Raw genomic sequence first — 57,671 nt, forward strand, 5'->3', positions numbered from 1 at the left:
ACTCCATGACCTAACGATCAGTTAAGTGCAAAGCGAATCGGCACTTTAACCGAGATGACATCCCCCTTTAGAGCTATTGGGGCAGCAGGATAACTCTCTACAGAAGACACTGCGGCCATAGCCGCCTTATTTAACAAGCTATATTTGGCTGACTGCACTCTCTCTGCAGATAAGCGCTTACCAAAACGATCTAGGCGCACCTCGACAACCACCAGCCCTTCTAAGCCACGCTTAATAGCACGACTCGGGTACTGAACCTTACGCAATGTTTGCTTGACAATACTTGAGCGATAAAGCTTCAACATCATATCGTGCTGCTGCTGGATAATTTCAGGATCAATATCGAAGTCATCCCCAAGCTCCAAGTCGTCGACAAGCTCCTCCTCGACCGCCACACTTTCTTCAACAAGCTCTGCAACCACCTCCTTTTCTTCAACGACTATCGACTGACTTGCTGGCTTAGTGCTCTCTATCTTATCGGGTACTATTTCTAACGTAGAGGCGGCATCAACGGCCTCTGTCGTTGCGTTTGCCAACCCCCCTAAAGAAGCTGCAGGAACTTCGCCCGAACCAGCAGCCATCGCAAGCTGCTGCATCGCCCCCATCCACTGCACTACGATATCCCGACGCTCAGGCTGAACAGTTGTAGCTTCATACAACGATAGGGCTCCAGCATTATCTACAGCCCCCAATATTGATTGCTTAAACTCTGTAGAAGGCGGTCGCTTACCTATCCATGTGTTCAGCAGCATATCAAAACTACCAATTCGGTCATATGAGGCCGTCTTGACACCATTAACATGTATCACAATCTTGCCATCCGGGCTTTGGTCAAAAAGCAAAGTGTCTCCACGCTTCAGGCTAAAACGGGCCATGTTATTAAAAGCTATAAACTCATCGGAATAACGGTTCAACATTGCCTCTTCATTATTAGCAACAATCAACTGAGTCCACTGACTCGAGAACCGCCTAGGACTCCAGCGCTTGGCCGTGACTCGAATTTCCATCATTCGCCGTGTACTAGCAAGCGCCTGGACCGCTTCTGCTGTATTTGCAGGCTCTTCTAAATACAGCGCACCAACAAAATAAGAGCGGTTTAACTCTTTAAATTCGGCCACTCCGTTTAACACCATGCCTTCTGGTAACGTCTCAGCAACAGCCATAAAACTCATTAATTGACTAAAGAAAACAATCGTTATTATTCGCATCACATTCCTGCCCACTTTCATCCAATAGCAAATTTTTTATTATTAGTAGCTATCCTGATGCTTCAAGGTGTCATTCTTGATCAACTTACAGCACCATCGTGCCACCGAATAGCCCTTTATTATCACTCTACACTAGCCTAAAAGCCTAATAAAGTCGTTAGCATTGAGGAGTATAGCTTTTTTCGCCTCTAACAGCAGTGCCTTTCAATAAAAGACAACGAGAAATAACCTCGGGCAGCCCATACCTACCTGCTTTTATAAGCTCCCCCCCCCTCTGCGTCGGGCTCTGGCATTGCTTTTCAAAAGACCAGCCTCTTTGCTATATTGAAACTATTACAGCGACATTGCTGTCTATCCCCGATACTATAACTGTTTGTACCGAGCCCTTTATGATCCGCATTACTATATTCTCCCTCATTCTCCTAATCACAGCTTGCAGCAGCCAGCCAATGAAGCCAAAGGATATTACCGGACTATGGCTTAAAGCCAGTAAAAACGGTGAGCCTGAAGGGTTCTATCTCGGGCCTCAGGGAGACTTACAGCTATACAATATTTTTAGCTGGCTTGGCGAGAGTTGGGGTATCGAAGGGAAATCATTGCTTTGGCTCACAGCCACCGAACAAGTCCCCTCACCAGAGCTCAGCGAGCTCCATTATTCACTAAAAGGGGATAACCTAATCATTTCAGAAGGCTCCTACTTTAATGGTGAGTATCAACGGGCTGCAGTACAGATCCTTTGCGGGAGTGTAAATATATTGCAGCAAGCCGATGACCAACAGCTCTCTATCACACTCATCCAAGAAGACAAAAAAAGCACGATCAATCAAAAGCTTATATCAAGAAAAGTTATTGCCAACCCGGAGACAGCAACCCCTTTCACGCTTGCCATCGCTTCTGACCTAATCAATGACAAACAACCCTATCGATTACTTCTCGTCCTAAGTGATGGACGTACGATTATCAGTCGTCAAAGTATTGAGTACACAAAACTACCGGGGCAATGTGTCGCACCAATCGACCTCTAGCCTCGATAAAAGAACTAACTCACCCTATCTCGAGGCTATCCATCTTCTCTAACAAAAACTCAGCCTCGAGATCTCCTGTCAACATAATCGTGTCATCAGTCACTAATAAACCGATCTTCATTTGTCGTTTAATCCCCCCAGTCAAAGTCTTCAGTAAGGCCTCAGGTAGCAAGTAATATTCACACTTATCTAGTACTGACAATTCAGCCCCATGCTTTGCCCACCATACCCGCGACGACTCTTGATAGGAATAGTTCGCATAAGTGTCTGACTTCCCCCTCAACCACATCATCCGATCAACGGATGGACTTCCCACCTCTATCCACAACTTAACCTCGCCAGTATCATCTTTCAGCCATAACGGCGCATCATCGACCTCCGACAACCCTCGACCAAAGGTTAATTTCTCATCGGCGTTAAGGCCAAATACAATAATTCTTGTTAACATGCGCAATAGAGATTCAGAGGGGTGACATGCAACAGATAAATGATGCTCAGCATAGTAGTGCCGGTTCATATCGGATACTTGTAATTGAATTTTGTAGACCGTAGATTTAAGCGCCATTCACTGCTCACAGAGTTGCTATCAGTTAAAATGCCCATATTAACACTAAGCGAGACAAGAATAATCAATGCCACTCCCACCCAGGTGTTTCAGACCGTCATCGGTATCGATCATTATCATCGCTGGAACCCTTGGCTCAAAGAGGCGAAAGGCTCCGTCAAACCTGGGGATAGCGTAAGAGTCAAAGTCGATCTTGGCCGAGACAAGCTGGAGGAGTATAACCATACAATCCTAGCTTACAAAACGGACAAATACTTTGCTTGGGAAGACAAGGGCTGGTTCACCTTTCTAACCAAGGGCTCACGTCATCGCTACTTTTCACTGACAGAGGAAGGCGCGACTCATTACAGAGTTGAGCTAAACCTCTCAGGTCTATTTGCAGGCCTTGCTCAGCGTAAGTTTGGCGCTGCTTTGTCGAAGGGGCTAGCCGCCGAAGCAGACGCCCTCAAGAACTATTGCGAAGCAATGACGAGCAATTAATTTCCTTTTTAACTCACCACCTCCTTCGTCGCCGCAACAGATAAACTACGGTCAAATAACCTCCCTCTCAACAGCAATTCTGATAACGAGAGCACGATGAGTCCCAGTGCCCCCCACACTGATAGCCACTCCCTATTAGAGGTCGGCACGAATAGCAACCATAAAAAATCCGTACTTTACTCCTGGTCACTCTTAACGATTACACTCGTGGAAAAAGACACTACGCTGCAGAACAAGTAATTCATTGATGAGTCAATACCACTAACATTACCCCCCCCTTTAAAAAGTGGTGTGAAACAATGACTAACTCTAAATATCCTTTGTTATTCTTAGCTCACGGCAGCCCAATGAACGCAATCGAGGACAACCCATTTAGCAGGGATTGGCATAAACTCTATATTGGCACTCCTTCACCTAAAGCCGTAATCGTCATTTCTGCACACTGGGAGAGCAACGGCACTTATATCACCCACCACAGAAGCCCTCCAACACTGCACGATTTTAGCGGTTTCCCCGCTCAACTAAACCAACTACGGTACGCCTGTCCCGGTGCACCGATACTCGCCGAAGAGGTACACCGACGGGTGCCCTCTATTCAGCTCGATCAGCAGCGGGGTTTAGATCATGGTTGTTGGTCTCTCATGAATCAACTTTTTCCTCGCGCCAACATACCCACCTTACAGATTAGTTTAAACCGTAAACTTAGCCCACAACAACACTGGGACTTAGCAAAACAGCTTAAATGGCTTAGACAAGAAGAGGTGTTAATTTTATGCTCAGGCAATATAGTACACAATATAGCCGCTTGGCAGGCTTGGATGAGCGGAAATATAAATGATGTTACTTGGGCGGGTAGCTTTGACAAAACGATATACAACGCCCTTAAAAATAGCGATACGTCATCACTCATACACTACTCAGAACACTACGGCAGCGAGCTTTCTGTGCCAACTGCAGAACATTATTTACCACTAATATATGCTGACGCAATACGTGACAAGAAAGACCCGCTTATTAGCTCTACCCCCTCTATCAATAGCTTCGAGGCCAGTTGCAGTCGATCAATCCGATTTGGCTAAATTTTAATTAAGGTTATCGTTAAGCATAGCAATTAAATCCACTGCCCCTCCCCCTGCACACTTTGCTCGCACCCGCTCCGAGCAAAGAAGCGCCATCGCCTGTTCCTCGCTCATAGGGCGATTAAATAAGTAACCTTGCTGCACACCACAACCTAGACTAGCAAGAAAGCCAGATTGCTGCTCTGTTTCAACCCCTTCCGCTACTAAACTACAATCCAAGTCTTTGGCCAAACTAATAATCGACTTAATAATATGCTCACTACGACTCGAGCGATAAATGTTTTTGACGAAGCTGCGATCTATTTTCACCTCATCTACCGGTAAACTTTGCAAATATGACAACGACGAATAACCTGTACCAAAATCATCGATGGCTACTAAGACGCCCTGGTTATGCAAAGACTGCAACGCCTCCCTTACCGGTAAATGCTTGTCGATTAGGAGGCGCTCCGTCACCTCGAGTGTGAGACAATTTGCTGGCAGCTCTGTCAACTGGAGCAGCTCACTCACATCCTTCAATAACTGAGGGCGACCAAACTCAGCTGCTGAGATATTCACTGAAATCCTAATCGGCCGCCGCACCCGCTCAATCCACCGCTGGCAAGCAATGCAAGCCTGTTCCAATACCCAACGATCGATTGCCTTTAACATACCGTTAGACTCGGCCAAAGGAATAAATTGATCCGGCATTACTAAGGTCCCATCACACCTTAACCAACGAACTAATGCCTCAAACCCTACCACCCGCCCAGTCAAGACATCCACCTGAGGCTGATAGCGCAAAGTGAGCTCATTATTCTCTATAGCAGATCTCAGCAGATTAAGCTGCACTAACTCCTCTGCCATATGGTGCTGTAGACCACTGACGTAATACCGATACACATTACCGCCTGAACTTTTAGCCTGACTCAATGCTAAACCTGCATTATTTAACAACTCACTGCTATCTCTACTTGAATTTGGATAGTCTGTAATACCTATACTAGCGCTTATATAGACTGTGTTTCCTTTTATAATATAAGGCTCTGCTAGCGAAAGTAAAAGTAATGAAGCCAGCTCACCGCTATCAGCTATAGAATCGATATTCCCATGCAGAATGACAAATTCATCTCCACCAAAACGCCCGCAATTTTCACCTACAATGCCTACAATTCTCCCCGCAACTAGTTCGAGCAATAGGTCTCCACATTCATGCCCAAAGCTATCATTCACTTGCTTAAAACGGTCTAATCCGACAAACAACAGACTAAATTGCTGATGATGACGAGCAGAAAACTGAATCTGGCTCGATAAGACACGATCAAAAGCACTGCGACTCATCGTTCCTGTTAACGGGTCTTTCTCTAATATACGACGCAGCTTTTTCTCAGCAGAGCTCTTTTCTGCCAGTTCATGCAGGGTGACGACAACGCCCACACATTCCCCCTCATGCAACATCGGGGTCACCAAGCACTCCGTTCTCCAGCAGCGCTCTGAACCATGCCAGTGAACAGCTATCTCAAAATCAACAACTACCTTCGCCAACACACAATCAGTATAGAAACACGTATCACGCCACTTGCTAGCATAATTACCGGCCAAATCTACCGGAATAAAATCGATCATCAACCTGCCAATCAAGCCATCACTATCGCTCATCAGCATCTGACAAGCCGAGTTATTAACAAACGTAATCCTCCCCTCAAGGTCAGCGGCGAGAAGAGGCTCTGCAACAGCCTGCAGTAACAGCTTATTATCATTTTTAAGCCGGCGTTCCCCTTCTTCAACCAACTGATTTTCAAAGCGTAGGCGCTCTATGCTTCGCTCATATTGAAACAATGAATAATACAACGAGAGTTTTATTTCTAACTGCTTAGAGGTAAGCGGGAGTATAACCTCATCAAACGGCCATCCTATATTACCTGTAGGCTGCTCGGAACCATTGTTCGAACACAGCACAACAGGTGGCGGAGCCGCTTGCCTCGACACTAGAGCAAGGAGGCCCTCCAACACACTCATCTGCTCCGTATCTGCCAATAGTAAAAAAATATTACCCTCGGCCAGAGCTTGACGCGCCTCGTCAAGATTAGAGGCGCAAACTAACAACACCCCAGGTTCCTGTAAGATAGAACGGCAAAGGTCAATCAAAGTTTGATTTCGGCATAATAACAAAAGCTGTGTCGTCGCTTGCTCACACAGCCCAATCAATTTAGGCCTAAGCAACAACAGACGTCCTGTCCTATTTATTGAGCCGTCCAAAGCGATTACACTCCCAAGCCATTAACTACTTACGTCTCGCTCTAGTATGTGCAAGCTAACACCACAACAACAATGCAGCCGAGTAAAGCTTTAAGCCAGAGGCGAAGAGCACTACAATCAACTGTAGACCAGTTCTTAAACAATAAACCTTTTAAAATCTAATTAGTGCGGTATCTATTATGAGCAACAACAGTACGCGGATCTCCATCGAAATCGTCGCCAGGGACAACAACAGTCTCGAAAATGAACTCGACGTACTGACGAGCAGCTTTAATAAAGTCGATACCATTAACATCCCGGATCTAATGCGTTTTGAACTGCGCAGCTGGGATGCTTGTAGCGCTGCAAAGCTGGCCATACCCCACTGCATTCCACACCTCCGTGCTATAGACTTTGACCTGATTAATCACCCTGACAACATCGCCGCAGCTGTCGCCGACATGGATGAACTACTCATTGTTACGGGCGATAAACCACAAGACTTAGGTCGCTCCATCTACCCCACAACCAGCTGTCAACTCATCCAATACATAAAGCAACACTGGCCAGAGAAAAAAGTATTTGCCGCGCTAGACCCCTATCGCCAAAGCTTCAGCCAAGAACTACTCTACTGCCAGCAGAAGATTTCTTCGGGGGCTGATGGATTCTTTACCCAGCCTTTTTTCGACATTCGCCTCATGTCTCTCTATGCCGAGATAATGCCTAAAACTATTATATATTGGGGTGTTAGCCCCGTTTTGGGGGAGCGATCAAAGGCCTATTGGCAGACTAGAAACAACGCTATATTCCCTAATGACTTCGAACCAAGCATGCAATGGAACAGAGAATTTGCCAGACAGGCACTAGCATTTGTTAGAAGTAGAGGACAGAATATCTACTTCATGCCGATTAGGGCCGACCTAAAAGAATACTTACAGGGCATCATTTAACGACAGCCCTCGACGTTGCTGGCAACACGGATGTTCATTTGCTGCCATTAGCCATATTAGGAAATAACATTATGATAAAAAAGATAATACTTAACCTGACCCTTGCTAGCCTCAGTTTCAGTTCTCTTGCTCTAGAGGTCAACCAGCCTTTACCCAACACAGAAATCGCCAACAAAGGAGAAATTACTCTCGATGGTGACAATACTCAATACGCAGGCTGGAAAAGCACAGCGCTGGATAATGGCAAGGTTAATGTCGTCATGTACCTTGCTGGACGCATGGCTTCAGATAAAATGATCAGACCTTTCACCGATGCCTTAGAGCTCGAGGCCATTCCGCTCGATGTACTGCACAGCACAACCATTATCAACTTAGATGACACGCTATGGGGTACTAGTGGTTTCGTTATGTCTGAGGTCAAATCCAACAAGAAAAAGCACCCCGAAGTGACCTTCATCCTCGATGGCAATGGCAAAACACGTCAGCACTGGCAACTAGATGAAAAGAGCGCTGCCATTATTATCTTAGATAAAAAAGGTCAAATTGCTTATCTCAAACAAGGGGCCTTTGATGAGGCCGAGGCCTCAATAGCCATCAAGAAATTAAAAGACACACTGAAATAGTTCATGGTCACAACCACACGTTTTATACGCCCGTCACTCTGGCGGGTGAATTCATTATAATATCAATATTTTTTTCTTGCTCTCCTACTCTCTGGACAGCAAAGTAGTCCGATATAAAACTAATGATGGTTCACCATATAAAGGATATCCGCTATGTCGCAAGAATATGACTATATCATTGTCGGCGCTGGCTCCGCCGGTTGCGCCCTCGCCAACAGGCTATCGGCAAACATCGACAATCGAGTCCTGTTACTTGAGGCTGGAGGTAAAGACCGCAGTCCTATGATTAGTATGCCTTTAGGGTTTGCCTTTCTAATGAAAGACCCTGCTAATAATTGGTGCTATCTCAGTGACCCCGAGCCGGAGATGCATCAGCGCCAGATGGAGCAGCCACGCGGTAAAGTCTTAGGTGGCTCAAGTTCTATCAATGGCATGGTCTATATTCGCGGTCATCGCAATGACTACAACAACTGGGCTAACAATGGCTGCGTTGGCTGGAGTTATGACGACGTTCTGCCTTATTTCAAGCGTAGCGAGCATAATGTCAACGGTGCTAACGAGTACCATGGCAGCGGCGGCCCTCTCTGGGTCGACAACCCCGTCAATAAATACCCTCTAGGTGAACTCTACATCAAAGCCGGCATGGCTGTCGGTATGGGTTATACCGAAGATTTCAACGGTGCCACGCTTGAGGGCATGGGTAGATACCAAGTCAACATAAAAAACGGTAAGCGACAAAGTACCGCTGCGACCTACCTGAAGCAAGCTAAAGGGCGCTCTAACTTAACCGTTATCACTCATGCTTTAACAGATAAAATTGTCTTTACTGGCAAGCGCGCCAGCGCTGTCAACTACACCGTTAAAGGCAAAGGATTCAACGCCAGTGCACGCAAAGAAATCATTCTATGCAGCGGCACGATTAACTCGCCACAGTTACTTGAGTTATCCGGAATCGGCAATAGCCAATTGCTAAAGCGCCACGGCATCAGTCCTGTTTATCATAGCCCTGGTGTCGGTGAAAATATGCAGGATCACCTAACTGTTAATATCGAGCAGAAACTAAAAGATGTCGTTACTTTTTACGAAGAGACAAGGCCCCTGGCCTTCATCAAAAACCTATTTAGCTACTTCATTAAAGGCCGCGGGCTGTTTGCTCACCCGGCCTCTGAGGTCGGTGCCTTTTTTAAGACCGACGAAAATAAACCACACGCCAACGCACAAATCCACTTTGCACCTGCCGCCAGCGAGAAAGACAAGAAAGGCAACTTAATCACCGTCCCCGGCACAACTGCGACCGTCTGCATCACTCAACCATCAAGTGTTGGGTCGGTGCATATTCGTGACCACAAGCCTACAACCTACCCTAGCATTAAGTTTAATTATCTACAGACAGAGCAGGATCGCACCGACATCGTCGCGGCAATAAAGCGGGCTCGTGAAATATTCCTTTCCCCCGTACTTGACGCCCACCGCGAAGAGGAGATTCTACCAGGAGCCCAGTGCGACAGCGACGAAGATATCCTGGAGTACGCGCGCAGCGCCGGCAATTCGGTCTACCACCCTGTAGGGACCTGCAAAATGGGGGTCGATGAAATGGCTGTTGTCGACCCTGAGCTACGAGTATACGGTGTCGAGGGATTACGCGTCGCCGATGCCTCTATCATGCCTCACATATTGTCCGGCAACACCAATGCTACATGCGTAATGATCGCCGAGAAATGTGCCGACTTCATATTAAAGCCCAACAATAGCCGCAGCCCATTAGACTATAGGGTCACTACAGAATGTCACGAGCCTGCCTAGCAGGCAAAGCCTCGCGCCCTAACGATGCGCGAGGCTCCCGTTCGAACCTCTATCACTGTACACATCATCTTTGCTGCGTATGATAAGCGCTCCTCTTATCATCTGTTTTTCACATAAACCGGCAGGGAGTAACTCTGCGTCATGCTTGATCACAGCATTGCACCACAACCCACCTGCGACTTTGGCGATAAAACGGCCGATATTCGTCTCTACATCGCCAATGCGCCAAAAATTGACCTCTGTAAAGATGGCCATTCACTAAGGGCTATATCTCCTAACGAGATTACCAACATCGTCAGCTTGACGGGCAATCATTGGCGAAAGATTTTCAATATATATGCCAAACTACTTTATCAACTCGATAGCCAACACTTTGATAGCTGGCAAGATTTACGTGAAAGACAACTATTACAGCAGGGCAGTCGCCAGCAGTTATTCTGCGCGCATAAAAAGCTGCAGCCATATGCCAAGCTAGAAATTGTCTGCGGTAAACAGTACGCTCGGCAGCTCATCGATGACGCACAGCTGAACTGGCTAGACAATGATTTCGCCCAGCACAAACAACGCCCACTCATCGTCACCCCCTACTTCGATTACAGGCAGCTCAGCAACACTAAAATTGAGTACTTGAGCCAGCTAATAAGTATCTCCGGATAATATTAGCCACGACACTCATTAGTGCAGTCACACGCAGATTACGTTAAAATCCGCCGCCATGCTTCTATCACCAGCCAACCTTACTCCCTGCGAAAGGCCCTACACGACTCATGCCTGATAACCTCCATCCTTCTGACGATAGACAAGCTATCCCCGTAGATGGCAATAAAGCCCGGAATATCGATCGTCGCTTTTGTGTCGCCCCTATGCTCGACCTTACCGATAGGCATTGCCGCGTGTTTTTACGCCAGCTCAGCCAGCAGGCCGTGCTCTATACTGAAATGATTACAACTGGCGCCCTAATCCACGGCAAAGGCGGTCCAGCACGCTTCCTAGATTATGACGAGAGCGAACACCCTATCGCACTCCAGCTTGGCGGCAGTGATCCAACCGCTCTCGCCCATTGCGCAAAGCTTGCAAGCCAGTGGGGTTACGACGAACTCAATCTAAACTGCGGATGTCCCTCCGATCGTGTACAGAATGGCATGTTTGGCGCCTGCCTCATGGCTAAACCTGAGCTCGTTGCCGACGGCATCAAGGCCATGCAGGACGTCAGCGACATTGATATTACCGTCAAGCACCGCATCGGCATTGACGACATGGAGTCCTACCAGGAGTTGCTCGACTTTCTTCAGCCTCTCATTGACTGCGGCTGTCAGAGCTTTATCGTACATGCCCGCAAGGCTTGGCTGCAGGGGCTCAGCCCAAAACAAAACCGTGAAATCCCACCTCTCGACTACGAGATGGTTTACCAGCTCAAGCGAGACCTGCCGGACCTCGAAATTATCATCAATGGCGGCATCAAAACAATTGCAGAGTGCCAGCAACACCTACGGCACGTTGACGGCGTTATGGTCGGTCGCGAGGCCTACTACAACTCAAGCTTGATGCTGGATGTCGACCGAGAAATCTACGGCGATAGAAGTGAACGCACTCGACCAGAGTCCGCAATTAGGGCGATGTATCCCTATATCGAGGCACAGCTAAGCACTAATAATGTCCGCCTTAATCATATTACTCGGCACATGCTCGGGCTCTTTCAAGGCGTAAAGGGCGCGAAGATGTTTCGCCGGTATCTTAGTGAGAATGCCCACAAGACTGGTGCAGGCACCGAGGTATTGGAGCAAGCCCTAGCGGCACTAGAGCTTTAGCCTGCGAGCGACTACTCAAACCAAACAGGGGCAATCTTATCGATTACAGGCTCAGCAGCAAGCCGCCCTAGCACCTTGCGGTAGTCAGGACGGTGCGTATCGCTAATCATCAACCACTGATGATCATTACAGCCTATTCGTCCAGGTGAGCTTCGGTACACCCTTGCCTTGACGTCGATGGTTTCAATGCGCCGTAAGATTGCGGTGTCCGCAGGGATACAAAACTCGTAACTCAAACTTCTCAACCCATCCGGGGGACCATACAACCCCATATTATTGAAACTACTCAGGTCAATCGCCAGCGATGTAGCTGGCTTGCCAGACGGCTGCCAAAAGCTAGCACAGGCAGGCAGCAATAACACCGCCAAGATAAAACCCCCTCTTATAAACATGTACATTACTCTTGCATTAGAAAAAAATAGTCTCATATTATCTAACAGCCAACGTTAATATGCAGCTATCTTTAGCGATAAATGCGCTATAGCCATGGTCGCCTTAAATTACATGGGTTAGCATAACGGCATACATTAACGACACCTTTAACTACACCTTTGACCAACTTGGGCCCGCATGAACAACAAACTAACGCAACTCAAAAACATGACCGATGTTGTGGCCGATACCGGCGACGTAGAGGCGATCGAGAAATTCACCCCTCGTGACGCCACAACCAACCCCTCACTGCTACTTAAGGCCGCACAACTGCCTCGCTATCGCCCTCTAGTGGATGAAGCTCTCGCTTGGAGCCAGCAACAGACAGAGCAAGACAGCGCAATGAGCCTCTGTATCGATTATCTTGCTGTCGCTATCGGCAGTGAAATCCTCACTACGATCCCTGGGCGCATCTCGACCGAAGTTGACGCCCGCCTCTCTTTCGATACCGAAGCCACCATTGCCAAAGCACACCAGTTGATCGACATGTATCAAGCGCGAGGTATCGATAAGAGCCGTGTTTTAATTAAGATTGCTTCAACCTGGGAAGGCATTAAAGCAGCCGAGAGTCTCGAGAAAGAAGGCATCAACTGCAACCTCACCCTGCTTTTCAATTTCGCCCAAGCCGTCGCCTGTGCCGAGGCCAAATGCTTCCTTATCTCACCCTTCGTCGGCCGTATCCTGGACTGGTACAAGCACAACACCGACCAAAAAGAATACCCCCCCATGCAAGACCCTGGTGTCGTCTCAGTTAGCCGAATTTATCGCTACTACAAACAATACGGCTACGAGACGGTCGTTATGGGAGCAAGTTTCCGTAACACCGGCGAAATAGAGGCACTGGCTGGCTGCGACCGCCTCACTATTAGCCCTGCACTGCTAGCCGAGCTAGAAGCAGATAATGGCTCTTTAGAGCGCCAACTCAGCCCAAGTGGCCACTGTGATGAAGAGCGCATATCACTAAACGAAGAGGACTTCCGCTGGGCGATGAATCAAGATCCTATGGCGACAGAAAAGTTAGCTGAAGGTATACGTAACTTTGCTGCCGACCAAGTCAAGCTCGAGCAATGGCTGGCGACATTAAATGCTTAAGCGTCTAGTAGAGTTGTTTACTCAACCCAGCGATGCCACTGCAGCACAAGACAGCATAGAAATCGCTGCTTGTGCATTATTGCTCGAACTAGTCATGGCTGATGATACGGTAGAGGAGGCTGAAGTGAATGCCACCAAAGCCGTTATGCAGAAACTGTTCGAGCTAGACGAACAAAGGCTAGAAGAAATTAACGCTATTGCACAAGAACGTCAACGTGAGAGTGCCGACCTTTACAGCTTCACGAAGCTAGTCACAGAGCATTACGGCGCCGAACAACGCCGCCAGTTCATGTTCTGTATGTGGCAAATCGCCTACGCCGATAAGCACTTAGACAAGCACGAGGAATCACTAATACGTAAGATTTCCGAGCTAATCTCCGTGCCACACTCTGTTTATATTCAGACCAAGCTCGAGGCCGAAAAACAGCTCTCTAACGACCCAAGCTAAATCAACTGTCGATACTCGCCTCAAGTGTTGAAACTAGCTCTTCAAACTTAAGGCGATTCCCTTCGTTCATAGTCATCAGCACCTTATGTGCTTCGATAACCTTATCCCTTACCTCTTCCTCGCTACAATCACCATCGCTCAAGCTGACCACATCATCCCAGGCCCCCTCAAGGGTACCGGTCATACTAAAGACATCGGCGAAGCCCATGCTTTCAAGTAGCCGAGTGATGCTAGGTTCTGGCGAATATATCACAGGGGTGTGCTGATAATGACGTTGCGCTTGAATCGCCAGTTTTGCTAACAAACCAAGCGTTGTGCTATCGATGCCCTCAGCTTCAGAAACATCGATCAAAATACTCTTAAAGCTCTCATCGAGAAAAATTAGCTGTAAATATTTGTCAAAAGACGTACACCAAGTCATCCTGACGTCGCCGACAAATTTGATCATATAAGCACCGTCATGCTTAGCGACCCATATCTTTCCCGTTTGCATCTCTACCCCTTAACAATCATCAAGACCGCTATATCATCTGGTGCCTCTTCTACCGTGTCGAGGGCCAATAGTTGAGATAGCTCCGCCATATCTTTAGGCTCCCCTGAAAATAAGTTTAGGAGATACGCCTCTTTTGCCATCAGATCAGGCGGCGGCAGTATCTCTAAAATACCATCCGAGAACAAGTTCAAGGTAAAAGTATTGGGTAGCTGCAACGTATTCTCGTGGAAGTCTGCCTCTTCAAAAAGCCCAACAGGCATCCCTTTACCTTGAATATATTCAGGTTTTCCATCGGCAACAAGGATGGGCAACGGTAGGTGACCCGCAACTGAATACGACATCTCATTACTCGTCATATCGATCACACCGAAAAACATGGTCATATGCTTTTCAAAGCCGGAGTTCAATAACGATCGATTTACCTTACCCAAGAAAGTCTTAGGCTCAAGTATCGCTTGGCTACGGCCACGTTGATAATAGCTATATTGCCGAGCCGAAAAGTTTTTCAGTAACGCAGTAAGAAAAGCAGAAGAGGCTCCGTGGCCGGAGACATCGGCAATAAAGAAGGTAAGCCAACGCCCATCGACAATCAGGTAATCAACAAAATCACCACTCAAGTAGAGTGAAGGAATAATCCGGTGACTCAAAGAATAATCACCAGCACTAAGCGGACTTGCCGGTAACAGCTTCTGCTGGATCATTCGCCCCGCCTGCTGGTCTTGCTCCAGCAACTTCAGGTTAAACTTCAACTGTGTATTTTTAGCTTCAAGTTCAGTACGATAACGGAGGTTTTCCTCCCGTAACCGGCTCTGTTCGAGGCAGCGCGCAATACTATGTTCAAGTACCTCAAGATCAACTATTGGCTTAATAAAGTAGTCACATGCCCCCAGCCTTAAAGCTTCGACGGCATCGTTCATTCCTCCTGCCCCCGAAATAACGATAACGGGCTGCTCAGGTACCCTCTTGGTAATTTCCTGCAGCACTGTCAAACCGTCTATATTAGGCATTCTTAAATCTGTTAGCACAATATCAGGCGAATACTGCTCGAATAGCGTCAGTCCTTGCTCGCCATCAACCGCCTCAATCACACTGAAGCCACTATCCTCTAAATAGGCAGCGATACTCTGTCTGACGCCATCGTCGTCGTCGATCGTCAAAATCACAGCATTTTCATCTGTCGGCATATCTGCTCCGGCAACAGCCTTTATCGTTATATTGCTTCAGCGTAAAACAATACCACCTTGTGCTCCCCTCACTCTACGCCTGTTATCCATTATCGACAATAGATCAAAGCAAACGACTATAAAGTCTATTAAAAATCAATCTCTTCGCCAAAATCATCAAAATCTTCATCACCGAAATTGTCTTCTACCGCACCATCATTTATCAACCACTCTCGACGCTGCAGATAAGCATCGCGAATGAAACTATAACGGTCGCCGGTCAACAACTGCTCAACAGCTAACACGTCGGCCCTTTTACTCACAAGATTCGCTGCAAACACCTGATTTCTAGTAGGAATGTGATCGATAGAACTGATTACTGGTGCTAGTTGAGCGTCGGGTATCAAACTAAAACCGTCCCGTACTGTACTACTTCCTAAAAAAGGCAATACTATGTAAGGACCCGAGGGCATGCCGTAATAAGCCAGTGTTTGACCAAAATCTTCCCTACGGTGCTCTAAGCCAATCTTACTCGCCACGTCAAAAAAGCCAAGTAGACCAACAGTCGTGTTGATAGTAAAGCGCGCACCATCGCGCCCCAGCTCAAGAAACTTAAGCTGAAATAAGTCGTTCATTAAGGTTACGACTAGATAGCTATTACTAAAAACATTGCTAATGCCCGTCTCTATAGGGTCTGGAGTAATATAATGATAACCACTGGCAACGGGCCGTAGCAGATAACGGTCGCCATAATCATTAAAAGCGAATATCTTGCGGTTAAGCCCTTCCCACGGATCAACCGCGTCAACCGCATCAGCTGCCGCAGGGATCACATAAGCTAAACTAAACAATGCCGTTAGTAATACCGCTCTTCCTTGGCTGAACATTCTCATCTGCTCCATTCAATACTCGCTACACTCTGATTAACTCGCCGACATTTTCGGCGTGAGATTATAGCGTTAGTCAAAGAGACAAGCTAGATAGAATAGTGCACCTTCGATGAGCCAAAAACAACAAAGCCCGCTGTTAACGGGCTTTGTTGTTAAGTGCAGGGGTATACTAACGGAGTTATTTCTTCAATGACTGTTGCCGCACTTGCCTTCTTTCTTCATGTCGCCGCCGCATTTAGCCTCTTTCTTCATGTCGCCGCCACATTTGGCTTCTTTCTTCATGTCGCCGCCGCATTTAGCCTCTTTCTTCATGTCGCCGCCACATTTAGCCTCTTTCTTCATGTCGCCGCCACATTTAGTTTCTTTCTTCATGTCGCCGCCGCATTTAGCCTCTTTTTTCATGTCGCCGCCGCACTTACCGTCGCCACACTTACCATCTTCTTTATTGTAATTGACCTGCTCAATACCATTTGAAACCTGGTCAATAGCGAAGGGGTTCGTTGTTTCTGCAAGCGCAACTGTAGACAACAACGAAGCAGCAAGGACCGCCGCCATCATTTTAACTAATTTAATCATTCTAATCTCCGTGACATCCGTCTCTGTTATGTAGTTAATTAAAAACAAGAACTATTCTCAATGTTCAATGTTCAATGTTCAATGTTCATGCCGAGAAAAATTCACATTTTGCTCGGCTGCATCATCCTGTCTGACAGCATGTCTGAGAAATAGTTTCTTTACAAACTATAGTCATTCTAACCATCATTTCGCCATCGAACAACTTATCCCCTACACTTTTACCGCGACGGTGGTCGCGTCAACCCACATCTTTTTCAAGCGCTTTTCCGAAACTGGATGCTTCGTTCCCAAACGCTGTGCAAACAAAGATATTCTATATTCCTCAATGGCCCAGCGGAATTCGAACAAGCTGTGGTCTTCACGCAAAAGAGAGAAATCGCCATTAATTTTATCATCAAGCAATTTCAGCTGCGCATCAACTTTAATAACCGCAGCCCTGTCTCGAGACTCCGCGCCACCAAGCCCTTCAAGCCGCTCAAGAACCCCCTTAAGATAACGGGGGTAATCCAGTAAAACGGGATACGGCACATGATCAACAAAACCACTGAAGAATAGACCGGACAACTGCCGCTTAACATCACTCGCACAGTATGCCCAAGCCAACGAGTTCAGCGTTTTCAGCTTTGCCATCACCTTTTGGTTAAGCGTCAATATAGTCTCGACCAATTGCTCATACTCATAACCATTAGCCACCAAGTCCGCACGTTTTTCCTCAAGCAAAGACTCAAACGCTTGGCGCTGCCTCGGCACCGCATCAGCACGCGTAATATCTGACAAAAAGGTACGGCGAAAGACAGCTGCAATCAGGTCATCGAGGAATACTGATTTTTGCGCAACCCCAACTAGACTTAAATTCGCTTTATTACTTTTAAGCAGCTCTTTTTTTAGATATTTGACCTGCTGCGGCAAGGCTAACATCAGCAAACGTAACAAACCGGCTTGGCTTTGCTCAAAAGCTTCTTGCTGCGAGTCAAGCAGCTTAACAGAGACACTCTTCTTGTCATCAACTAGGGCCGGATAAGCCTTAATTTTCATGCCTGCTTGCTTAAAATGATGCTCTAGTGGTAGCTCGCCAAAATTCCACTCGGTAATGTCAGCCTGTTCAAAGCGATTATCAGCCTGCTTAGCCAATGTTTGCTGTGCTGTTTGTTGGTATTCATGCTTTAAAGCCGCAAGGTCACGACTGCAAATAATCTCTCCACCACGCTCGTTGAGCAGGCGGAAGTTCATTCGATAATAGTCCTCTAAAGTCTCGGCACGCCACTGCTCGATGGGTATTTTAACGCCTGTAATACGCCGTAAAGCCTCATTCAATGCCTCCACTAGCGAGCTATCTGAACGCTCTAAAAGCGCCAAGGCCTTCTCAACATACTCTGGTACCGGCACGAAGTTTTTTCGATAACTCTTTGGTAAGGCCTTAACCAAGGCAACACACTTATCAAACAACATGCCAGGCACCAGCCACTCGTACAAGTGGTCGGGTAAACGAGCAAGCAAGGCTACTGGTACATGGGCAGTGACACCATCAAGCTTACTGCCAGGCTCAAAGTGATAGCTCAACGGCACAGTAATATCTTGCCACTGTAAACTATTAGGGTATTGCGCCTCGCCTGCACCACTTGCACTATGCCGCATCAGGTACTCACGCGTCAGAAACAACAGCTCAGGCTGCTGCTTTTCACACTCCTTTCGCCAATGCTCAAAGCTGCTCAGGCTACAAATATTTTCCGGTATACGCTGATCAAAGAACTCATAAAGCACTTGCTCGTCAACCAAAATATCACGCCGACGTGTCTTCGCCTCCAGTCGCTCAATTTCCGCCAAAAGCTGTAGGTTATGCCGTCTAAAGGCAGCCTTCTGACGATACAACCCCTCCACCAAAGCGGAGCGAATGAATATCTCACGACTGACGACTGGGTCAATTTTACCAAAGTCGACGCGTTGGCGATCACTTAACACCAAACCATATAGACTGACCTTCTCATAGGCCATGACCTGGCCACTCTTCGTGCTCCAGTGAGGTTCGCTGTAATCTTTCTTTGTTAGATGGCCGGCATAATCAAGCACCCACTCTGGTTCGATCAGCGCAATGGTGCGAGCAAATAGCTTACTCGTTTCAACCAACTCCGCCGCAACCACCCACTTTGGCGGTTTTTTATAGACAGCGGAACCGGGGAACAGATGGAATTTACGATTACGCGCCCCGTAATACTCCTTGCCCTCATCACGAAATCCAATATGACCAAGCAATCCCGCCAACAACGCCCTGTGAATCTGCTGTTGGTTCGCGGGTTCGGTATTCTCTTTTAATTTAAGTGTTTTTATCGCTAGACGCAGCTGATGGTGAATATCGCGCCATTCCCTCATGCGCATATAAGAGAGAAACTCGCGCTTACACATTTTTCGCAGTTGATTTTGTGATAACTCTTCGCGCTGCTGCTCGTAATAGTCCCATAGCTTTAACTGACTCACGAAGTCTGAGTCTTGCTGCTGAAAACGCCGATGCTTCTCATCAGAAGCTTGACGCTTATCGGCCGGCCGTTCGCGCGGATCTTGTACACTCAGCGAACCCGCAATAATTAACATCTCTCGCAAGCAACCCTCTCGAGCCGCCGCCAATACCATTCGACCAATACGAGGATCAACTGGCAGCGCGAGTAGCTGGCGCCCCAAGGCTGATAGCTTACCCGGAGCGCTCACGGCACCGAGCTCTTCTAGCAACTTCTCACCATCACGAACTAAGCGACTATCTGGTGCGTTGATAAAGGGGAACTGCTCAATATCGCCCAACCCCAGCCCCTGCATTTGCAGAATAACCGCTGCCAAGTTGGTGCGTAATATTTCAGGGTCAGTAAACTCAGGCCGCGATATAAAATCGGCCTCATCATAAAGCCGTACACAGGTACCCTCGGCAATCCGCCCACAGCGCCCCTTGCGCTGGTTTGCACTCGCCTGCGAGACCGCTTCAATCGGCAGTCGCTGAACCTTTGTCCGATAACTATAGCGTGAAATCCTCGCCACACCACTATCGATAACATAGCGAATTCCTGGCACGGTCAATGACGTCTCAGCAACGTTCGTCGCTAATACAATACGCCGCCCCTGGGACTTTGATGGGTTGAAGACTTGATCTTGCTCGGATGCCGTCAGTCGTGCGTACAGGGGCAAGACGTCAAGATGGGGAATCTCAGCCCGCCTCAACTTCAGCGCCGACTCACGAATCTCCCTCTCACCGGGCAAAAACACCAAAATGTCGCCCTGACGATGACCCTGCCCTTTCGCCTCAAGCGCACAGATATGGTGAACCGCCTCAACAATTTGTGCGGCAGTATCTCCATCCTTAGCCTCACCATCAGCCATATCACTTGGCGGAAAATACTCGACCTGTACATCGTAGGCTCGACCACTGACTTCAACCACAGGCGCACCGGAAAAGTGCTGAGAAAAGCTCTCCACATCGATAGTAGCAGAGGTGATGATCACCTTGAGGTCAGGGCGTTTCGGCAACAATTGCTTAACATAGCCCAGTAAGAAGTCGATATTCAGGCTACGCTCGTGCGCCTCATCAATGATCAGTGTATCGTACTGCTGTAAGTAACGGTCATGCTGTGTTTCGGCAAGTAAAATACCGTCAGTCATCAGCTTGATCAGCGTTTCTGGGTTGCTGTGATCACTAAACCGCACCTGATAACCCACCTGCTCACCCATTGGCACTGCGAGCTCTTCGGCGATACGATGCGCAACAGTTCTTGCAGCCAAGCGGCGTGGCTGGGTGTGGCCTATTTTACCGAAAACACCTCGACCCGCCTCCAAACATATCTTCGGCAGCTGTGTTGTTTTACCCGAGCCGGTCTCTCCCGCCACAATAACAACTTGATGCGCCAATACCGCTGAAAGAATCTCATCTTTCAACTGGCTTACTGGCAACTGCTCTGGATAGTTGACGGTGGGAAGTTTCTCCCGGCGACGCTGCGCCATTTCAATAGATTTCTGCTGCTGAGCAACCAGCTTTTCGACACTCTTATCTGTTGGCTTACCCTGCTTTAGCAAAGATTTCGTTCGACCAATAGCCTGCTTCAAACGATGACGATCCTTAATCATCGCTTGATCGACTTGCCTAGACAATGTTTTTAACTGCTCAACACTCACCCGCACACCTCTTCCACTCCAGAGCAAACGACAGGCTATTCATTGCTGCCACCTGTCGCTACTATGACTGGCGTGTAAATTAACGCCAAAAATCATACAAAAAAAGCCCCATAAGATGGGGCCAGATAATGCATTATAGCGTCATTGTATATTCGGTGCAGCTGATCATCTGCTACCGCAAGGTTTATTCTCGCAGATCCTTACGAAGCACCTTACCCACATTGGACTTGGGCAACTCATCACGGAACTCAAAGAAGCGCGGCACTTTATATGCAGCCAAGCTCTCTTTACAGAATGTTTTGAGCTCTGCCGCATCAACGGCCGAGTCATTAACAACAACGAAAGCCTTCGGTGCCTCACCACTCTTATCATCCTTCACTCCGACAACGGCGCACTCAAGTACGGAGGGGTGCCTCACTAATACCTCTTCAACTTCATTGGGGAATACATTGAAGCCCGAAACGATAATCATATCTTTCTTTCGGTCGACGATACGCAGGTAACCGTCATCCTGAATAACGGCAATATCTCCTGTTGTAAAGAAACCATCAACATCGAATACTTCCGCCGTCGCCTCAGGGCGGTGCCAATAGCCACGCATCACCTGAGGCCCTTTAGCGCAAAGCTCTCCAGCCTCACCGCGAGGCAATGTATTGCCCTTCTCATCAACGACTTTTAGCGCAGTACCTGGTACAGGCACGCCAATAGTTCCAACCTGGTTACCACCCGGACCACCACAGTTAACGGTTAAAACCGGCGCGGTTTCTGTCAAGCCATAGCCCTCGTAGACTTCGCACCCAGTCACCTCGTGCCAGCTCTTAGCCGCATCACCGGTCAGTGCCATGCCGCCAGAAATGGTCGCCTTCAAGTTTGTGAAATCTAACGCCTTAAACGACTCGTCATTACAGAGCGCAACAAACAAAGTGTTTAGGCCGGAAAACATGGTGAACTTCTGCGCGTTCATTGCCTTAACCACGCTAGGAAGATCACGCGGGTTAGGAATTAGGATGGTGTGGTTACCAGTATGTGAGATCAGTAACGACACCGTAAAGGCATAAATATGGTAGAGCGGAAGAGGTAAAACTAACGTCTCCGCTCCCTCCGTAATACCGTACCCCTTAAACATTTCCGTGCATTGTAGTGCGTTAGCAACTAGGTTTGAGTGCAACAACACTGCACCCTTGGCTACACCGGTTGTCCCACCAGTATACTGTAACATTGCAATATCATCAGGTTGAGGCTGACAGATAACGGGGGCCTTAACGGCGCCAAGCTTCATCGCGTCAAGTAACATGATATGCCCGGGCAAGGCATAGGGTGGCACCATCTTTTTGATATATTTAGCAGCAAAGTTAATCACTGTTCGCTTGATCGGCGGATGAAAATCAGCAAGCTGGGTAACAACCACCTGCTTAATACCTGTTTCAGGTAAAATAGCTTCGATTTCTGCCGCCATGTTTGCCAGAACGACTACTGCTTTGACCTCGGCATCATTAAACTGATGCACCATCTCACGGTGACTATAAAGAGGGTTGGTATTAACTACGACCATACCTGCCTGCAAAGCACCAAAAACCACAGCAGGATATTGCAGCAAGTTAGGCAACATCATCGCGACACGATCACCAGGCTGTAGATCGGTGTGATTCTGCAGGTAACTGGTAAAATGGCCTGCTTTCTCATACAGCTCGGCGAAGTTAATCGTATGACCAAGGCAGGTAAAAGCATCATTACCTGCAAAACGAGTACAGGCCGTAGCGAAAACATCCACCAAATTAGCGTACTCACTCATGTCAATCGGCTCAGCAATCGCCATGTGTTCCTTAGTTTTCACATCAGTACTCATTTTTTCTCCCAGTGGCCAAAACGTAACGTCGCCATTATTTTGTTTTTAAATTCTGATATAGGCGAATTGCACGCAATATACGCCCCGATTAAGCCGCAGGTTATTTAGCAATGAAAGCTACTTCCTGGACAAACCGTCATTGATGTTATCATTGGTAACATGAGATTCACAACTCACCCCCCGCCGCAATACAGTATAGCCTCGAGAAATTACTATGCCTGCTCCCTGAAGCAATAGCCCCGTACTCACTATCTGCGGTACACTATAAGCTCTCGGTCACTGTAGAAAGCTATCACACACCTTCCCACAACAGAATAGAGAGAGTTTAGCGTGAGCACACTTGAAAACGTCACCTTCGACGAGATCACTATAGGCCAAACAGCCAGCTATGAAAAAACCGTTAGCGAGCAAGACATCCAATTGTTTGCCGCCGTTTCTGGTGACGTCAACCCGGTCCATTTGGATGAGGAATTTGCCTCCGCCAGCATGTTCGGCAAACGCATTGCTCATGGCATGTTTACAGGAGCCCTCGTATCTGCAGCCCTAGCTCTCCGTCTGCCCGGCCCCGGGTGTATTTATCTTGGGCAGAGCCTCAGCTTCCGTGCACCTGTTTTCATTGGCGACACCATCACCATCAACTTAGAGGTGACAGCCAAACGTGATGATAAGAAATTTGTCACTTTAAAGTGTGTCGCAACAAATCAAAACGGGAAGAAAGTGGCGACAGGCGAGGCAAATGTTATTGCGCCGACAGAAAAACTTACTATCGAAGCGCCAAGCCTACCTACAATCAGCATCGCTTAACGCTACAGCCCCCTCTCGATGCTTTCTGCTATTATGCGGACTGCTTCGAGGGATCAAGGTAATTCAAAGTAAATAATATTTTCCCCGGTGTCTGCGTCGACATACCAAACATCAATATATTGACTTTATCGCCATCCTTCATCATGGCCGGTATATTAAATAGATGATTCGCTCCTCGAGCATCACTACGCATATTCATTCTATCTGGACCGTTTGATTGTAAACGCTCATTGATACGAGCAATCAACAATGAGACATGCTTTTTGAAACTTCCGTAGTTCAATTTACCTTGATAATCCTCTGCGTACATTCTCAAGTTAATCTTCACCTCCGTCTCATCATCTAAGCGCATGGTGACAAGAGAAGCAGTCCCCCCCTCTAACAACCCTCCATAGAGTCTCTTTGAGTCGATCCTCGTCGCCTCTAAAAAAGCCTTGTAAAGAATATTGTTACCAACACTTAGAAGACGCTCCGGTGAGAGCGAATGTTGCACAAACTGACTCATAATTTTATCTCTACTATCATTATTATCATCGTACTGAAAGGTGGTCGCGATTGTACGAAAAGCCTATAACCGTCAGGTTAGCATATTCTCCCCCGGCTATGGCAACACCTTCATGCACATTAACCCCACGATGTCACAGGCAGGTATCACCGTCATTTCAATGACAGGCACCCGTATGCACAAAAGCAACAGAGGGGTGACGAAAAATACAAAAATGGTTATTTTCTGATGCAATTGTTAACGATAGAATGCACAATGAAGTGGAAAAACTAATAATATCGTTCCTGCGACATCAATCTCAATCAAGGAGATGTGTTAGCAGTAGCATAGATAGTCGATACAGCAACATCGGTTACGGCAACTGCAGCACTCAATAAAATGTTAAAGACAAGCATACTAACTCTAACACTCTGTCTTAGTCTTCTCGCTAATAGCCTTAGCAATGCGGACCCGCTACAAGCTGAGAAAGAGTCCATCATTAGCAATCAACAACGTATTGCAGAGCTGCGAACTGTCAATAGCGATATAGACAGCAACAGCAACCTACTCAATAGTGACCTAGAGAAGCTCAATGCTCAACTGCCTGCTGTCCGTGGCAGCTATATAAAGCAGCAAAGCACACTCAAAAAAGTTGAGCAGCAACAGCTCGAGACTCCCAACAGTGCCAGCGAAGGGCTAGTAAAAAATGCTGGCTTCAAATTCTACCTAGCCGAAAGAAAATATAAGAAGCTCAATAATAGTATCGCTCAGCTTGATCGACAATTAAGTGAGCTGAAGGTTGCAAGAGCCAGCAATAATAGTCAAATTGCAGCGCTGAACTCAGATATTGTACTCAGTAAAGAGCGCATCATTAAGCTACAAGCCGAAAAAGAGGATCAGCAACAGGCAGTAATTGCCGCTCGCAAACGGCAACAACAAGAGCGCCTAAAAGCTCAGCAAGCACAAATCGCAGCAGAGAAAGAAATGAAGGCACTCAAACAAAAGCTGCTTGCTGCTGAAAACAAGGCAAAATCAACTGCCCAACAAGTCTCCCCTCCTGTCGCTCGGCCTGCATTCCCAGACACAACCACACAAGAACAGCTACAGCTCGCTCACAAGACGGAGGCTATTGAGGCCGCAGAAGAGGTAAGACCGGTCCTCATACTCGATCAAGCAACAGCCAAAGAAGCAGTAGAAGAGCTCGACAAACTCGTTGAAAACAGTTCCAACCGCAACAAAAAGATTAACAAGATCTTGCACGTGAAGACCTACCACAATAAGGATCTAATCAAACAAAGCTCACATACCATGAAGTATCTTGGCAACGAACAGTACCGAGCAAAAGTAAAAGCTCGCGCAGGTGCCAACAAGTTAATCGTTGGTGGCAATAGCTGGAGTATTGACATGCCACGTAACCAACAGCGACAAAGCTTTGATTTTGTTCTCGATTACCGCAACCCAAACAAACCTATCCTCAGCGCTTACAACCATAAGTTTGCCAACTAGATCGCCAGCACAGCCACTGAGGTAGCTGTGCTGACGCACTTCTGTTCTAGAGATAAGCTGTTACACTCTGTCCATTAAGCCCTATGCTCACTGGTAAGTAACACACTATGTCTTCTACGCCCTCCTCAAACAACATCACCCCGGCCGACGTGCGCTTCAGCGACGATAATACTCCCGCATCCATTGAATTTGATGATTTCTACTTTTCAACGGACGGCGGCTTAGCAGAGAGTCAGTACACTTTTATTGAGGGTAATAATTTAATCGACCGTTGGCGCGCCCTACCCGCAGATGAGTGCGGCAACTTTGTCATTGCCGAGACAGGCTTCGGTAGCGGGCTCAACTTTCTACTGGCCACAACACTCTGGCAACAATACGCCCCCACGTCATGGCAGCTACATTATATCAGCACCGAAAAACACCCGCTGAAAGCCGCAGATATTCGCCAATCACTAACCCGCTGGCCCCAACTTGCCAGTGCATTGGATGAGCTGCTCGCCGGCTACCCCCCACTGGTTGCTGGTGTACACACAATCAATCTGCGAGGCCTACGCAGTCAACTTCACTTGGGGCTCGGCGATAGTAGCGAGGTTTTAGCTGGCTTCTCAGATACCGACTTCGCTACGTGCATCGGCACTAACCGCCGCGGCGTAGACGCCTGGTTCCTCGATGGCTTCTCTCCGGCCAAGAACCCCGACATGTGGTCTGCAGCACTCTTTCGCGCCATCCGCCAACTCAGCGATACGGGCACAACACTGGCAACATTCACCGCCGCAGGCAATGTTCGCCGCCAGCTCGAAAGCTATGGTTTTAACATCACTAAACGTAAAGGCTTCGGCGTTAAGCGTGAGATGATCACAGCCAACGTAAACGCCCCTTTATGCTGCTGGCCCGCCGAGAAACCAAAGGCCCGAGCCCCTTGGTACTTGCAGGATAAACAACCGAAAGTCGCTAACGTTACTGTTATTGGTGCCGGTATTGCTGGCATGCAGACAGCTTATGCACTCGCTCGACGTGGACTGCAGGTCACCGTGCTTGAGGCTGAGGAAGAGATTGCCAGCAAGGCTTCCGGAAATCCACAGGGGATATTATATACCCGACTATCTGCCGGACAGGGGGAGCTAAGCCAGTTTGCTATGCTGAGCTACATCTACGCCATCAACCACTACCGAGAACTCTTTGATAACGGCACCTTAGTCGATGGCACCGATGGTCAGCTCTGCGGTACTCTGCAACTTAGCTTTAATGAACGCGAAGCTGACTTTGCCACTAAGCTCGCCAAACACTTTGCCGGTAAAGAGGACCTCGTCCAGTTCCTAAATGCAGAGCAGGCCAGCAGTAGAGCCGGCATTAGCATCAACCACAGCGGCTTATTCTTCCCCGGTTCTGGCTGGTTACAACCTAAAGCCGCTTGTAAAGCACTCTCTCTACACCCTAATATCACTGTGATGCGGGGCATTACTGTTGAGCGCATTATTGAAAGCGGTGCTCATTGGCAGCTAGAGTGTAACGATAGCGTGAGAGAGGCTGAGGCTGTCGTCATTGCCACCGCCGAGCACCTCAGTCAGTTTGAGCAAACTCAACACATTCCAATCAAACCAATTCGCGGCCAAATCACCAAATTTAGCAGCAGTAAGTACAGTGAACAGCTCCACTGTGTGATCTGCCATGAGGGCTATATCACGCCATCGCTGCATTCAACTCACACAATCGGCGCCAGCTTCAATCAGGGTGACTTCAGCAGCGAATTAACGGCTCGTGACCACGATAGTAATTTCGCAAAACTGGGTTCAGCAGTCCCCTCGATCGTCCGCGATATTGATCAGCACAACATCAGTGGCCGCGTCGGCTTTCGCTGCACGACCCCTGACTACTTACCAATCACCGGCCGCGTTGCCAATCATCAGCAAACCATCAAGCAGCTGCAGCCACTGGCCAAAAACGCCAAAACGCGCCTTGCCATTACCGCTGACTACTACCCAAACCTCTACATTAATGTCGGCCACGGTTCGCGTGGCCTTACTTCGACACCATTATGTGGAGAGGTGATTGCAAGTCACATTTGCCACAGCCCCTCCCCGCTGAGCTGGACGCTTAACCGGGCGCTCAATCCTGCCCGCTTTATCACTCGAGCGATCATGCGAAAGGAAGTAAGTTACTAAAGACCGAGCCCATCAATGCCACCCCCTCACACAATCAAACCGCTACTGTTATTAATGCTTACCACCTTGTTGCCGGCCCGCGCCGGTGCAGCTCCAGAATGGCAACAAACGGTCAGCGGTGAAAAAACCACCCTAACGGCCCTGGCAAGGGTCAACAAAGACCCTAAACTCTTTACTCAAGGTCTTGTAATCGACAGTGGCTGGCTCTACGAGAGCAGCGGTGGCTATGGGCGATCAAAGGTCTGCAAAACCCCCCTTCCTCTCGCTTCACTCGACAAACGCCAAAGCTATTGCCAGAACCTTAATGCTAGCCTATTCGCCGAAGGTATTACCCTTTATCGGCAGCACCTGTTTCGCCTCAGCTGGCGAAGCGGTGAGTTAGCCGTCTACAACAGCCGTAACTTATCCATTATAAAAACAATCCCCTATCGCGGTCAGGGCTGGGGGCTCACGCACAACAATCAACATTTCATCATGTCTGATGGCAGCTACCGTCTCTACTTTAGAAATCTAGACAGCTTCGCGCTCGAAGGTCATGTCGATGTAACATGGCAAGGAAGGAAGATAAAAAATCTCAACGAATTACAATGGATAGAAGGGCAGATCTGGGCTAATCAGTGGCACAGTAATCTTATTTACATTATCGAGCCCAAAAGCGGTGTCGTACTCGAAACTCTCGACTTCAGCCACCTCGCCCCTCAGCTTCAACACAGAGACCCTGATGCGGTGCTCAACGGTATTGCCTACGACAATGCCAGCCGGCAACTAGTGATCACAGGTAAGCGCTGGCCCTATTATTTTCGCTTTCAACTCAACAGAAGAGCTTCCCAATAAAATTTAAGGCTCTACTGCTAGCGGGTGCTCGAGCTTAACAGCGTTGCAAACCTTGTTGCGGCCGCCATGCTTAGCCTCATATAACGCATTATCGGCACAGTGAACCAACCACTGCCCTGTTCGGTGCGCACCAATATCACTGTAACCCTGGCCGCCTTCCCAAGTCGCCACTCCCACAGACACCGTTACCTTAAAAGGTCGAGTACCAGAAAGCCTTATCTCATGATCCTGAACGGAAATACGCACGCTCTCTGCAAGCTCCAGCGCTTGCTCATTTGCGTAGCCAGCCAACAGCACGGCAAACTCCTCTCCACCATAACGTGCCAAACGACTGCTACCTGTGAGCTGGCTGCTAATGACTGCAACAACTTGCTGTAGGGCACAATCACCGACAAGATGGCCATGCAAGTCATTCACACGTTTAAAGTGGTCGATATCGATAAACAGGCAAGATAACGATGCCTTGCATCGCTCCGCCCGCATCACCTGCTGTAGCAAATCTATCTCAAACCCACGCCTATTTCTCACATTAGTTAACGCGTCAACAACACTAAGATGAGTTAGGTATTGCTGGCTTATGCAGTTTTCCAGCGATACTGCAATCACTGCACAAAGGTGCTCAAGTAATTGCTCTGTACCTCGGTTAGAAGACCAGCCAGTACGCTCTAAGCCATACTGCAGGCTACCTAACAACTTCCCTCGCCGAATCAGTGGCATCATCAGTACTTTCAAGCAAGGGTCGGCGTCATTATTTAAGCTGTCGGCCGCAGCCACAACCTTAGGAGTAAGGGCGCAGCCATAGACTACTGTGAAGTCTTCTTCTGAACGATGCAGATATACCCCGGGTATATCACCCACCTCGCCATCTGCTACCAATAAGCCAAGCCCTGCATCATCTTCATCTAATAAGTGCAGACTCGCACTGCTAAGGCCAAAACCAACCTGTACATCGGTTAGCAATAATTCGGCTATTTCTCTCACGGTACGGCATGCTAGTAACTCCAACTCGATATGGTGATAGCTATCAAAAATCCGATAGTATTCTTCATCGATACTCATCAAGTCGACAAGCATGGCATTCGTCAACGAAAGGCTTTTTGCTGTTACTTGTAACGTGTTTTTGTACGACGTCATGAAATCGCTACTTTATATAATTATTTATCTGACCGATAAACAGCCAAGCTAGTCTAAGCTGAGTAGTCGAAAGCGGAGGAAATCCAATAGATCTTATTTATTAGCATCGGTTAAGTATAATAGCTTTTTTAAAGACGGCTCCCCCATATCGCCGCTGTTAAAAACATTTAGAAATTAACATGATTTTATTAGACGACCTAGGTTCTATATGAGCAAAACGCCGCAAAAAGACACCAGAGCACACTGCGAAAGATGCCTCCGCCCAGCCTCGGTTTGCTTATGTCACCTCATTTGTAAAATCAACAACGACATCAAAGTCACTATTTACCGCCATCCGAGCGAGACAAATAAGGCCGTAGGTACTGCTTCATTAGCTCACCTGTGCCTTGAAAACAGTAGCATCATTGACACCGAAGTCGTCAAACAAGTAACACATGCGCAAGAGACATTACAAGTTCTCGTCTTCCCTCCCCTAGAAGCAGAAGCTACAAGTTCGATCGTACTGAACACTTCAGCATTGGCCGCACTGCTAAACGACCGACCAATAGAGCTTATTTTTCTAGACGGCACATGGAAGAAAGCCCGAAAGATGTATTACTTATCACCAGACCTTCACCAGCTACCAAAACTTAATCTAGATCTATCAGGCATAACGGCACACTACACCATCAGAAAGGCAGAGAAGAGTGGACAGCTATCAACACTTGAAGCGATAGCTGCAGCACTATCACAATGCGAGCAGAATACGGAAAAGTACCTGCCATTGTTGACACTACAGCAGGGAATGGTCGACCAACAACTAGCAGCCATGGATAAAAAGGTTCGACTACGCTACGAATAGGTACGATGTTTAACGCCTCCATACTCCGGCTCCCCTTTACACTCGCATACTGCTAGAATGAAGCCTTTAATCTAGCAGCAATGGTAAATGCTTATTAACACTCCCCTCCAGAGCGGCGACTATATTTCGCTTTACCCTGCTCGGTGGTGGCCAGAGCCCTACACCCTTGGCTCGCGTCTCTTTGCCTGCGCTTTTATAGAATATTAAGGAACCTAACACTGATGTCTCAAGTAATCGCCCATAAAAGCTTCGAACTTATTCGCCAACAACGTATCGACACCCTCAATATCAATATTGAGCACTATCGCCACCGAGTGACAGGTGCCGAACACTACCATTTAGCTGCCGACCTTGACGAAAACGTTTTTCTCGTAGGCTTAAGAACGGTGCCGGAAGACTCTACTGGTGTCGCTCATATTTTAGAGCATACTGCACTTTGTGGTAGCGAGAAGTACCCTGTCCGCGACCCGTTCTTCATGATGATTCGGCGATCGCTGAACACCTTCATGAATGCTTTCACCTCTAGCGACTGGACCGCCTACCCCTTTGCAAGCCAAAACCGCAAGGACTTCGATAACCTCCTACAGGTCTATCTTGACGCTGTATTCTGTTCCCGGTTAGACCCTCTCGACTTTGCTCAAGAGGGGCACCGTGTCGAATTTACAGAAGCCAACAACATTGAGTCTGCACTCGAATTCAAAGGAGTGGTCTTCAACGAGATGAAGGGGGCGATGAGCTCCGTCTCATCAACGCTATGGCAAACCCTCAGTAAATATTTGTTTCCAACGACCACTTATCATCACAATAGCGGTGGCGAGCCGGAATGTATTCCTAACCTCTCTTACGATGAATTGAAGGCTTTCTACCAGAGCCACTACCACCCCTCCAATGCTATCTTCATGACATTTGGTGACATTCCAGCTGTTGAGCATCAAGAGAAATTTGAGCAGCTCGCACTTCATAAGTTTACAGCACTGGATGAGACTATCGCCGTTGGCCGCGAGCAACGCTTCAACGCTCCGATTAAGGTCGAAGAGTTTTATGCCCTCGACGATGGCGACAGTGAGGATAAGAGCCACGTTGTGCTTGGCTGGCTTTGGGGAAAGAACACCAGCCTCGACGATATGCTGGAAGGTCAACTACTCTCAGGGCTACTACTCGACAACAGTGCCTCACCACTTCGCCAAGTACTTGAAACCAGTGACCTTGGTACTGCCCCATCGCCACTCTGTGGCTTGGAAGACTCCAACCACGAGTTGACCTTTGCCTGCGGCATGGAAGGCACTAACCCAGAACAGGCCAACGCCATCGAAGAGCTCATTCTCAGTACGCTGAAGAAGGCTAAAGAGGAAGGTTTCGAGCAGCAACAGGTCGATGCTGTACTGCATCAGTTAGAGCTACATCAACGTGAAATCGGTGGTGATGGCTACCCCTATGGGCTGCAGTTAATCATGCAAATCCTTTCAACCGCCGCTCACCGTGGTGACCCAATCAGCATGTTAGACCTCGACCCAGCCTTAGAGAAACTTCGTCAGCGAGCCAGCCAGCCGGGGTACATTGCCGAGTTAATCGAACGCCTACTGCTCAACAACCAGCACCGTGTCACTCTTGTCATGAAGCCGGATACCGAGTTATCCCAGCGTCGTAGTTCAGCTGAAAGCGCACGCCTGGCTGAGATCAAAGAAGGCATGAGCTTGGTAGAGAAGCAACAGGTCGTCGACCAGACCGAAGCCCTCAACGCCCGCCAGATGCAGGAGGATGATGAGTCTATTCTCCCTAAGGTGGGCCTCGAAGACGTGCCAGCCAACAAACCTCACCCCGAATATCAGCAGTGTGATGTTGCCGGCATGAAACTCAACCAATACGCTGCCGGTTGCAATGGTATTGGCTATCAACAAATCATCGTTGAGTTACCCGAACTCAGTGACCGTGAGTGCGATATTCTGCCCTATTACTGCCGCAGCATGACTGAGCTTGGTATAGGCGAAGATGACTATCTAACGACTCAACAACGTCAGGCTAATATTGTCGGTAGCATCACCGCCTTCACTAGCCTGCGCGGAAAAATCGATAACGAACAGGACGTGCGCGGCTACTTTGTTTTGTCATCAAAGGCCCTTGCCCGCAATCATGTGGCACAGAGTGCGCTGATGTTGGAGACCTTTGAAGGTATTAAGTTTGACGAACATAGCCGTATTCGTGAACTCATCGCACAAGCTCGCGGACGCCGCGAACAAGGCATCACCGGTAACGGCCACGGCCTTGCCATGCTTGCCGCCTCAAGTCGCTTAAGCCCAATCTCTGCCCTATCGCACCGCACATCGGGCCTCAAAGGCCTACAGGCGATAAAGACCCTTGATGACGAGCTCAAAGATGATGCAAAGCTTGCAGCCTTTGCCACTGAACTTGCCGCACTACACAGCAAGTTACTGCAATCTCCTCGACAGTTATTAGAGATTGCTGAACAGGAGAGCCTAACGCAGAACCAGCAGGATCTATCTGCACTCTGGCAGCCAACGACACTGCAGCCAGCCAGTGCCTTCAAGCTACCCACCACACGTAACAACTGTCGCCAAGTATGGGCCGTCAACAGCCAAGTTAACTTCTGCGCCAAGGCCTATCCTACCGTGCCGGTCGATCACGCCGACGCAGCCCCCCTGACCGTTCTCGGTGGCTTTCTACGCAACGGTCACCTGCACCGTGCGATTCGCGAGCAAGGGGGTGCTTACGGCGCCGGTGCCAGCCAGGAGTCAAGCCAAGCAGTGTTCCGCTTCTTCTCTTATCGCGACCCACGCACAGAGGAGACGCTCAATGATTTCGATCAGGCTGTCCAGTGGTTACTCGACAACGAGCATGAGTGGCAAAAAGTTGAAGAAGCTATTCTTGGTGTGATTGGCAGCCTCGACAAGCCAAGTTCACCAGCAGGAGAAGCTAAATCTCACTTCCATAACGAACTCTTCGATCGCTCCCCAGAGCAGCGTCAGCGCTTTAGACAGCGTATCTTGGCCGTTACCGCGGACGACTTAAAACGGGTAGCACGCCAATACCTTACTAAGCAGAACGAAAGTTTAGTTATCGTTACTAACGCCGGCACCGCAGATCAACTTGGTGAGTTCATCGAGCAACAAGCTTGTGAGTTAATTAAAGTATAAAGGCAGAGCGTGAGTCACCCTACAAAGCCCGCATAATAGCGGGCTTTTTTATTGGCTAAGTAACCCATCAAAAGATACTATTCTCATACTGTTGAATTCGCTAACTAATCACTTAGCCCCATTTTAACTAACGTCTCAGCCATTTGTATCAAGCAACCTATACTGACAATAACAAGTTATTAACTTGCCAAATTAATTAAATGAGTCTAGTAATCTACTGCTAAACTTTAACCACTGCCAGCTAGCAACGTCGAGATATTATGTCCTACGAACTAATCATGCTAGGAATGTCAGCGCTAATAGCGATCGGCATATTACTGCACCATCCCTCACAAACCTTTGGTATCCCCTCACTGCTCATCTTTATGGGTGTGGGTCTGCTTGTTGGCAATGGTGAATTCAACTTCGTCTACGATGACCTCGATAAAACTTCCTGGGTCGGTACATTAGCGCTCAACGTAATCGTTTTTTCCGGCGGGCTGAATACTTCCTTTGATAAAATCAAACGGTCCTACAAGGAGGGCGGGGTATTAGCAACATTCGGTGTATTACTAACGACACTTATTTTCGCTTTAATACTCTATGTTCTCACTCACTTCGATTTTACAATTTGCCTGCTCTTTGCTGCCATCGTATCTTCCACGGACGCCGCCGCAGTGTTTTCTATATTAGAGTCGAAAAAGCTTCGATTAAAAGAGCAAACTGACAGCGTACTTGAGTTTGAGTCGGCAACTAACGATCCTATCGCACTATCAATGGTGCTGCTATTAACCGGATTGGCAATGTCGAGCGACCATCATATCAGCGCCAGCAATGTCGCCATTGAACTAACCACTCAGATTGTCGTTGCTAGTGTTGTCTCTATCTTATTAGGTAAGCTTGTCGTTTCAGCGCTCAACCACATCAAACTCGCTGAATCCGGGCTTATCCCTGTCTTCGTTTTATCCTGTTTTATTCTTGCGTCCTATGGTTCAGAACATATCGGCGGCAACATCCTACTAGCCTCCTATCTATTTGGCGTCATCGTCGGTAATGGCTTACAACACGGCAAAGAAGTGAACAAACATTTTTTCAATGGGCTCTCTTGGCTAGCGCAGGCCCTTATGTTCATCGTCCTTGGCTTGCAGATCTTTCCCGGCGAGTTAATGTCGACTTTTTGGTATTCACTGCTACCTGCAGTGCTGCTCATTTGCGTCGCGAGACCTATTGCCGTGCAACTATGCTACCTGCCATTTACTCAAGCCAGCTGGCAGAAGCGCCTTTTTATCTCCCTCATTGGGCTCAAAGGCGCCACACCGATCGTCTTCGCGCTAATCCCCGCTGCGGCAGGGGTTCCTGGGGCGGATAAGATTGTTCACATGGTATTCTTTATCGTCGTAATTTCCGTCATGATCCAAGGTGGCATCATCGCTCCGCTAGCGTACAGGCTTGGGCTAAAGCAAACACCGGAAAGTTAGCCGCAACACTTTTTATACTTACGACCGCTACCACAAGAGCACGGATCATTGCGACCGAGCTTCGGCGCAACAACAACTGGACACGAGGTATCAACAAAACGCGCTTGCAACTCTGGCTTATGCTCCATCATCCAGGCTTTTAACATCAGCCCCAATTCTGCCAAGCTTCTAACCGTGTCGGGCAGGCTACGGAAGCACTCTGCCACCTCATGCTCACTACGCCCTTCAGTGAAAGCAAAGTCTGCATCGGCCACCGTCGATAGCGCCAATAAGTTATCATCAATCTGCTCTTCACTATCCTGATACTGTTCTGATGTTGACGTTGGACACAGCGCCAGCAACTCATTCCACTCTTTCTCAGCAAGAATATAGCCCTGCATATAACCGCGAGCCCACTGCTCAACCTCTATACGATCATGCTTTTGCGCACTATATTCAATAGTGAAAGGCAGCTCACATTCCCCACTGCGCACCTGCTCCTGGTGAAAGTGACTGAACGCCACTAACGATTCCATCAGATCTTGGCGCTGCCCCTCGTTGTTAAATCGAACCTTGCTCTCACCGAAGACTAATTCAGAGTAATAGCTAAGCGGCAACTCTACTGGCGCGCTGGCGATGGCTCGCAGGTAGCCATCTAGCTGATGACTATCCATACTGTGTTCTGGGCTCAGCTCAGAGTGTAAATAATCGATTAGCGGTTGCCACTGTTGCTCATCACGCGCTGCTACCATTATTTACTCCCTCCTAAATCACGCTTAACGCTTGCTTTAACGCTCATCGATAATTCACTAAACATCGCGGGTCATATGCAGACAACTCCAACTTCACCGACGCCTGCTTCGCCTGATCTTGTAAATGCACAATCGCTTCTTCAAGCTCAGCCATATTGATCGTGTTGTCATCTAGCGTGTATAGCTGCCGAGAAGCTTGGTAACAGTAGTTAAGCGCCTGCATCGCCTCCGCATCGCCAGTCTCTACTGCCTCAATCACCTTGTTTAAACGGCGATTAATTAGGTTGATCGACTTTTTTAGCTCCCAGACATACATCACTTCATACAAAAAAGGCTCGTACCGCAACACCTTCAATAAACCGAAGACAACCGATACGGCAATCACCACACCGACCAAGTTAAACTTGAAATTATTACCATCAACACCAAACAGGTAAATGAGCAGTGTAGAGCTGGCTAGAGAGGTCGCTATCAGTAACAAAATAACACTGACGATTACAATATTGAGATGCTTTCTATATCTTAACTTACTGATATCTTGCAACTTTGTACTTGGCTTTTCTTTCTGCTTACTCGGCATAGGACTGCATTACTCTCACTAACTCGACGAAAAACGCAGTATACCTCCTTTCAACATCAACTGCTCTGTTATCCGTCGACACTCATGAGCCGGCGAGAGGCCTGCTGTCCGCTAGCCGCTTTCGCTTGAGTGACACAATTTCGACCATTATGCTTGGATTGATACAGCGCCTCATCTGCCCGGTTGATCATTGGCTCCGGGGAGGTCATTATCGCTTCAGCAGCAGCAACACCAAAACTGCAAGTGATAGCTAAGCCCTCACAATGCGCCGCCTCAACGGCCTCCCTACAGCGTTCCGCTAGTCGTACTGCATCTTCTAAAGTGGTATTCGGCAACAAAATTGAAAACTCTTCTCCGCCATAACGACCAACAGTATCCGTTTGCCTCACCGTTTTCTGCAGCACTGCGACGACAGCTTTTATGATGCTATCGCCCATCGCATGTCCATAGTTATCATTGACCTGCTTAAAGTTATCGATGTCGACCATAATGCATGACAACGGCTCACCGGCATTGACTGACTCGGTAAACAAGTCAGTAGAGCACTGATTAAACGCCCCCCTGTTCAAGCAGGCTGTCAGCGCATCATGACTGGCGAGATATTGTAACTCTCTATTTTGTGACTCGACCTGCTGCTTGGAGAGCCCCAGTTCTTCGAGCATCTCACTAAGCACTTTGTTCTTATGCTCGATCTCAGTAATATCGTCAAAGCTTACCATCACACCAGAGACTCGATTCCGGTCATCATTAATCAGCGAACAATTCACCGTTAGCACGAGTACCTTTCCAGCACCTGTCACTAACTCAACAACTTCATGCTGCACACCATGACGCTGCTGAAGAAGCCGACACCAAGGCAACTGCTCCGCCACTATACGTTCTCCGCTATTCGGTTTGCGCCAATGCAATACAGAGGGCTTGTGTCCATAAAAGTCGAGTCCACCAATACACGCCTTATCGCTGAAGGCCTGATTAAATAACACCACCTGCTCACTTTTATCGAGAATTAACACGCCATTTGTCAATACATCTAACGCGTTTCTCACCCTGTCTGGTATGACTGCATTAGGGTCGAGGTATCGTAAGCTACGACGAATCAATAGCCAGTAAAATAAACCACCAGTAAAACCGACAAAAACGACCAGCAACAACAAACCATGTATTTTAACACCTAACACGCTGAACCCAGGTAAAGGCTTAAAGACAACCTCAACCTGGCCATAACGACGCTGATCCAAGACCACAGGCAGAAGCATTTGCTCAACCGTACTTGAGTTTCTTCCCTCTTGCCATAGCCGCTGATGATCACCCGCTATCGCCAATAGCTGGCCATCAGAGCGGCGCATAGCCGCCGATAAAACACCATCGTTACGCGAAACAGCCGTTAGCAATAAACTATTTATCCCCTCCTGCTGTGGGCGTGCAACGGCGACCGATAGCTGTACGGCCAGCATTTCAACGAATTGCTGCCTTTGCCTAGTCGCTTCTCTGTCTCCTCTGGGGATCAAGCCAATAAAGTCAGCAACTAGAATCACGCTAATCGTCAAGCTAACAACACCTAAGGTAATTCTCATCGCAGGCGTCATTTTCATAGGTTATTCTCTAGCGCTATCTCCACCGGCACGAAAAAACCTTTGACGGTAATTAAGCTCATGATAAGAAAATTACTTATCGAAAAGTGAACCAACATCATCCTCGTCCTCATCTAACTTATTTTTATTCGTTGCTTCATCACGACGCTGATTGAGCACCGCTATAGGATCCAGATGACTCCATGCTGGCAGAACAGCCATCAACGATGAGCCCAATGCCACCGCTCGTAACAGCCAAGCACTCATCACTCCCATCGTGGTCAACCCCATTGCCCCAAGGCCTTGACGATAACGCTCATCCTCCTCTGCACGCTGCTGCAATTCTCGCTCAAACTTCTCCATCCCCTGCCATAAAATGCCCTGCTCCATAGCAAAACCGCTACTATCCAACTCAGCCATTGCTCGCTCGCTATCTACTGTCCGCAGCAATACATTCAGTGGCTCAGGCACCACCCGCAAGACCCTGTCATCATCGAGCCCGCGCTCAAAGCCTGCCAGCTCTGCCAACGGTTCGACAAAGCCGTCCATGCTCAAGATATCCTTCAGTTCCGGTAACGGCAAAATATCGAGACCATTTACCACTGGCGCGACGGCATCAGCAGGTTGTTCAAGCAATTCTTCACTCTGCGAGCTAGCGTCAAATTGTCCCGATAGACTTCGCAGATCATAGCTGCCCTCGTCTGCAATCCCGGTGGCGGGCTTCCATACCATCATCTTCTGGCTAGCGTCTTCGACTAACGTTTTCTCTATTGAGGGTTGTTCTACCGGTCTCACCAAGTCCGCGATGATATTAATAGTGATGACTACCTCTCGAGCAACACCATCCGACGCCGTCACCCAAAAGCGTTCCGTCACTTGCTCACCACTGTGCATCCCCTCAACAGCGTCCGCCTTAGGCTGATATTGCCATTGGCCATCTTGAACGCTAAAGCTACCAAAAACGCCATTCTTAACCGTTTGAAAAAACATCGGCTCAACCGCTGCGTCGATATCTTGGATGCCTATGCTAGCCGATATGCTGGGAAGCTGATCAATATCTGATAATTCCAGAGTCGCTGCAAACAATCCACTAACCCAGGCCTGATCGTCAACTCCTGCAACGACGATCGAAACCTGCTTGATATCACTCTGCAAGCCATACTCATCAACCGCGCAATAACTAAACACAACCGTTTTACTGTCGCCCTTCGCTAGGTAAGAAAAGCTGTTTCCTGGGTTAAATTCAAAACTTCCATCGGCTGAAAAACGAAGTTCACCAAGTTCAACATTACTCACAAGCCGGTAATCAACATCATCACCATCGATATCAGCAGCAGTGGGAACACGATTGGCGACAACAGTATTTTGATCACTATTAAAGCTCGCCTCATCAGCCACTGGCGCATCATTGACGCCGTTTATCGTGATCGTAATCGTCTGTACTTCACTCAACTGCCCATCAAAATCACTTGCGGTATAACTAAACTGCACAATCGCAGTTTCCCCTACGCTCAATCCATCATACTGACCATCAGGGTAGAAAGAAAAACGACCATCCGCTTCGAAAATCAAACGACCTATCCCTGCATTATCATCAGGACCTGAGACCAACTGATAACCAAAAGGGTTTAAGTTATCATCGTCATCCAGCGCCTCAGGTACACGTGTATGCAAATTCTTATCGGCTTTGACACTAGTCGAATCATCACTGGCAACAGGTTTCGAGGCAGCGGTAATATAGAGCGTATCACTGCTAAACAAAGCCCCCTCTTGGATGCCTTGACTCATTATTCTGGCTTGCTCTGCCGTTATTGCCTGATCAAAAACCTGCAAATTATCAAAAAAACTTTCAACACCGTTTACGGAGCCAATTAATAATTTTTTGCCCCCCAATGAAATATCACTATTAATTAGCTTGTAACCAGAATCAACCCTCGCGACTTCGATACCATCGACATAAACGACAAGATTGTCGCCATCGTTAGCGATTGCTATCTGATGCCATTGACCGTCATTAATTTTCACCCCGGTATCGGTGTTCCACACCCCCTTACCGTCGGCATTTTCGTATAAGTTTAACTCGCCAGATCGATCCAACCACAATCCGAAACCACCGATCTCAGCCGGTCTTGCGCCGATTAAGTAAGGACTTGTTAACTGCGTCAAACCACCGGAATCAGTCGTATTTACCGCGAACGCCATAGTATAGCGACGGCGATCAGGATCAAAAAAATCGCTGGGCAAATAAACATCATTCGAACTAGTGGTCTGCAGCACGGTATTATTTGCATCTGCCGGGTCAGGCACAACCTGTGCCCCCCCCCCTCCCAAATCGTTGCCGATGCCAGCCGTCGTTGCGCCTGAATTAAAGTCGACGATAACTGAAGTATTATCGGAGCTCGTTGTTAAAGTAAGTGCTGATTCCAGCGCTCCATTCGCCGAAAATAACAAACCATCGAGCGCGGCGTTAATATCTTCGATCGTTCCGCTGAACACAAGCTTGCTATCCTGCTCACCATCACCCTGACGAAATGACAGCCCCGCTGTTGTCGCCAATGTTAACTCACCATGGTCCACGCTTAAGCTAACCAGTAGCTCACCAGAATCAACATCGCTTACCGTAATTGCATTGCCATTAGCAACCGAGAAAACAACATCATCACCCGGTGCGACCAACTGATGTTCTGGCATGCTATTCACAGCCACATCATCAATAGGGCTAACACTCAAGCTGTGAGTGGCCAAAGTCAGCGAGTAGTCATCACCATCGAACGCACTATAGGTAAAATCCGTGCTACCTACCCAATCCTCTGCAGGTGTAAAAACAAGCCCTCCTGCCGTGACAGCAGATGACGCAATTAGGTCGCCTACTGAAACCTTGTTACCTTGAAAAAAAAGCTCCCCGTGAGATGGCAGTGAGTCGATACGATACGCCTCAAGAGCATCGCCAGGGTCGGCTTCTACAGCATCGAGGTATACGCTCTGAGCAGTATCTTCAAATATGACACTCTGAGAATCGACGGCCTGAGGTGGCGTTTGATCGGCATAGAATATTTTTACTGCGATAAAGTCAATCGCAATGTCATCACTACCTCCTTGGTCCAACACCACCGCTCTTGCACGAAAGTTATCGGCTGATAACTCTTCATTATTCCACTCACGCCCCCATAGCTCCGCACCGCTATCACCGATGCTCGCACTGCCGTCACCAAGACCAGCCAGCCACCCAGTCTGCTTTGCCTCCGTCCAATGATTACCGCCATCCCAAGAGAGTTCAAAGGCAATGTCAGTCTTTTTCAACCATGAATCACCGTCTACGCGCAGTTTAATACCATTGATATGTGCCTTACTATCAAGTAGAAACTCAAAACCTGAGAGGATGACTGCCTCTCCTTTGCTCGCTGTGCTAAAGCTGCCATCCTTGATAAATAGCTGGTGGCTCTCCACCCAGCCATCATCACTTTGGGTTGCTTTAATCATTGCAGTATTTGCCAACGATATTTTTGCATCAGCCAGTATATTGCTGTTAAGTGCGCCTTCGAAATCACCATCACTGTCAGCACTGGAAACCTCCAGCTCCCAGTCTCCGGCACTACCCGTCATATTATTGGAGGCAAATACGTCGACAGCGGCTAAATCCGCTAGACGTTCGATAAAATCACTACCCGGGGCTGCCACCTCGCAACCGTAAAGCCCAATTTCGGCATCATCATTAAACAAGCTGCCCAGCTCTTTGATCAACTCGTTGTTGTCCTTGAGAAAGGCTTCATCAATCGTATCTTTGCCCAGCTCAAAGGCCGACGGTTGTCCATGACTCACAATAGCCAGGCTGTCAATTTTCTGCGCAGTTTCTTTCGACCAGAGCTGCAGTTGATCGATAATAGAGGCTGCGGTATCGGTGCGACTATCAAAAGCCAGCAGATAATCATTATCATGAGCCGACGCCTCCAGTAACTGTTGCTCCTCAAGAGTGCTATCGACCAGCAATACATCAACCGTTGCAGAATATAAAAGGCGCTCCTCCATTATTTCAACAACAGGCAAACCGAGTTTATTTTTGTTTTTGATAAGCTCACCCCCTATTAACAACCAGCGATAGATATAGTGACTAACTGCAGACCCTTATCAGAAAATAATCAAGATCCCTGGAATTTCACATGACACTTCAAACCACTAGGTATTGAAAAGTCATCGTTAACAAGCTCAAGGTGAACACCAAATGTCCCACTTGCAACATCAATTCCTCGATCAACCATTACCACCTTGGCATCTCGTTCCACCCCGTTCATAGGCTCCTGAAGGCTTACCGCAGCAGCCTCACCGACGCTGATTTTTGAAAACTCTGACACGGGAAGCAACACCTTTACTCGCAGCAAGCTTAGCTGCTCCAACAACATAATCGGCTCATCTTTAACATACTCCCCCTCCGAGCGAATTAACTTAACAACGACACCGTCAATAGGGCTTACTACTGTCCTGCGCTGGAGCCCCTGGCGTGCTATTGCGAGATCTAACGTCGCCAAATGCTTATTATTTTCCGCTGTTTTAAGTTGCTGCTCTGAAACTAACACTTCTGTTTTAGCCTCGTCGAAAACAGAAAAAGGTACTGCTTTTTTATTGTACAAGCCTTCAATGCGCGCAAGGTTACGACGTGCAAACTGCAAGTTCGCCGAAGCGAGAGAAACCGCCTCATTCATTGCCGCCTTTGATTTTCGTAATTCCACTGTCGCCTGTTCAACCCCTGACTCTAAGCGGGCCAACTCCTGACCTTTTTCTACTCGCTGACTCCTCGCAACACCTATATGCTCAATCAATCCCGTATCATCAAAACTGATCTCTACACGCTTCCATGGCTCGACAAGGCAGTCATAACTATTCTCTGGGCCAGCCAGTAAATTTACAGAGTAAAAAAATAGAAAAACACATAACGCCACTTTCCCCATATTCGAAGCACCTACCTTGGCATAACAGAAATAAATAATTGTGAAAACGAGCGCCACAATCGTTGTGCGATGGTCTGTCGCTCTAACTCGATACGCACCCACGCCTTACCACCAGGTAAAATATATCTCTCATTAAAAATTTTATCGGGCAAAACAACTTCTACAATAAAGAAATCCGTCATGGCAGTATTCCCTGATACATCGAGCTTATCGTCTACCGCAATATCACCACCATAAGCAGCCCCTAAAGCCCGACTAGGTAAAACCCTGGTGGCATCAGGGAATACCTGAAGCAGCTTCGCCGTAGATGGCTCTAATGGGCGACTCGCCAGCCTTACAGTAACCCTGCTCTCGCCAGCGGGCAACAAGGTAATATCATCTTGGTTTACAACAGCCCTTATTATTATTTTTGTCGAATCCGACACGTAACCCAGTATTTCACCTTGACTAACATAACGCCTGCTGGAGAGTTCAGCAAGCGGATTATAATAAAAGCGGCCTGTTAAATGGCTTGATATTTTTAATGATGCGACCTTCTGCTCCACGTCCTGTTGTCGTTGATGCGCCAAGTTCATCGCATCTAACAAATCTGACGCCTGCGTTGGCTCCTCAGCCAAACGACTATGGTAGCGCGCTGACGCCTCAAGCAGCTCAGCGTCAGCTAACTTTTCATCGGCCAATAACAGCTGATTAGATAGAGTAACAAGACCATCACCCTTGCTTACCCATGCGCCATTCCCCACTTCTATACTTGAAATATAGCCAGGAGCATTGCTATATATCTCAGCTTTTTCTGGCTGCCAAACGACCGCTGGAAACACTTTGCTATAAGGAAGAGGTAAGAAAAAACAAAGTAGAAGTAAAGCCAATGTCACCGCTCCAGCACGTAACGAGCGCGTGACATGCACACCTTCTTCACCGTAAAGTAAATATTGTAATAATTTTATTATTGGTAATAGTAGTGCCTGTACAAAGAACCATAAACAAACAAACAGCCCTAGCAACCAATAAAACTTTAGCGCTAAAAAGCAAATTGTTAACATCAGAAACCAGCGATAAAGCTGAGCTAAAACGCCATAGCACAGCAGCCAAACACGTTCACGAACGTCACCTGTAAAACGTAGAGTGACTTCAGCAAAAAGGTAACGCCGAAACAGATAGCGCCAATAAAGTGTTGAGCGTGTTGCCAAGTTAGGGATTTCTATCGCATCGGCCAATAGATAGTAGCCATCAAATCGCATCAGCGGATTAGCGTTAAATAGCAGCGTGGAGAGACTACATAACCAAAAACAGTTGTAGGCAAGTTGGCTTATTAAGCCTGGCTCGACCAGTAACCAGGTTACTAAAGATATAACAGCGAGGGTCAACTCTGCACCAATACCCGCTGCATCAACGGCCATGCGCTGATACTTACTAGAAAAACCGGTTGCCTCACTCGCATCAACATAAGGTACAGGCACCCCATACATCATCATTATGCCCGTTTCTCTCACTACACCGCCACCATGGACTACTGCGACACCGTGCGCCAGCTCATGCAGTAGCTTTGTCAATGGATAAAGCAACAGCAACCACAACCAATTCTGCGGCCGTAATACTTGATCAATAACGTCGTGGGTCAGGGCAGACCAGTTCTGTAACACCAGGAAAAAGCCGATGACTAACAACAACCCCCAAAGCCAATATAGATGCCGCCGAAATAACGGTGACAACCAACTATAAAGGTAAGTTAATAGCTTTGACGGATCCCATAATGGCAGGCGAACAGACATTGGGTTTTTTGCAATCCGACGCCAAAGAGGCAGGTTATGCGGGTTCTCCGCTGGCGTAGTACTTGAAGCCACGATGCCCTGAGCGATAAATTGACTCACTAAAGCCATCAACTCGTGGCGCTGCAACGCTCCACCTTCTGCCCGCAACTGTTCTGCGATAAGCGATAACGATCGACTGCCATCACACAATCTCAGTACATTCCAAGCCTGCTCATTCAGGCGCAATAGACGCGCGCCTCCCTCACGTCGCAATACGTACCACTGATCGCCACGATAACAACGTCGATCAATACTGACGCCAGCGACCAATCGAGGCGTAAAGCCACTCGCCTGCTGCCAGGGGTCCTGGTAGAGGGAGTGCCGGCCAAGCTCTCCTTGTATCATAGCTTCCACCACCACAGCGACAATCGCTCAACAAGCGGTTGTGATATTCGCCATAACAAACTTCGCTTCCCTACTTTTACTCGAGCAACACCGTGCATCCCGGCAGTTAATTTACTCTTCTGCTCATCATCAACGAGCAGCTCAGCTTCAGCTACAAAATAAAAACGACCATTTTCTAATACTGCCACGGGCATTACACGCTCTACCGTCAATGGCAGCGCTTGATTTGGCAGACTAGAAAACAACACATCACCATGCTGCTCCACTTCCAGCTGAGGCAGATCACGCTCTTGCACTTGCAACTGTAAATCATAAAGATCTGTAACGCCCACCTTGAACAGGCTTTCACCTCGAGACAACGGTGCACCTAATCGCTGCGATAGATCACCACTTAACACGACACCACTCAAGGGTGAGACGACTTGACTACGTGACAGCTGGTTTTCCAACAGCTCCAGCTGGGCTGATGCTTGAGCTAGCTGCGCCTTAGCGATATTAAGCTCATCACGCTTACCACTGGCTAGAGCACGGTCATAACTACGCATATATTGCCGTTGTTTTGCCTGCCAGTTACTTCGCTCTAGCTGTAGATCAGTATCATCAAGTAAAGCCAGCAACTGACCTTTTTCTACCCTATCACCTGGACGGACTTGCACAGCAGCAAGGTAGCCATCAGTCGCTGCAGTCACAACCCGCTGTTCCCGACTGACCAGCGTACTTGGCGCCGAGATATAATAGTCAGTTGGACTCAATAATATGGCAACAAACAATAGCCCTAGCGCTAAGGCAGCTATTTTTAGCCAACTAGGCCATCGCCTAATTTTCGTCAGGGCCTTAGGCTTTGCCTGCTGTCGCCGTAACGTCCAGATCGCCGCCACCAACAATGCTAATTGCTCAAGTAACAACACACGCTCACGATCATCCAGCCCCACCAAAGCCAATACACCCACCAACTTCTTTTGATGAATAAGCGGGATAGTGCAAACTGGTTGATTAACTTGGCTCTGCCACTGCAGATGTAATCGCTCTCCCTGCTCTTCGCTAGAACTAAAGCAGGTCGTTAGCGATCTCGCTGTCTCTTCAACAGCTTCCAGCATGAATAATCGAGCAACGCTATCGACCTGCTGGCACGACTCAGCAACAACAGTATTACGAGAGATGTAATCCTTATCGCAATCCACCAATGCGATGCTGCTGCAGCCAACAACCTCACGCAATGACGATAGCCATTGCTGCCACTCGCCTTGCTCTCCTGCACTCAACAACGCCTGGCTTAACAACTCTAACAATGTCTTAAAACGATCATCACGCTGTCGATAGCCTCTGCGCTCTTTAGCTAACCAGGAGAACCAGTCATTCGCCCTCAGCAGTTGCTCGCTGAGCTGTTGAAGTAACGTCATCTGTAGAGTACGTACGCGAAACAAAGCCACGCCAAAACAGCGCTCATCTATAATAATAGGGCAAACGATGAAACTATCGGAGCTCTCAGTATGATGAAAAGAGACGCTGTCTCCCCTACACTGCTGCCGACCAAAATCAACCAACGCTTCATCCAAGCACGCCTGCAAAGGCCACTGCGCCACCAATTCACGCTCTGAGCTCTGCGTATCGCCTAACAGCACTGCTGCCATCGTTATCTGGGGGTGCTGGCGGCACTGGATATCAAGCCAGCCTTGCGTCGTAGGGTCCGAAGTCATCTAACACCGTTATTATTATTCTATGTAAGACAGATGCCTAGCAGCGCCCTTCAATGTCAGCCAGCTGTCGCTGCAAACATCATATTATGGCACTCAAGTTAGACTAATCACTCTTGATCTACAGCGCAAGCCCTCACTAGGCAATCGCTCACCGCATTACCTAGCCCCAAGCAATACGAGCAACTTACAAGCTGTTATAATAAATAAAGACAAGCCACCTGTAATCGCGCGCGAGAATATATGATCCAACTATCCAAAACACTGTTCAAGGTTACCAGCTGTAATGAGTTTATAGCCGAGGTCAACATTGCCGAAAACATTATCGCCAAAGCAGAAGCTCGCAGTAATAACGATGCGATAAGCTGGCAGTTCGATAGCGCCTTCATTGACACCAAAACGAATAAAGTCAGTGCCATTTTTATCAATGCACAAGCACCTAAGCAAGACGAGTTTAACCTTACCTATAGCGCCAAAGCCGCCGACAACTGGCTGATCAGTGAGTTTTGTAGTCTAGACAATTAACGCATTGAATAATGCGCTAACACCGTAACTAAATGTTGCGGTTAAATTTTTGACAAAAAAAAGCCCGCTCATCTGAGCGGGCTTTTAGTATATGGCATCCCGTAGGGGACTCGAACCCCTGTTACCGCCGTGAAAGGGCGGTGTCCTAGGCCTCTAGACGAACGGGACGCGATGCCTTGCGAGCTTAGAACGCAGTCTAAATTCGCTCTGAGGAGGCCAACTCCTCAAGACGGGGGAGATAATATGCTTCCTGAGATTTATTGCAAGCCTTTATTGTCGATTAACTTAATTTTTTATCTTGCCACTCGCTGATGACAGATAACAACCTCTCCTGCCTTCGTATCTAGCAAAGATATATCAAGCTGATAAGCATCAGCCAAGACAGAGCTCGTTAACACCTCCTTTGTCTCTGCGACCATCAACAACCGCCCCTCCACTACCAACGCCAGTCGCTTGCAATAACGTAAAGCCAAGTTTAAATCATGTAATACCACTGCCACTGGCCCAACATCGCGAGCATGATTAGCTAAAAGCTGCATAATCTCTAACTGGTGCGCCGGATCCAACGCAGCCACAGGCTCATCAGCCAGGATAATCGCAGGCTCTCCTGCTAAGAGTCGCGCCAGCATGACCCGCACCTGCTCTCCACCAGAGAGTTGATCAGCAACGCGGTGCCGCAACGCCGTCACATTCGCAGCCTGCATAGCCCATAGCACTGCCTGCCGATCCTTGTCGCTGAGCCGACTGTGTATCGACTGATGCGGCAGCCTGCCCAAGGTCACTACACGCTCGACCGTTACTGGCCAAGCTACCGGTGCATTCTGTGCAAGATATCCAAGGTGGCGTGCCCACTCTCTACGACCATACTCAGTAGAAATTCGCCCACCCAGCGTTACCGAACCGTGCGCTGGTTGATTCACCCCCGCCAGCAATTTCACCAAACTACTCTTACCTGCGCCGTTAGGGCCAATAATGCCAAGCATCTCCCCCTCTTCCAACGCTAGAGAGATACCTTTGACAACAGCCCCTTCTTGTTGCGGCCAGACCAAGTTCTCGGCCTTCAAGCCTAGCCCGTCTACCATTGTGCCTGCCCTCTTTGCCTAACGACCAAGTAGAGAAAGAATGGCGCTCCCATCAGCGTAGTCACCACCCCCACCTGCAGTGGCTGACTTCCTATACTACGACTGGCAATATCGGCTGCCAATAATAAAGCAGCGCCACTTAGAGCACTCACAGGCAGTAACCGCGAAGGCTGATAGGCAACTAACGGGCGCATCAAGTGCGGGACAACCAAACCAATAAAAGCGATATTACCGCTAACAGAAACTCCTGCCCCGACAATCATAGCGACACCGATAATCAGCATTAAGCGCTGTCGATGCACAGCCACACCAAGTGAATTTGCTGTCTCCTCTCCCAGCGTCATGGCATCTAACAGTCGACCGCAAGAAAACAACAACACAAAACCTAGCGTCATAAACGGCAATACGAAAAACACATCACTTAAGCTGCGATTAGCCAAAGACCCCATCAACCACAGCACCATTTCATTGAGAGCAAAGGGGTTTGGTGCCAAATACAGCGCCAAAGCTAACAGCGAACCCGCCAAGGCATTGATCGCCACCCCCGCAAGAATCAGACTGCCACTCGCGACACCAGAGAGTAGCAAGACAGCAACCACCGCGATCAAACCGCCTAACACACCAGCCGCAGGCATCATCATCCAATGCAGGTTAGCCAAACCAAAGTAGAGCACCAAAACCGCACCTAAAGCACTACAGCTCGACACACCCAGCAACTCTGGCGAAGCCAGCGGATTACGTAACAACCCCTGCAAGGCAGCACCACAAGCAGCAAGTCCTGCGCCTACAATCAATGCCAACAACGTTCGCGGTAAACGTAGCTCGACAACCACCAAACCATTAATAGAGCTATCACCCGCCATCAAGGCCTGCCACAACTGCTGAAGTGTCAGCGACACCTCTCCGGTCATTAATGACACGGCAACCAACACAGACAGGACGATCGATAATCCAACAATCAAATACCGATCACGGTCTAGCGCCAAACTCTGCTCATTAAGTTTCACCCTATTTATTCCCCATGCTCAAGCTCTAATATTCTCCGATTGATCAGCTCAGCCGCATCCACTAACTCAGGGCCAGCACAAATCCAGTATTTTGCGGGCACATTAATCCTACGCCCCTTTTCTAACAACACCTGTAATGCCCGATGAGATAACACCTGCTCAGCACGAGAGGCGCCGTTTAAGCTATCGCGCTGCATCAAAATATAATCTGGCTGCCATGACAGTAACTGCTCTAAAGACACGTAGCCCCAACCATTTGCAATATCCAAAGCCGCTACATTAATCGCCCCCATACGCCGTAACAACTGGTCAGGGAGCGTGCCACCACCCGCCACATATAAGTTCGCTGACACAACCGCGACTCGTACCGGTGGCAGTGTATTGTCAAGCTTAGACAACCGTTGCTGAAACTCGGCCGTCATCTGGCGCCCCCGATCGCCCTGCCCCAATAACTCAGCGACATCCTGAATGTAAGCAGGTACGGCCGATAACTGCTGCGGCAATTCATAAGGTTTATAGTGATAACCAAAGCGCTGCAGCCATGCAGCTAGAATAGGGTCTGTATAGTTCGTCGCTAAAACTAGATCAGGGTTAAAGCCAACAATTTTCTCCGCATCCTTGCCGACGCTGGGGTACTGCAAAGCTTCTTTTACATAGTTTGATAACAGCTCATCGCCAGCCAGCTTTGACACCGCAGCAATTTGTTGCGGAGCTGCCAACGCCAACACTAACTGATCAGTACACAGATTCAACGACACCACACGTTGCGGCTCAGCCCTTGTTGTCGACGAGAGCAGCAACAAAGTTAATAGTGCATAGCTTGCCAGCGGGCCATTAAACGCAGCCTTTCGGCTACTCAGCGAGCCTGATGCAAGCCAGAGACAGCAGCGCGACCACCAAACCAGCACACCAATACGGGTATGTAACATCAACACTATATAACCAACCACCTAGTAGAGGACCTATGACATAGCCAAGACCGGGGGCCGCTGACAACAATCCGGCCAACGCACCTTGCTCGTGTGACTCCACAGCGAGTGACGCACTGGCATTATAACCGGGAGCAGCAAGCCCCATGCCCAGGCCAAAAACCGCCATCGCAACCGCTAACAATATAAAGTCATCGGCGAACACTAACATCAAATAACCCGTTGCCGCCAGCGGTAAACCCAGCATCAGTAAGCTCTGCGGCGAACCTCGCCAACGCTGAACAATGAACAGCTGCGCCACTAGCATTGCTCCTGAAGAGCACATCATACCAAAAGAGAAGTGTTGTGCGGCCTCAATTGGGTCTAAAGCTAGACGATCTTGAAAGTAAAAGCCCAAGGTCTGCTGCACCATAGCCAACATGACAAACATCGATAAGCCTAGCCCAATATAAATCCGAAAGCGCGAATCAAAGAAGCTCAACTTCTTTACCGTCAAGCCCAGATTGGGCTGCCGACTCTTAGGCAGATAAAAATATATAATAACAGCGACCACAAAAGTTATAGCCGCCTGAAGATAGAGGGGCGCTAGAAAGCTGTAGCTCGCAAACCAGGCCAATGCAGGCCCCACCATGATACCAATACCATTCGCAGCGGTTAGCCGGCTAACGCCACGAGTTCTTGTTGACGCGTCGGTACAATCAGCCATAAAGGCCATAGAGGCTGGAAACGTTGCCGACATCACCAAAGAGTGCAACACACGACTCAACAACAGTGTGCCTAGTAGCCACCAGCCCGCCAAAATCATCGCCTGCCCTAGGTGTACGACCACATTAAATAACAGCATCCCCAAACAATAACCAAACAAGCCGATGACGATAACAGGCTTCCGCCCAATGCGATCTGAGCGCCGGCCCCAGAAAGGGGTAATCAAAAAATAACTGAGTGACGAAGTTGCGATTAACAAGTTAACGAGTAACTCCAGCGGCATCTGGTAATGCCAACCTAGCAAGGAGAATACTCCGTCAAAATCAGCAAACAATTCTCGCCCCAGCATAGGGAGCACGGCAAAGACAGCCGTTTGCCCCATACCCATAGCAAATGTTGCCAATAACAAAAGATTGAGTCGACCTGTAGGCATCGGTGCCGGCATTTTTTCTTTTCTAACCACGTTACTGCTTCTTATTTATGTCGGTAGTCGCACGCTACAGTTACAGCCGCTGAATCACAATGTACAGGCTCCCCCGTTTTCACTCCTCTCACCCTTAGCGGTGCAATAATGTCCAGGGACTGGCCAATTTACCACATACAGATATACAACAGCTGTTGAACAAGAACAGCAGCACTGCATTAAAACAATCGTGTTAATTGAAGGCTCGATTAATGAGTTTTAAGAAATCATAATGTGTTCATAGTCTACTTAGTGCGAATCTATAACATCCCTGAATTAATTGACGTTTTGCCATCAAAATAGACGCTTTTATACAAATAATATGGACGATCATAATTGGCAGCGCAACGCTTTCCTGTTAATGTTAACTCGTTCATATAAAAATCAATAAGAGTTGAACTATGAGAATGCGAACGTTGATATTCTGGTCGTTCTTAGCCTCTGCTGACACAGCTTTTGGCGCCTGTGAAACGCCCAAAAGCCCAGAAATAGCTGACGGCCTAACGGCGACAAAAATCGAGATGGTAGAGTCAAAAAAGATGGTCTCTCACTACCTCAAGAGCTCAAAGGAGTACCTCGCCTGCCTAAAAGCAGCTGAAGCACTCGACGAGATAGAGAAACCCAAGATTCAAGGTGGATATACTGAGAATTCGGAAAAATACGTCTCGGCAGTCAGTGAGATGAGCCGAGTGAAAGATGCTTTCATGCATCAGGTTAGCCTCTTCAAAAGCCGATAACAGCCCTTTTTTGGCTGTCTCTCCCCCTCGCTTTTCTCTAAAGCCCACGATGTTAGCAAGCGCTAGCTTGAGCGTATATAACAACACTCCCTTTACCACACTGACGCGACCAACTATTCGTTACGTGACTCCTTACGCGAGAGATTGTTCCTCAAAAAATAACCAAGTGCCTGCATTAACAGCCGCTCACCACAGATAAGGCAGCACAGCTTTACGCCGAGCAGGATACTCCTCCTGAAAATGCTCAAGATACCAGCGATGCGTCGAGAGACCTGTTGCCAATAACGTCAACGCCACCCACAGCGCATACACTAACCCCGGTAACGACCACGACATAACGGCAAAGCCAACCCACTCGAGTATTTCACCAAAATAATTAGGGCAGGAGACAAGCCGAAAGCAACCACCCGACGGTATTTTGTAGCCACTCTCCCCCGGCTTTCGCAGATTAATAAGAATATTATCCGAATGAATGTTAATCGCGAAGCCAACCAAAAACAGACTCATACCAACAATAAAGCGCGGGTCCGACAACCAGGATAGAGGGTAGGCCTGTAAACTGCCAAAGTAATGACCGATGAGGTAGCCGTTGACGCTATAAAACGTCATCGTCACCAGCACGATACTCACCGCCATTCGTTTTCCCTCAACTTTAATCCGGTGAGGATAAATTAACGCGCGATTTGTGTAATGTAAGGCAAATACGGCAACAAAAACTGCAGAAATGTTGAGCGGTTGATCACCCTGAAAGAAGAAATACAGCACCGACAACAAGATCGGCGTCTCCATGATAATCCAGCCCCAGCGCTTATCGATCGTCCCGAGACCATACAGGGATGAGTTATCAACACGATTACTGATAGGTAGCTTCTTGCCAAGATGAATAGACAGCGCCGAGACTATACCCAAGCAGCCCCAGCAGAGAATGAAAGTCGTGTAGCTATTGATATCGAGCGTTGTCAGAAATTCCATTAAAGGGCCATTGTCTTAGCAATTTGCCCTTACTGTGCCGCAGCCTGCCAAGCCGAGCAAAACTAATTATCGGCATTCTTTGAAAACTCACAGAAAAAGATGAGGCCTACGGTCGGCGCTGCTGCATACAGCGCAATCAAACAGGTTGAGAAAACAGCTCAGGGTTTTCCTGCAGCATTGCTCGCACAGTATCGACAATCACCTGCGTCTGACGATCCACCTCAACGTTTACACGGTCACCGAGTTGTTTTTCGCCATGCGTTGTTACTCTTAATGTCTCAGGGATAAGGCAGACTGAAAACTGACAAGCATCACGATCAACGTTCGCGACGGTTAAGCTGCAACCGTTAAGACCGATAAAGCCCTTTTTGAAGATGTAAGGCATCAACGCCTTAGGTACTTGGTAGCTGATCTCGACATTATTTTCCGTCTCAACGATCGAGCTGACGATGACCGTGCCGTCGACATGCCCTGAAACGTTGTGACCACCGTTCTCCCCACCCTGCTTCGCTGAACGCTCGATATTAACGAGGCTGGCTGGCGCAAACTCGCCTAATGTCGTCAAACGTAACGTCTCGGCCATCACATCGAAGCTGACGGTATCGCCTTCGATATGCGTGACCGTCAGACAGACACCGTCCATACCGACACTGGCGCCAATAACCAAGTCTTCTAAGAGAGCTGTAGGAAGCTTCACCTGCAGACGATTAAGACCCTCTAAACGCTCTACCGCATGCAGCGGGAACGCTCCCTGTACGATACCTGTATACATAAAACCCCTCTATTAATGCTTTCTCGCCGTTGCGATAATCGCCTGTGCCCGCTCAGATAGCTCGCTAGGCGTTAACTCAGCGACCTGCTCTTGACTTAGCGGTGGATGAATATGGATATGCGCACGACCAAAACTCGGAATATAGCCGCCCACAGGTAAAATTTTCTGCGTGCCATTTATCGTAACCGGCAAGATTGGCAGCTCCAAATCTTTAGCAATAATAAAGGCCCCCTTTTTAAAAGGCAGCATCTCTGGAGTCGGTGAGCGCGTTCCCTCTGGGAAAAACAATACCGAGACCCCTGGGCGGAGCGTCTTTTTCAAGTCATTAAGCTGACGCTTAGCGACATCACGATTTTTTCGGTCGAGAAAGATATGCCCCATCGCCGCACTGCCCCAGCCGATAATTGGTATCATACGCAGCTCTTTTTTCATCACCCATTTCAGGTCTAGGTCAAGCCAACCGTACAACGCCAATATGTCAAACTGCGAGATATGGTTAACCACAACCACATAACTCTGTTTCGGGTCGAGATTCTCACTGCCCGTTAACTTCACAGGTGAAGGCAGTAACAGGTAGGCCAGCTTGCCCCATGGTCGCGCAACGTACCTGCCCGCAATTCGCTCATCAAATAGGCAGAGTACAACACAAAAAATCAATAATACAAAAGAAAGCGCGATATAAAGAGGTAAGAAAATCAAAGCGCTATAGACTTTGTGGATCAGCCGCAATACCGCAATCATCTTTGCGCGCCGTGACGAAGCATCTTGAAAGTAAGGCTCAGCCATAATTTTTATCACTTACAAAAGGGTTGGAACGACGCTCTTCCCCGAAGGTCGAGTTAGGACCATGGCCGGGAATGAAGTTAACGTCATCGCCCAATGGCCATAGCTGATCCTTGATCGAACTGATCAACTGATCATGATTACCACGAGGGAAATCAGTACGACCAATAGACCCCTGAAATAAAACATCGCCTACTAATGCCAGTTTAGCCTCACGATGATAAAAAACCACATGACCCGGTGTATGGCCTGGGCAAAAGAGAACCTCGAGCTGCTGATTGCCAAAAGATACCGTGTCCCCCCCCTCTAACCAACGCGATGGGGTAAACACCTCTGTGGCTGGAAAACCCATTGCCTGACAACTGCTGGGCAACTGTTGAATCCAAAAATCGTCCTCGAGGTGCGGTCCCTCGATCGGAACACTGAATTGGTCACTCAGCTGTCCCGCAATGGCGCAGTGATCGAGGTGACCATGAGTGATAAAAACTTTCTCAAGCTCTACACCCAGTTGATTGAGCGCATCAATCAATTTCTCAACATCACCACCTGGATCAACAATCGCCGCCTTCTTGGTGTCTTCACAGACTAGAATAGAACAATTTTGTTGATATGCCGTCACCGGCACGATCGCAACTTTTAAGCCCATTTAACTACCTAATGTTTACAGACAACACAAATCGGCGGCTAGGATATCAAACATTCCACCACCCTGACACCAGCTTATTGCTGCTAAAATACCACAATCTGACAGGGTGTAAAGATACAGTAAAGACATCAGCCTGCTTGCCGTTCCAAATAAAGCCGCTAAATATTACGATTGCTGCAACTGCCAGAGTGAATAATAGTAGCCCTGCTGAGACAACAACTGCTGATGCGTCCCCTGCTCTACCACCTTGCCTTGATCTAATACCACAATATTATCGGCGTCGATGATCGTCGAGAGACGGTGTGCGATCACCAAACTTGTGTGCTCCTTAGCAACATTGCTGAAGGCCTGTAAAATTGCCTGTTCAGAACGACTATCAAGCGAAGAAGTCGCCTCATCAAACAACATAATTCTTGGCTTTTTCAGAAGCATACGAGCTATTGAGACGCGCTGCTTCTCGCCACCTGACAGCTTCAAACCCCGCTCACCCACCTGGGTATCGAGCCCCTCTGGCAACCGGCCGATAAAGTCAGCCAGGTCCGCATGGGCAAGAACCTGCGTTAACTCAGCCTCGTCACTAGCAGGATTACCGTAGCGAATATTATTCCCTAAAGTGTCATTAAAGAGCACCGTATCTTGCGGCACAACACCCAGTAGTTGTCGCCACGATGCCAGTTTTAACTGACGAATATCCCTTCCGGCACAGCTGATACGGCCTTGATCGACATCATAAAAGCGAAATAACAATCGGCCCAGCGTTGATTTACCCGAGCCACTGGCACCGACTAACGCCACCTTCTTACCCTTCGGCACCTCGAAGCTAACCCCATCCAAGACTTTACGCTGACCATCATAGCTAAAGTGTATGTCGCTAACACTAATACCGTCGAAGCCCTCATCGGCATTAATAGCATCTGCACAATCAACAATTTTCGGGCGATGCGTCATCAGCTTGAACATCGATTCAACATCAATAAGGCATCGCCTCACCTCACGATAAATAAACCCCAAAATATTGAGCGGCATAAACACTTGCAACATGAACGCATTGACCATGGCCAAATCACCTAAGCTCATCTCTCCCGCTGCTACTTGTGTCGCCGCCATATACATCACTAATGTGACCGAAAGAGCAATAATCAGTGCTTGCCCACTATTCAGTAGAGCGAGGCCTAAATGATTATGCACCTTAGCGTCCTCTCTACGTCGTAGGTTCTCTCGATAAAGATCAGCCTCGTATGCCTCGTTATTAAAGTATTTCACTGTCTCGAAGTTCAACAGACTATCGACGGCTCGTGTATTAGCTCGACTATCTTCCACGTTGGCCTTGCGAACAAAACGGCTGCGCTTATGCGTCGCCCAAACAGAAAAAACGACATAACTCACCACCCCCGCAATAACAACGAGGGCGTAGCTCAGCGTCGTCGTCGCCGCTAAAACCCAGCCCACCATAATTAATTCGATGATAATCGGCGCGACACTAAACACCAACGAACGCAACAAAAAGCTAATGCCACTAATCCCCCGCTCCATATCACGGGTAATCGCTCCCGTCTTTCGTGACAAATGAAAGTCGAGGTCAAGGCTGTGTAGCTGCTGAAATAATTTCAAGCCAATCGCACTAAGACTGCGCTCAGCAACCCGACCGAAGACCGCATCTCGTAGCTCGCCAAACAACACTGCTGAAAAGCGCAACGCACCATAAGCCAGCACGAGTGCCACCGGTACTGCTACCACCGTCGTCACCGACTCAGGAAGACCGCTACGATCAAGGTGATCAACGATATACTTAAGCACTACAGGAATGAGGACATTGGCGCCTTTAGCCACGACCAACAGTAACAACGCAAAAATCACCCGCACCGGGTAAACCATCAAATAAGGGATTAAACTACTAATAACACGCCAATCAGCCTGTTGAGATTCTTGGCTATCACCACTCGACGCATTCTTAGCCTTTTGACGCATATGAAACTCCAAAATTAAAAAAGCGCTGACAGATATCACGGTTATCTGCAACGCTACAACAACTTTACTGTTAAAATCAGGGCTGAATGAGCCGATGACCAATAGGATACCATGCTAGCTGAGCGCCCCAACGATGAAAAAAAAGCCGCATTAATACTATCTGGCGGTGGTGCACGTGCCGCCTAC

48 protein-coding genes and 1 tRNA gene (1 of these 49 only partly in view) are annotated in these 57,671 nt (G+C 48.2%); 20 read left to right on the plus strand and 29 right to left on the minus strand.

All coding sequences use genetic code 11. From position 1 onward, the window contains the following. Window positions 1-17 precede the first annotated feature (17 nt). On the minus strand, window positions 18-1,208 hold the full coding sequence (locus tag EDC56_RS01505; RefSeq protein ID WP_162844048.1) for a TonB family protein: 1,191 nt from the start codon (window positions 1,206-1,208) through the stop codon (window positions 18-20). 449 nt (window positions 1,209-1,657) lie between these two features. On the opposite strand from EDC56_RS01505, the gene EDC56_RS01510 reads away from it, so the two are divergent. Then, window positions 1,658-2,233 carry a hypothetical protein gene (locus EDC56_RS01510; RefSeq protein WP_148059273.1) on the plus strand — a complete coding sequence of 192 codons (576 nt, stop codon included), beginning with the start codon at window positions 1,658-1,660 and terminating at the stop codon, window positions 2,231-2,233. Between the two features lie 19 nt (window positions 2,234-2,252). Here the strand turns inward: EDC56_RS01510 and EDC56_RS01515 are convergent, their stop codons facing one another. Next, a complete protein-coding gene (locus tag EDC56_RS01515) occupies window positions 2,253-2,798 on the minus strand; it encodes a YaeQ family protein (RefSeq protein ID WP_123710768.1) in 546 nt (181 codons plus the stop codon). 30 nt (window positions 2,799-2,828) lie between these two features. Here EDC56_RS01515 and EDC56_RS01520 point away from each other — a divergent pair, with 30 nt between their 5' ends. Further along, window positions 2,829-3,278 (plus strand): SRPBCC domain-containing protein, encoded by a 450-nt coding sequence (locus EDC56_RS01520; RefSeq protein ID WP_123710769.1) that lies wholly within the window; start codon window positions 2,829-2,831, stop codon window positions 3,276-3,278. Between the two features lie 299 nt (window positions 3,279-3,577). Next, window positions 3,578-4,357, plus strand: a complete 780-nt coding sequence (locus tag EDC56_RS01525; protein WP_123710770.1) for a dioxygenase family protein — start codon at window positions 3,578-3,580, stop codon at window positions 4,355-4,357. A gap of 3 nt (window positions 4,358-4,360) precedes the next feature. Here the strand turns inward: EDC56_RS01525 and EDC56_RS01530 are convergent, their stop codons facing one another. Further along, entirely contained in the window at window positions 4,361-6,445 is a 2,085-nt protein-coding gene (locus tag EDC56_RS01530) for a putative bifunctional diguanylate cyclase/phosphodiesterase (RefSeq protein WP_148059274.1), read from the minus strand. 329 nt (window positions 6,446-6,774) lie between these two features. Between EDC56_RS01530 and EDC56_RS01535 the strand changes: the two genes are divergently transcribed. The 5 genes from EDC56_RS01535 to dusA all read left to right on the plus strand — a co-directional run bounded on the left by EDC56_RS01535 (window position 6,775) and on the right by dusA (window position 11,758). Beyond that, window positions 6,775-7,524, plus strand: coding sequence for a methylenetetrahydrofolate reductase (locus EDC56_RS01535; RefSeq protein ID WP_123710772.1), 750 nt, complete (start codon window positions 6,775-6,777; stop codon window positions 7,522-7,524). Window positions 7,525-7,595: 71 nt separating this feature from the next. Further along, window positions 7,596-8,147, plus strand: a complete 552-nt coding sequence (locus EDC56_RS01540) for a YtfJ family protein (RefSeq protein ID WP_123710773.1) — start codon at window positions 7,596-7,598, stop codon at window positions 8,145-8,147. 153 nt (window positions 8,148-8,300) lie between these two features. Beyond that, on the plus strand, window positions 8,301-9,950 hold the full coding sequence (locus EDC56_RS01545) for a GMC family oxidoreductase (RefSeq protein WP_123710774.1): 1,650 nt from the start codon (window positions 8,301-8,303) through the stop codon (window positions 9,948-9,950). Window positions 9,951-10,091: 141 nt separating this feature from the next. Beyond that, entirely contained in the window at window positions 10,092-10,607 is a 516-nt protein-coding gene (locus EDC56_RS01550; RefSeq protein WP_123710775.1) for a DUF6942 family protein, read from the plus strand. Between the two features lie 110 nt (window positions 10,608-10,717). Continuing rightward, complete coding sequence (dusA, locus tag EDC56_RS01555; protein WP_123710776.1) at window positions 10,718-11,758, plus strand: tRNA dihydrouridine(20/20a) synthase DusA; 1,041 nt, start codon at window positions 10,718-10,720, stop codon at window positions 11,756-11,758. Window positions 11,759-11,769: 11 nt separating this feature from the next. On the opposite strand, the gene EDC56_RS01560 is transcribed toward dusA, so the two are convergent. Beyond that, entirely contained in the window at window positions 11,770-12,150 is a 381-nt protein-coding gene (locus EDC56_RS01560; RefSeq protein ID WP_148059275.1) for a hypothetical protein, read from the minus strand. 178 nt (window positions 12,151-12,328) lie between these two features. Here EDC56_RS01560 and tal point away from each other — a divergent pair, with 178 nt between their 5' ends. Continuing rightward, a complete protein-coding gene (tal, locus tag EDC56_RS01565; RefSeq protein WP_123710778.1) occupies window positions 12,329-13,282 on the plus strand; it encodes a transaldolase in 954 nt (317 codons plus the stop codon). Next, window positions 13,275-13,730 (plus strand): tellurite resistance TerB family protein, encoded by a 456-nt coding sequence (locus EDC56_RS01570; protein WP_123710779.1) that lies wholly within the window; start codon window positions 13,275-13,277, stop codon window positions 13,728-13,730. The genes tal and EDC56_RS01570 overlap by 8 nt, the downstream gene beginning before the upstream one ends. Window position 13,731: 1 nt before the next feature. Here the strand turns inward: EDC56_RS01570 and EDC56_RS01575 are convergent, their stop codons facing one another. The 6 genes from EDC56_RS01575 to EDC56_RS01600 all read right to left on the minus strand — a co-directional run bounded on the left by EDC56_RS01575 (window position 13,732) and on the right by EDC56_RS01600 (window position 22,847). Next, complete coding sequence (locus EDC56_RS01575) at window positions 13,732-14,223, minus strand: STAS domain-containing protein (protein WP_123710780.1); 492 nt, start codon at window positions 14,221-14,223, stop codon at window positions 13,732-13,734. 2 nt (window positions 14,224-14,225) lie between these two features. Further along, complete coding sequence (locus EDC56_RS01580) at window positions 14,226-15,407, minus strand: SpoIIE family protein phosphatase (RefSeq protein WP_123710781.1); 1,182 nt, start codon at window positions 15,405-15,407, stop codon at window positions 14,226-14,228. Between the two features lie 128 nt (window positions 15,408-15,535). Then, window positions 15,536-16,288, minus strand: a complete 753-nt coding sequence (locus tag EDC56_RS01585; RefSeq protein WP_245980624.1) for an MlaA family lipoprotein — start codon at window positions 16,286-16,288, stop codon at window positions 15,536-15,538. Between the two features lie 174 nt (window positions 16,289-16,462). Beyond that, window positions 16,463-16,852 (minus strand): hypothetical protein, encoded by a 390-nt coding sequence (locus EDC56_RS01590; protein ID WP_123710782.1) that lies wholly within the window; start codon window positions 16,850-16,852, stop codon window positions 16,463-16,465. Between the two features lie 210 nt (window positions 16,853-17,062). Continuing rightward, a complete protein-coding gene (hrpA, locus tag EDC56_RS01595; protein WP_281273330.1) occupies window positions 17,063-21,001 on the minus strand; it encodes an ATP-dependent RNA helicase HrpA in 3,939 nt (1,312 codons plus the stop codon). Between the two features lie 184 nt (window positions 21,002-21,185). After that, window positions 21,186-22,847 (minus strand): AMP-binding protein, encoded by a 1,662-nt coding sequence (locus tag EDC56_RS01600; protein WP_123710783.1) that lies wholly within the window; start codon window positions 22,845-22,847, stop codon window positions 21,186-21,188. 330 nt (window positions 22,848-23,177) lie between these two features. Here EDC56_RS01600 and EDC56_RS01605 point away from each other — a divergent pair, with 330 nt between their 5' ends. Then, window positions 23,178-23,651, plus strand: a complete 474-nt coding sequence (locus EDC56_RS01605; RefSeq protein WP_123710784.1) for a MaoC/PaaZ C-terminal domain-containing protein — start codon at window positions 23,178-23,180, stop codon at window positions 23,649-23,651. Between the two features lie 31 nt (window positions 23,652-23,682). Here the strand turns inward: EDC56_RS01605 and EDC56_RS01610 are convergent, their stop codons facing one another. After that, on the minus strand, window positions 23,683-24,156 hold the full coding sequence (locus EDC56_RS01610) for a hypothetical protein (protein WP_123710785.1): 474 nt from the start codon (window positions 24,154-24,156) through the stop codon (window positions 23,683-23,685). 378 nt (window positions 24,157-24,534) lie between these two features. Between EDC56_RS01610 and EDC56_RS01615 the strand changes: the two genes are divergently transcribed. The 3 genes from EDC56_RS01615 to EDC56_RS01625 all read left to right on the plus strand — a co-directional run bounded on the left by EDC56_RS01615 (window position 24,535) and on the right by EDC56_RS01625 (window position 28,637). Continuing rightward, on the plus strand, window positions 24,535-25,641 hold the full coding sequence (locus EDC56_RS01615; RefSeq protein WP_123710786.1) for a coiled-coil domain-containing protein: 1,107 nt from the start codon (window positions 24,535-24,537) through the stop codon (window positions 25,639-25,641). Window positions 25,642-25,748: 107 nt separating this feature from the next. After that, a complete protein-coding gene (gene mnmC / locus EDC56_RS01620) occupies window positions 25,749-27,803 on the plus strand; it encodes a bifunctional tRNA (5-methylaminomethyl-2-thiouridine)(34)-methyltransferase MnmC2/FAD-dependent 5-carboxymethylaminomethyl-2-thiouridine(34) oxidoreductase MnmC1 (protein WP_123710787.1) in 2,055 nt (684 codons plus the stop codon). A gap of 15 nt (window positions 27,804-27,818) precedes the next feature. Next, complete coding sequence (locus tag EDC56_RS01625) at window positions 27,819-28,637, plus strand: glutaminyl-peptide cyclotransferase (RefSeq protein WP_123710788.1); 819 nt, start codon at window positions 27,819-27,821, stop codon at window positions 28,635-28,637. Between the two features lie 3 nt (window positions 28,638-28,640). Here EDC56_RS01625 and EDC56_RS01630 read toward each other — a convergent pair whose 3' ends face one another. After that, a complete protein-coding gene (locus EDC56_RS01630) occupies window positions 28,641-29,771 on the minus strand; it encodes a GGDEF domain-containing protein (RefSeq protein WP_123710789.1) in 1,131 nt (376 codons plus the stop codon). A gap of 208 nt (window positions 29,772-29,979) precedes the next feature. Here EDC56_RS01630 and EDC56_RS01635 point away from each other — a divergent pair, with 208 nt between their 5' ends. From EDC56_RS01635 to EDC56_RS01645, 3 genes are all read left to right on the plus strand, one after another. Then, window positions 29,980-30,612, plus strand: coding sequence for a tRNA-uridine aminocarboxypropyltransferase (locus EDC56_RS01635; protein WP_123710790.1), 633 nt, complete (start codon window positions 29,980-29,982; stop codon window positions 30,610-30,612). A gap of 221 nt (window positions 30,613-30,833) precedes the next feature. Beyond that, window positions 30,834-33,764: an insulinase family protein gene (locus EDC56_RS01640; RefSeq protein WP_123710791.1), complete on the plus strand. Its 2,931-nt coding sequence runs from the start codon at window positions 30,834-30,836 to the stop codon at window positions 33,762-33,764. Between the two features lie 260 nt (window positions 33,765-34,024). Further along, a complete protein-coding gene (locus tag EDC56_RS01645; RefSeq protein WP_123710792.1) occupies window positions 34,025-35,221 on the plus strand; it encodes a potassium/proton antiporter in 1,197 nt (398 codons plus the stop codon). Here the strand turns inward: EDC56_RS01645 and EDC56_RS01650 are convergent. The 7 genes from EDC56_RS01650 to EDC56_RS01680 form a co-directional block, all read right to left on the minus strand. Continuing rightward, window positions 35,218-35,952 carry a UPF0149 family protein gene (locus tag EDC56_RS01650; RefSeq protein ID WP_123711727.1) on the minus strand — a complete coding sequence of 245 codons (735 nt, stop codon included), beginning with the start codon at window positions 35,950-35,952 and terminating at the stop codon, window positions 35,218-35,220. The genes EDC56_RS01645 and EDC56_RS01650 overlap by 4 nt on opposite strands. A 43-nt stretch (window positions 35,953-35,995) precedes the next feature. Beyond that, window positions 35,996-36,532 carry a DUF3087 family protein gene (locus EDC56_RS01655; RefSeq protein WP_123710793.1) on the minus strand — a complete coding sequence of 179 codons (537 nt, stop codon included), beginning with the start codon at window positions 36,530-36,532 and terminating at the stop codon, window positions 35,996-35,998. A gap of 68 nt (window positions 36,533-36,600) precedes the next feature. Beyond that, window positions 36,601-38,124, minus strand: coding sequence for a sensor domain-containing diguanylate cyclase (locus EDC56_RS01660; protein WP_123710794.1), 1,524 nt, complete (start codon window positions 38,122-38,124; stop codon window positions 36,601-36,603). A gap of 72 nt (window positions 38,125-38,196) precedes the next feature. After that, window positions 38,197-42,129, minus strand: a complete 3,933-nt coding sequence (locus tag EDC56_RS01665; RefSeq protein ID WP_123710795.1) for a DUF4347 domain-containing protein — start codon at window positions 42,127-42,129, stop codon at window positions 38,197-38,199. Window positions 42,130-42,239: 110 nt separating this feature from the next. Further along, window positions 42,240-43,046, minus strand: coding sequence for an efflux RND transporter periplasmic adaptor subunit (locus tag EDC56_RS01670; RefSeq protein ID WP_123710796.1), 807 nt, complete (start codon window positions 43,044-43,046; stop codon window positions 42,240-42,242). Between the two features lie 11 nt (window positions 43,047-43,057). Continuing rightward, complete coding sequence (locus tag EDC56_RS01675; protein ID WP_123710797.1) at window positions 43,058-45,202, minus strand: efflux RND transporter periplasmic adaptor subunit; 2,145 nt, start codon at window positions 45,200-45,202, stop codon at window positions 43,058-43,060. Then, on the minus strand, window positions 45,199-46,899 hold the full coding sequence (locus EDC56_RS01680) for an efflux RND transporter periplasmic adaptor subunit (RefSeq protein ID WP_123710798.1): 1,701 nt from the start codon (window positions 46,897-46,899) through the stop codon (window positions 45,199-45,201). Before EDC56_RS01680 ends, EDC56_RS01675 begins: the two co-directional genes overlap by 4 nt. Before the next feature lie 240 nt (window positions 46,900-47,139). Between EDC56_RS01680 and EDC56_RS01685 the strand changes: the two genes are divergently transcribed. Next, a complete protein-coding gene (locus tag EDC56_RS01685; protein ID WP_123710799.1) occupies window positions 47,140-47,421 on the plus strand; it encodes a hypothetical protein in 282 nt (93 codons plus the stop codon). Between the two features lie 92 nt (window positions 47,422-47,513). On the opposite strand, the gene EDC56_RS01690 is transcribed toward EDC56_RS01685, so the two are convergent. The 5 genes from EDC56_RS01690 to EDC56_RS01710 form a co-directional block, all read right to left on the minus strand. Next, window positions 47,514-47,589 (minus strand) — tRNA-Glu (locus EDC56_RS01690). A 125-nt stretch (window positions 47,590-47,714) separates the two neighbouring features. Continuing rightward, window positions 47,715-48,503 carry an ABC transporter ATP-binding protein gene (locus tag EDC56_RS01695; RefSeq protein WP_123710800.1) on the minus strand — a complete coding sequence of 263 codons (789 nt, stop codon included), beginning with the start codon at window positions 48,501-48,503 and terminating at the stop codon, window positions 47,715-47,717. Beyond that, on the minus strand, window positions 48,497-49,510 hold the full coding sequence (locus EDC56_RS01700; protein WP_245980625.1) for a FecCD family ABC transporter permease: 1,014 nt from the start codon (window positions 49,508-49,510) through the stop codon (window positions 48,497-48,499). Before EDC56_RS01700 ends, EDC56_RS01695 begins: the two co-directional genes overlap by 7 nt. 5 nt (window positions 49,511-49,515) lie before the next feature. Then, the gene (locus EDC56_RS01705; RefSeq protein ID WP_123710801.1) at window positions 49,516-50,439 is read right to left on the minus strand and encodes an ABC transporter substrate-binding protein; all 924 of its coding nucleotides are present in this window, start codon (window positions 50,437-50,439) and stop codon (window positions 49,516-49,518) included. Then, complete coding sequence (locus EDC56_RS01710) at window positions 50,363-51,607, minus strand: MFS transporter (protein WP_148059277.1); 1,245 nt, start codon at window positions 51,605-51,607, stop codon at window positions 50,363-50,365. Before EDC56_RS01710 ends, EDC56_RS01705 begins: the two co-directional genes overlap by 77 nt. A 401-nt stretch (window positions 51,608-52,008) precedes the next feature. On the opposite strand from EDC56_RS01710, the gene EDC56_RS01715 reads away from it, so the two are divergent. Next, window positions 52,009-52,344 carry a hypothetical protein gene (locus EDC56_RS01715; protein WP_123710803.1) on the plus strand — a complete coding sequence of 112 codons (336 nt, stop codon included), beginning with the start codon at window positions 52,009-52,011 and terminating at the stop codon, window positions 52,342-52,344. Window positions 52,345-52,530: 186 nt separating this feature from the next. Here EDC56_RS01715 and EDC56_RS01720 read toward each other — a convergent pair whose 3' ends face one another. From EDC56_RS01720 to EDC56_RS01740, 5 genes are all read right to left on the minus strand, one after another. After that, window positions 52,531-53,316 (minus strand): 3-oxo-5-alpha-steroid 4-dehydrogenase, encoded by a 786-nt coding sequence (locus tag EDC56_RS01720; RefSeq protein WP_123710804.1) that lies wholly within the window; start codon window positions 53,314-53,316, stop codon window positions 52,531-52,533. Between the two features lie 136 nt (window positions 53,317-53,452). Further along, on the minus strand, window positions 53,453-54,088 hold the full coding sequence (locus EDC56_RS01725; RefSeq protein ID WP_123710805.1) for a riboflavin synthase subunit alpha: 636 nt from the start codon (window positions 54,086-54,088) through the stop codon (window positions 53,453-53,455). Window positions 54,089-54,100: 12 nt separating this feature from the next. Next, window positions 54,101-54,874, minus strand: a complete 774-nt coding sequence (locus EDC56_RS01730; RefSeq protein WP_123710806.1) for a lysophospholipid acyltransferase family protein — start codon at window positions 54,872-54,874, stop codon at window positions 54,101-54,103. Continuing rightward, window positions 54,867-55,517 carry an MBL fold metallo-hydrolase gene (locus tag EDC56_RS01735; protein ID WP_123710807.1) on the minus strand — a complete coding sequence of 217 codons (651 nt, stop codon included), beginning with the start codon at window positions 55,515-55,517 and terminating at the stop codon, window positions 54,867-54,869. The genes EDC56_RS01730 and EDC56_RS01735 overlap by 8 nt, the downstream gene beginning before the upstream one ends. A 165-nt stretch (window positions 55,518-55,682) precedes the next feature. After that, window positions 55,683-57,485 carry an ABCB family ABC transporter ATP-binding protein/permease gene (locus EDC56_RS01740; RefSeq protein ID WP_123711729.1) on the minus strand — a complete coding sequence of 601 codons (1,803 nt, stop codon included), beginning with the start codon at window positions 57,483-57,485 and terminating at the stop codon, window positions 55,683-55,685. A gap of 111 nt (window positions 57,486-57,596) precedes the next feature. On the opposite strand from EDC56_RS01740, the gene EDC56_RS01745 reads away from it, so the two are divergent. After that, window positions 57,597-57,671, plus strand: partial view of a patatin-like phospholipase family protein gene (locus EDC56_RS01745; protein ID WP_123710808.1) — the start only. 1,083 nt of this gene lie beyond the right edge of the window; 75 of the gene's 1,158 nt are visible here — the first part of the coding sequence; it begins with the start codon at window positions 57,597-57,599; the stop codon falls past the right edge of the window.

It is taken from the genome of Sinobacterium caligoides, assembly GCF_003752585.1.
Classification (GTDB): Bacteria; Pseudomonadota; Gammaproteobacteria; order Pseudomonadales; family Sinobacteriaceae; genus Sinobacterium; species Sinobacterium caligoides.

Bases quoted from the DNA above. Each gene is read 5' to 3' on its own strand.
- EDC56_RS01670 (WP_123710796.1), bottom strand. From the start codon at position 43,046: ATGGGGAAAGTGGCGTTATGTGTTTTTCTATTTTTTTACTCTGTAAAT.
- EDC56_RS01635 (WP_123710790.1), top strand. From the start codon at position 29,980: ATGAGCAAAACGCCGCAAAAAGACACCAGAGCACACTGCGAAAGATGC.
- EDC56_RS01680 (WP_123710798.1), bottom strand. From the start codon at position 46,899: ATGACTTCGGACCCTACGACGCAAGGCTGGCTTGATATCCAGTGCCGC.
- EDC56_RS01640 (WP_123710791.1), top strand. From the start codon at position 30,834: ATGTCTCAAGTAATCGCCCATAAAAGCTTCGAACTTATTCGCCAACAA.
- EDC56_RS01560 (WP_148059275.1), bottom strand. From the start codon at position 12,150: ATGTTTATAAGAGGGGGTTTTATCTTGGCGGTGTTATTGCTGCCTGCC.
- EDC56_RS01585 (WP_245980624.1), bottom strand. From the start codon at position 16,288: ATGGAGCAGATGAGAATGTTCAGCCAAGGAAGAGCGGTATTACTAACG.
- EDC56_RS01740 (WP_123711729.1), bottom strand. From the start codon at position 57,485: ATGCGTCAAAAGGCTAAGAATGCGTCGAGTGGTGATAGCCAAGAATCT.
- EDC56_RS01720 (WP_123710804.1), bottom strand. From the start codon at position 53,316: ATGGAATTTCTGACAACGCTCGATATCAATAGCTACACGACTTTCATT.
- EDC56_RS01705 (WP_123710801.1), bottom strand. From the start codon at position 50,439: ATGTTACATACCCGTATTGGTGTGCTGGTTTGGTGGTCGCGCTGCTGT.
- EDC56_RS01545 (WP_123710774.1), top strand. From the start codon at position 8,301: ATGTCGCAAGAATATGACTATATCATTGTCGGCGCTGGCTCCGCCGGT.
- EDC56_RS01535 (WP_123710772.1), top strand. From the start codon at position 6,775: ATGAGCAACAACAGTACGCGGATCTCCATCGAAATCGTCGCCAGGGAC.
- EDC56_RS01650 (WP_123711727.1), bottom strand. From the start codon at position 35,952: ATGGTAGCAGCGCGTGATGAGCAACAGTGGCAACCGCTAATCGATTAT.
- EDC56_RS01610 (WP_123710785.1), bottom strand. From the start codon at position 24,156: ATGAGTCAGTTTGTGCAACATTCGCTCTCACCGGAGCGTCTTCTAAGT.
- EDC56_RS01525 (WP_123710770.1), top strand. From the start codon at position 3,578: ATGACTAACTCTAAATATCCTTTGTTATTCTTAGCTCACGGCAGCCCA.
- EDC56_RS01615 (WP_123710786.1), top strand. From the start codon at position 24,535: ATGTTAAAGACAAGCATACTAACTCTAACACTCTGTCTTAGTCTTCTC.
- mnmC (WP_123710787.1), top strand. From the start codon at position 25,749: ATGTCTTCTACGCCCTCCTCAAACAACATCACCCCGGCCGACGTGCGC.
- EDC56_RS01655 (WP_123710793.1), bottom strand. From the start codon at position 36,532: ATGCCGAGTAAGCAGAAAGAAAAGCCAAGTACAAAGTTGCAAGATATC.
- EDC56_RS01645 (WP_123710792.1), top strand. From the start codon at position 34,025: ATGTCCTACGAACTAATCATGCTAGGAATGTCAGCGCTAATAGCGATC.
- EDC56_RS01510 (WP_148059273.1), top strand. From the start codon at position 1,658: ATGAAGCCAAAGGATATTACCGGACTATGGCTTAAAGCCAGTAAAAAC.
- EDC56_RS01625 (WP_123710788.1), top strand. From the start codon at position 27,819: ATGCCACCCCCTCACACAATCAAACCGCTACTGTTATTAATGCTTACC.
- EDC56_RS01660 (WP_123710794.1), bottom strand. From the start codon at position 38,124: ATGAAAATGACGCCTGCGATGAGAATTACCTTAGGTGTTGTTAGCTTG.
- EDC56_RS01515 (WP_123710768.1), bottom strand. From the start codon at position 2,798: ATGGCGCTTAAATCTACGGTCTACAAAATTCAATTACAAGTATCCGAT.
- EDC56_RS01685 (WP_123710799.1), top strand. From the start codon at position 47,140: ATGATCCAACTATCCAAAACACTGTTCAAGGTTACCAGCTGTAATGAG.
- tal (WP_123710778.1), top strand. From the start codon at position 12,329: ATGAACAACAAACTAACGCAACTCAAAAACATGACCGATGTTGTGGCC.
- EDC56_RS01730 (WP_123710806.1), bottom strand. From the start codon at position 54,874: ATGGCTGAGCCTTACTTTCAAGATGCTTCGTCACGGCGCGCAAAGATG.
- EDC56_RS01505 (WP_162844048.1), bottom strand. From the start codon at position 1,208: ATGCGAATAATAACGATTGTTTTCTTTAGTCAATTAATGAGTTTTATG.
- EDC56_RS01580 (WP_123710781.1), bottom strand. From the start codon at position 15,407: ATGCCGACAGATGAAAATGCTGTGATTTTGACGATCGACGACGACGAT.
- EDC56_RS01540 (WP_123710773.1), top strand. From the start codon at position 7,596: ATGATAAAAAAGATAATACTTAACCTGACCCTTGCTAGCCTCAGTTTC.
- EDC56_RS01735 (WP_123710807.1), bottom strand. From the start codon at position 55,517: ATGGGCTTAAAAGTTGCGATCGTGCCGGTGACGGCATATCAACAAAAT.
- EDC56_RS01695 (WP_123710800.1), bottom strand. From the start codon at position 48,503: ATGGTAGACGGGCTAGGCTTGAAGGCCGAGAACTTGGTCTGGCCGCAA.
- EDC56_RS01590 (WP_123710782.1), bottom strand. From the start codon at position 16,852: ATGATTAAATTAGTTAAAATGATGGCGGCGGTCCTTGCTGCTTCGTTG.
- EDC56_RS01630 (WP_123710789.1), bottom strand. From the start codon at position 29,771: ATGACGTCGTACAAAAACACGTTACAAGTAACAGCAAAAAGCCTTTCG.
- EDC56_RS01715 (WP_123710803.1), top strand. From the start codon at position 52,009: ATGAGAATGCGAACGTTGATATTCTGGTCGTTCTTAGCCTCTGCTGAC.
- EDC56_RS01550 (WP_123710775.1), top strand. From the start codon at position 10,092: ATGCTTGATCACAGCATTGCACCACAACCCACCTGCGACTTTGGCGAT.
- dusA (WP_123710776.1), top strand. From the start codon at position 10,718: ATGCCTGATAACCTCCATCCTTCTGACGATAGACAAGCTATCCCCGTA.
- EDC56_RS01570 (WP_123710779.1), top strand. From the start codon at position 13,275: ATGCTTAAGCGTCTAGTAGAGTTGTTTACTCAACCCAGCGATGCCACT.
- EDC56_RS01575 (WP_123710780.1), bottom strand. From the start codon at position 14,223: ATGCAAACGGGAAAGATATGGGTCGCTAAGCATGACGGTGCTTATATG.
- EDC56_RS01600 (WP_123710783.1), bottom strand. From the start codon at position 22,847: ATGAGTACTGATGTGAAAACTAAGGAACACATGGCGATTGCTGAGCCG.
- EDC56_RS01725 (WP_123710805.1), bottom strand. From the start codon at position 54,088: ATGTATACAGGTATCGTACAGGGAGCGTTCCCGCTGCATGCGGTAGAG.
- EDC56_RS01665 (WP_123710795.1), bottom strand. From the start codon at position 42,129: ATGGAGGAGCGCCTTTTATATTCTGCAACGGTTGATGTATTGCTGGTC.
- EDC56_RS01675 (WP_123710797.1), bottom strand. From the start codon at position 45,202: ATGATACAAGGAGAGCTTGGCCGGCACTCCCTCTACCAGGACCCCTGG.
- EDC56_RS01520 (WP_123710769.1), top strand. From the start codon at position 2,829: ATGCCCATATTAACACTAAGCGAGACAAGAATAATCAATGCCACTCCC.